Raw genomic sequence first — 56,372 nt, 5'->3', positions numbered from 1 at the left:
GTACAACCGTTCGCGGTTGTACGCCGATACATCGTGCATTCCGGCAACGCCATGGCCGAGCCCGGAGCGCCGGCGACCGGCCTCACCAGCTCCCCGAAGCGCCGCCTCCGCCACTGGAGCCACCGCCGCCGGAATAGCCGCTACCGCTATTGGATGACGAACTTCCGCCACCACTGGAACCGGAGCCCGAACTGGAGCCTCGGCCGATAATGAAGGCGAACAGCATCGGGAAGTACAGCATCGGCAACAGCGCCAGCGACTCCGGGAACTCGCCGAGGTGCTCGACGATACCGGTGATGGTCATGACGAACGCACCGATACCCGAAGCCAATGCCAGGCGAATGAGGAACTCCAGCCGGCTGCGCTTCCAGGCGGCATGGGCAAGGACGAAGGGCAAACACAGCAACGCCAGCCCAAGGGTCAGCCCGATAGGGCCTGCCAGGCCATACAGCAGCACCTCGGCGCCATACCGGCTGGCCCCCACCGCCAGCGCCACGAGATAGCCGACGATGGCGCCGACGATCCAGGCGGACTTGCGCGAAGACGCCGCCAGGGCGCCGACGGCCCCGCCCAGCGCCATGCAGAACGACACGGCCATGAAGAACAGTGGCGCGGTCTTCAGGCCTGCGCCGAACGCCAGCAGCACCATCAACCCTGCCGACACGCCGACGACCACACGGGCGGCCAGAAGCTTGCGGCGCAGCGCCACGCCCGCCACCGCGCCACAGCCCAGGGCGATCAACAGCAGCCAGCCCTCACGGGTCAGACCGCTCTCATGACGTTCCTCCGGCAGCGTTTCGCCATCGATCAGCCGCTCCAGGACGCCCACCGCGCGCTCGATGCCGCCGGCGAAGTCGCCCTGGCGAAACGCCGGAACCATCTCATCGCGAATGATGCGACCGGCCGTGACATCGGGGATGGCCCCCTCCAGCCCGTAGCCCACCTCGATGCGCATGGTCCGGTCGTCCTTGGCCACCAGCACCAGCACGCCGTCGTCCACGCCCCGGCGCCCCAGGCGCCACTGATCGAAGACGCGGGTAGCGAACAGCTCGATGCTGTCCTCACCGGTGCTGGGCACCATCAGCACGGCGACCTGCGAGCCCTTGCGCTGCTGCAGAGCGAGCAGGCGTTGCTCCATGGCCGCGATCCAGACCGCATCCAGGGTCATCGTCAGGTCGGTGACTGGACGCTCCAGCACGGGCACGGCCACCGTCTGCGCAAAAGGTTCCCGCGCGGCGTCGGCGGCGACTGACTCGGCCACCGGCTCTTCGCCGAATGCTCCGGCGTGGACCACGGGGGCGCTCAACAGCATGAGCAGGCAGAATACGAGGCGAATCCAGTCGTTCATTCCTTCCATCCCTGAAGGCAGTGAGGCCGACGCAATAGAGCCGGCCATGGGAAACCTGATGCTAGAGGCAGACCGGACGTTCGAACAGCAACCGCTGAATCGTTCACCGGACCGATACAGGCCTCACTCGTCCCGCCGCAGATCCGGCGGAATCGGCAGGTCCGGCATCGGCCCCGGGCGCTTGCCCTTGCCGGCGCGGAACTGCTTGAGCTGGTAGACGTAGGCCAGCACCTGGGCGACGGCGAGGTAGAGGCCGGCGGGAATCTCGCGGTCCAGCTCGGTGGAGTAGTACACCGCCCGCGCCAGCGCCGGGGACTCCAGCACCGTGACCTTGTGCTCCTGGGCTACCTCGCGGATCTTCAGCGCCATGAAGTCGTTGCCCTTGGCCAGTAGCCGCGGCGCGCCGGAGGCGCCGGGGTCGTACTTGAGGGCGACGGCGAAGTGCGTCGGGTTGGTGATCACCACGTCGGCGTCCGGCACCGCCTGCATCATCCGCCGCTGCGCCATCTCGCGCTGCATCTGGCGGACCTTGGCCTTGACCTCCGGCTTGCCCTCGGAGTCCTTGTACTCGTCGCGCACTTCCTGCTTGGTCATCATCAGCTTCTGGCGGTTGTCCCAGAGCTGGTAGGGCACGTCCACGGCGGCGATCAGCAGCAGGCTGCAGGCCAGCCAGAAGGCGCTCCAGCCGACCACCCGGGCGCAATGCACCAGCGCCTGCTCGGTGGGCTCGTGGGCCATCGCCAGCAGGTCGTCCTTGTCCGACTGCAACACCAGGATCGCCACGGTGAGCACCACGGTGAACTTGATCAGCGCCTTGAACAGCTCCAGCAGCGACTTGGCCGAGAACATCCGCTTGAGCCCTTCCAGCGGGTTCAGGCGGCTGAACTTGGGCGCCAGCGCCTCGCTGGAGAACAGCCAGCCGCCAAGGGCCACCGGGCCGAGCAGCGCCGCCACCAGCAACAGCGCGAGGATCGGCCAGAGACCTTCACCGGCGATCTGCGCGGCATTGGCCAGCAGCCGGAGCATGTTGTCGCTGTTCATCACCGTCTCGCGGGACAGCTCGAAGCTGCCGCGCATCAGGCGCATCAGCGCGTCCGCCAGGCCCGCGCCATAGATCAGCAGGCCGCCGGCGCCGGCGACGAGCACGGCGAGGGTGTTCAGCTCCCGCGAGCGCGGCAGCTGGCCTTTCTCGCGCGCCTCCCGGCGCCGTTTCTCTGTGGGTTCCTCTGTCTTGTCCTGACCGCTCTCGCTTTCCGCCATCGCTGGCTACCTCGCTCGAACCAGTTCACGGAGCAGTTGCAGGCCCTCGCTGGCGAGGGACTGGTACTGCGACAGAATGTCGGCGCTGCCGATCCAGACGATGATGAAGCCCATGATCAGGGTCAGCGGGAAGCCGATGGAGAAGATGTTCAGCTGCGGCGCGGCGCGGGTCATGGCGCCGAAGGCCAGGTTGACCACCAGCAGCGCGGTGACCGCCGGCAGCGCCAGCAGCAGCCCGGCGCCGATCACCCAGCCGAGCTTGCCGGCGACGGTGATCAGGTGGTTGCCCGACAGCCCCTCGCCCACCGGCAGGGTGACGAAGCTCTCGGCCAATACCTCGAACACCACCAGGTGGCCGTTCATGGCCAGGAACAGCAAGGTCACCAGCATCGTGAAGAACTGCCCGAGCACCGGCACCGAGATGCCGTTGGTGGGGTCGATCATCGAGGCGAAGCCCAGGCCCATCTGCATGGAGATGATCTGCCCGGCGATGACGAAGGCATGGAACATCAGCTGCAGGGTGAAGCCGAGCATGGCGCCGATGAGGATCTGCTCGCCGATCAGCAGCATGGCCTTGACGCTCAGCGCGTCCACCTGCGGCATGGGCGGCAGGTTCGGCACCAGCACCACGGCGATCGCCAGGGCCAGGTAGAGGCGCACGCGGGTCGGCACCAGCTGGGTGCCGAAGATCGGCATCACCATCAGCAGCGCGGCGATGCGGAACAGCGGGAACAGGAAGGCCCCGACCCAGCCGCCGATCTGCGCGTTGGTAAGTTCCAGCATCAGCCGATCAGCGTCGGGATGCTGCTGATCAGCGTCTGGGTGTACTCCATCAGCTGCCGTATCAGCCAGGGCCCCAGCACGATCAGGGTGAGCAGCACCACCAGCAGGCGCGGCAGGAAACTCAGAGTCTGCTCGTTGATCTGGGTAGCGGCCTGGAACATCGCCACCACCAGGCCCACCAGCAGGCTGGGCAGGATCAGGATGGCGACGATCATCGCCGTCAGCCAGAGCGCTTCACGGAACAGGTCTACGGCGACTTCCGGAGTCATGCCCCTACCCTCCTCAGACGGTGCCGAAACTGCCGGCGAGCGTGCCGATGATCAGCGCCCAGCCGTCCACCAGCACGAACAGCATGATCTTGAACGGCAACGAGATGATCAGCGGCGACAGCATCATCATGCCCATCGCCATCAGCACGCTGGACACCACCAGATCGATGATCAGGAACGGGATGAAGATCATGAAGCCGATCTGGAACGCAGTCTTCAACTCCGAGGTGACGAACGCCGGCACCAGGATGGTCAGGGGCGTGGCGTCGGCGCTCTGGATGTCGGTGCGCTTGGACAGGCGTACGAACAGTTCGAGGTCAGACTGCCGGGTCTGCGCCAGCATGAACGCCTTGAGCGGCACCTCGGCGCGGCTGATCGCCTCCTGGGCCGGAATCTGCTCGTTGAGGTAGGGCTGCAGCGCGTTGGCGTTGATCTTGTCGAACACCGGCGCCATGACGAACAGGGTGAGGAACAGCGCAAGGCCGATCAGCACCTGGTTCGACGGCGTACTCTGCAGGCCCAGCGCCTGGCGCAGGATGGAGAAGACGATGATGATCCGGGTGAAGCTGGTCATCAGCATGACGAACGCCGGGATGAAGCTCAGCGCCGTCATGATCAGCAGGATCTGCAGGCTGACCGAGTACTCCTGCTGCCCCTGCGCGTTGGTGGTCACGGTGATCGCCGAGATCTGCGTCGGATCGGCGGCGAAGGCCTGCGGCACGGCCAGCGCCAGCAGTCCCAGAAGCAGTGGCGCGCTGCGCTTGAGCGCGCCGAGCAGAGCGGAGAGATTCGGCGAACGGGTCACTGCGGGCGGCCCTTGTCCTTGTTCAGCAACTCCAGCAGGCGCTGGGCGAATTCCGGCTGCACCGGCTCCGACTCGGCGGCATGCACCGGCTGGCGCAAGACGTGCAGCGGGGTGATGCGACCCGGTGTCAGGCCGAGCAGGATCTGCTCGTCGCCCACCTGCACCAGCACCAGCCGATCACGCGGGCCGAGGGCCTGGCTGGAGACCAGGCGGATCGCCTGGTTACCGCGCGGGCCGACCTGCTGCACGCGGCGCACCAGCCAGGCGAGCAGGAAGATCAGGCCGACCACCAGCACCAGCCCCAGCAGCAGTTGCAGCAACTGCGCGCCGGCGCTGCCGGTGATCATGCTCGGGGCGGAGCTGGCGTGGACGATGGCCGGCGTCGACACCGGCGCCGGGGCGTCGTCGCCGAACGCCAGCATGGACAGCCCCGCCAGAGGCAATGCGCTGAGGATCGCGGACAGGCGGGCCATGTCAGCGCAGCTTCTTGATGCGTTCGCTGGGACTGATCACGTCGGTGAGGCGGATGCCGAACTTCTCGTTCACCACCACCACCTCGCCGTGGGCGATCAGGGTGCCGTTGACCAGCACATCCAGCGGCTCGCCGGCCAGGCGATCGAGCTCGATCACCGAGCCCTGGTTGAGCTGCAGCAGGTTGCGGATGCTGATGTCGGTGTTGCCGACCTCCATGGAAATGGTCACCGGGATATCCAGGATCACGTCCAGGTTCGGCCCTTCCAGGCCGGCGATGGTCGGCGCCTTGGGCGCCATGCCGAATTCTTCCATCGGCGCGCGCGGCGCGGCCGGTGCCACCGGGGTGGCGCCGCCCTGGGCCATCAGCGCGTCGATGTCGTCCTGGTTGGCGTCGCCCGATTCGGAGAGCGCGGCGGCCCATTCATCGGCCAGGGCCTGTTCTTCGGGAGTCACGTTGTCTTCATCTGCCATGGTGGGTCCTCTTGCTCAGCGCGGGCGCTCGAGCGGATCGAGAATCTGCAAGGCCAGGTTGCCCTTGTGCGAACCCAGCTTGACCTTGAAGGAAGGCACGCCGTTGGCGCGCATGATCATGTGTTCGGGCAGCTCTACCGGGATCACGTCGCCCGGCTGCATGTGCAGGATGTCGCGCAGCTTGAGCTGACGGCGCACGACGGTGGCGCCGACCGGTACGTGGACATCGAGGATGTCTTCGCGCAGGGCGTTGATCCAGCGCTCGTCCTGGTCGTCCACGTCGGACTGGAAGCCGGCATCGAGCATCTCGCGGATCGGCTCGATCATCGAGTACGGCAGGGTGATGTGCAGGTCGCCGCCGCCGCCGTCCAGCTCGATGTGGAAGGTGGAGACCACCACCACTTCGCTGGGGCTGACGATGTTGGCCATCGCCGGGTTCACCTCGGAGTTCACGTACTCGAAGGTGATCGGCATCACCGCGTGCCAGGCTTCGGCGAGGTCGATGAAGGCCTGCTCGATGACCATGCGCACCACCCGCAACTCGGTGGGGGTGAACTCACGGCCCTCGATCTTGGCGTGACGGCCATCACCGCCGAAGAAGTTGTCCACCAGCTTGAACACCAGCTTGGCGTCGAGGATGAACAGGCCGGTGCCGCGCAGCGGCTTCATCTTCACCAGGTTGAGGCTGGTGGGCACGTACAGCGAGTGCACGTACTCGCCGAACTTCATCACCTGCACGCCGCCCACGGCGACATCCGCCGAGCGGCGCAGCAGGTTGAACATACTGATGCGGGTGTAGCGGGCGAAACGCTCGTTGATCATCTCCAGGGTCGGCATGCGACCCCGGACGATTCGGTCCTGGCTGGTCAGGTCGTAGGACTTGATCGCCCCCGGCTCGACGTCGGACTCGGTTTCCACGAGGCCGTCGTCGACGCCGTGGAGCAGCGCGTCGATCTCGTCCTGGGAAAGTAGATCCTGCATGGCCATGGCGGGTACCTACTGCAATACGAAGTTGGTGAAAAGCACTTGTTCCACGGTCAACTGACCGGTCGCCTTCTTCGCCAGTTCCTGAAGGCTGGAGGTCGCCTGCTGGCGCAGCATCTCCTTGCCCACCGGGGTCACCAGCGAGTCGAAATTCTGGCTGGAGAACAGCATCACCAGCTGGTTGCGCACCAGCGGCATCTGCTCGCGCAGCGCATCCATCTGCGCCTGGTCGCGGCCCATCAGCGCCACCGCCACCTGCAGGTAACGCTGGCGGCCGTTCTGATTGAAGTTGACCACGAAGGACGGCGCGAGGATTTCGTAGATCGCCTGTTTCTTGCCCGGTGCGGCGCCTTCCTCGGCCTTCGCCTCGGCCTCGGCGGGCTTGGCGTGCTTGCTGAGGAAGAACCAGGTGCCGCCGACCGACAGCCCCACCGCCAGCAGGAATGCCAGGGCGATGAGAATGATGAGCTTCAGTTTGCCCTTGCCGGGGGCCTGTCCGTCTGGGAAGGGAGGCGTCTGATCTTTCTTGGCCATGCCAAATATCCGTCACTTTTCCGGCGCGATGCGCAGATACCGGGGTAGGAGCAAGGGCTGTGCCAGTTTGGAATTGTCGGACTGGCGCCGCCGCGGATATTACAGGCTAGACGGAGGAAGTCACGGGGCGGGGAGAGAAATTTCCGAGGCGCGGGGATTGGGTAGGAAAATTGGCGACGATTCGCAGGCAACGAGCAGGCCCGCCTGCATGGCGGGGCGTTGCCTGGAGGAGCGAGCTCGCTCGCGAACAGATTTACCCGGCGGCATCGATGCTGGGCGGTTCACGAGCAAGCTCGCTCCTACAATATCCCCGCGCTCCTCGACGGGGTTGCAAAGCATCCGCCGCGAACGCCCGTCCAATATCAGGCGTAGTAATCCACCAGCCCCCTGCCCTGCGCCGCCACCTGCGGGCGGAGCTCGGACACGCCGCTGATCATCGGCTCGTCGTCGCCATCGGAGCCGGCGACCCGGCGCGCGCCCCCGCGATCATCGCCGCCCTGTTGCTGTTGCCAGCCGCGGGCGGACTGGTCGGAGACGTTGACGTCGAGCTGCCCCATGCCCTGCTGGCTGAACATCTCGCGCAGGCGGTGCTGCTGGCTGTCCAGCGCTTCGCGCACGTTGGCGTTGGCGCTGACGAAGTTCACCTGGGTCTGGTCGGCGCTCATGTGGATGCGCACTTCCAGGCGCCCGAGGTCGGCCGGGTCCATCTGGATCTCGGCGGACTTGAGGTTCTGCGACGACATCCACATCACCCGGTCCACCACCTGGTCGGTCCAGCCGTTCTGCTGCACCGACACCGGCTGCCCCGGCACCAGCGGGTTCACCGGACGGTTGGTCATGGCCTGCGGCGTATTCAGTGCCTGGGTCAGCGACTCCAGCCGCGCGGCGAAGGACTCGTTGCGTGGCGCCTCGGGCTTGGCCTGGGACTGGAGCTCCGGCAAGGCCTGGCCCAGGTCCGCGCTGGCCTGCAGTGCACCTTCGGCCAACTTGCCGTCGGCAGCCTTCGCCGTCGTATCCGGGTTCAACGCCGAAAGCATTGCCGACAGGTCGGCCTTGCCGTTGCCCTCCACCGGCTTGTCAGCGCCCTTGGCAGCCACGTCACCGGGCACCTGCGTCTGCTGGAGCTGCTGCGCCTGGTCCTGCGCGCCCTGGTCGAGGGCCAGGGTCACGCCCGGCAGTGCGTTGAGCTTTTCCAGGTCGCCGTCCGTACTGGCCACGGTCTGCTGGCCCACGCCAGTGCTGATCACCAGGGGCGGCGCTTCGCTGGTCGGGGCCGGCAACTGGCCGGTCATGCCCAGCATCAGCAGTGGGTCGAGAGTGGCCTCGGGCTTCTCCTCGCTATCGGCCACCTTGGTCTCGCCGTCGGCCGGCAAGGCCTTGCCGTCTTCGGCAACCGCTGGCTTGTCGGCGGCAGCGGCATCCTTGGAATCGCTGGCCTTGGCGTCCTTGTCGGCGGCGTCCTTAGGCTTCTCGGCCTTGGACTTGGCCGCCTTGTCCGGGCGCTCGCTGGCCGCCGGGCGCTTCTCCTGCGCGTAGACGTCGGCAAAGCTGGAACCCTTGTCGTTGGCGGGGTCGGGCGAATTCTGCGCAGGCTTGGAGAGCGCCGCCTTGGGCCTGGGGTCGGGCGTCGGCGTCAATAAAATATCCGGGGCGACAGCCATCGGAGTTCTCCGTTGATGTGAATATCCATCACGGAGATAGCAAGGGGCGGGCCAATTCGCTGTTTGATCTGGCGGAGAGGATCAGGCGCGACCGGGCAGCAGCAGCGTGCGAACAATGGTGAACTCGTGCTCGACCTTCGCGATCAGCCCTTGCGCGGCGGCCAGGTCGTTGTGCCGGGCGGCGTCTTCGAGCTGCTTGCACAGCCCGCTCAGCACGGCGGCGCCCATGTTCCCGCAACTGCCCTTGAAGCTGTGCGCGGCATGGCGCAACGCAGCGCCGTCGGCGGCGGTGAAGGCCGCGCGAATGCTGTTAAGACGCTCCTCGGAATCGCTCAGGAAGGTCTCCACCAGCAATGGGTACTCGTCTTCCATGATCTCCAGCAGGTTGCGCTGCACGGCGTCATCGAGATGCGGCACGGACATTCGGCACTCCCGGTAGGACTGCTCGCCATAGGGCTGGATGGCAAGCGAAGGCCGGATTATGCCTGAGCCGACCAGAAGAACTCCACGGACACCGATTTGCCATCACCCGACCATTGGCAGCGGTCGGCCAGCTGCCGCACCAGCGTCAGGCCGCGCCCGCAGAGGCTGCCGGCGGCGCGCTGGGAAGCGAGCACGGCGCCGACGTCGAAGCCATCGCCGCTGTCCTCCACCCGCACCAGCAGGCGCCCGCCCTCGCCGTGGGGCGCAAGATCGAGGTGGAAGCGCACGAAGCCGTCGCGCAGCTGCGCCAGGCGCTGGCTGCGCTGCTGGTAGTAGCGGGCGAACCCGCTGGCATCGCACTTGAGCGAGGAATCCAGGCCCATCACGCCGTGCTCCAGGGCGTTGGAATACAACTCGGCGAGCACGGTGTAGAGCGCGCCGCCCTTGGGCCGCAGGTCCTGCACCTCCATCAGCAATTGCAGCAGGAACGGCAGCGGATTGAAGTGCCGCAGGGTCGGCGCGCGGAATTCGAAACTGGCGGACCAGTCCAGCGGGCTGCTCAGGCCGCTGTCGGAGAAGGCCAGCGGCGGCCGCTGCAACGAATGCTCCGGCACCAGCACGACTTCCAGCATGCTGACGTCGTCCTGCACCTCGCCGCGGAAACGCGCCAGCGCCGTCTGGATGCTATCGAACAGGCGCGACGGCACCGTCTCCGCCTCGTAGACCTCGCGCAGACGCTGCTCGCCGAACATCTCGCCGGCGGCGTTGCGCGCCTCGGTCACGCCATCGGAGAAGAGGAACACGCGGTCGCCCTCCTCCATGGCGTGGACCTCGTAGTGCTCGTTGAACGCGGCCGCATCGAGGATGCCCAGCGGCAGGTGGCGCGACACCAGCGGCAGCGCCTCGCGCTTGTCGTGGCGCAGCAGGTAGCCATTGGGCAATCCGCCGTTCCACACCTCCACCAGGCCGCGCTGGAAGCTCAGGTTGAGCATCGCCGCGCAGCAGAACACCCCCACCGGCAGGATGCGCTTGAGCTTGGCGTTCATCTCGCGAAGGATGTCCGCCATCGGGTAGCCCTTGGCGGTCATGCCGTAGAACACCTCGGCCAGCGGCATGGCGCCGATGGCCGCCGGCAAGCCGTGGCCGGTGAAGTCGCCGAGCAGCACGTGCATGCCGCCGGAGGGTTTGAACGCGGCCAGCAGCAGGTCGCCGTTGAACAGCGCGAAGGGCGATTGCAGGTAGCGGATGTTCGCCGCGTTGAGGCAGCCCGAGTGCGCCACCTTGTCGAATACCGCCTTGGCCACCCGCTGCTCGTTGAGCAGGTGCTCGTTGTGCCGGGCGATCAGGTCGCGCTGCTCCAGCACCATCCGCTGCAGGTGGTGCAGGCGGCCCATGGCGCGGATCTTGGCTTCGAGGATGACCCGGTTGTAGGGCTTGGAGAGAAAGTCGTCGCCGCCCGCCTCCAGGCTCTGCACCAGCGCCTCGGTTTCGCTCAGCGAGGTGAGGAAGATGATCGGCACCAGCTCCTCGCCGGCCTGCCGGCGAATCCGCCGCGCCGCTTCGAAGCCGTCCATCACCGGCATCAGCGCATCCATCAGCACCAGTTGCGGGCGCTCCTGGGCGAACAGCGCCAGGGCCTCCAGGCCATTGGACGCGGTGATCACCCGATGCCCCTGGCGGCTGACGATGGTGGACAGCAGCAGGCGATCGGCGGCGTTGTCGTCGGCGATCAGGACCGTGAGGAAATCAGCCATGGCCGCTCTCGGATGCAGGGCAGTCGAGTTCAGCTGATCTTGAACAGCTGCTCGAAGTTGGAGATGGCGAGGATCTTGCGCACGTCGGCGTTGCAGTGTTCCAGGCTGATCTGTGCGTTCTCGCCGCCGGCGTGGTCGCGCAGCAGGAGCAGCATGCCCAGCGCCGAGCTGTCCAGGTAGGTGGCGCCCTTGAGATCAACCATATAGCGCTTGGGCGTGATGTCGACGCGTTCGTAGGCGTCGCGGAATTCCTGGTGCGCACCGAAATCGAAGCGACCCTGGACCACGATGGTCAACTCCTGGCCGTCAGCGGAAGGAACGGAAGTGATGGCCATGGGATTCTCCTTATCGATGATCGGCACGCAGGAGTTTGAAGATGTAGCAGCAACTCATGACAGCGGCAACCTTGGCAGCCATTGGAACGCCATCACCCGGCCTTGTCGAACTCCGCTGAAATGGACCACCGGTCCCCACCGGCATGGCAAATGCCGTTACCCTTCGAAGGTTCGGTCCACGGCGATGCGTCTACGCCGGGCCGCACCAGGCAATGGAGGGGGAGCATGTACAAGTCCGTTCTCGTCGTGGCCTGCGCTGTCTGCACGGTGCCGGTCGCGCATGCCCAGGTGATGCAGCGCGAGCTGGGTGATTTCGAACTGAAGTTCGCCAATGCGCCGACCCGCAGCATGGCCCAGGGGCTGGTCCAGCCCGGCCAGGCGAACAGCGCCCAGGGCGGCGTGGACGTCAGCCATGCCAGTGGCTGGTACGTTGGCAGCTGGACCTCGAACCTGGAACAGGAAAAACCGCTGGAGATCGACAGCTACGCCGGCTTCAAGCACCCGCTGGGCAATGGTCGGCTGGGCTACGAACTGGGCACCCTGCGCTATACCCGCCCCGAGCAACCGGACTTCGACAGCCAGGCGCTGTACGGCGGCCTCTCGGTATTCGGCAGCCGCCTCGGCGCCGCCTACAGCAGCCAGGGCGGCCGCAGCAGCGCCACGCTGTTCACCGACCTGGGGCTGGAACCGGACCTGGGCTTCGACGTGTCGTTCAAGTACTCCACCTACAACCTCGCCGCGCCGGCCAGCCTGAGCGGTGGCGGCAGCGTCAGCGGCTTCGGCGACTGGTCGGTGAACCTCAGCCGGCCCTGGCTGGGCATCGACCTGAACTTCTCCTACAGCGGCAGCAGCCTGACCGGCAGCGATTGCAGCGCATACTCGGGGCACAACACCTATTGCGACACGGCGGTAATGTTCAAGGCGTCGAAGCCGCTGTTCTAACGTGGCGGCAAACCCCTACCCGATCAGGCCCGCGCCCAGGTTGATCGCCAGCCCGAGGATCGCCGTGTTGAACAGGAAGCCGATCACCGAGTGCGCCAGCACCACCTTGCGCATGGCCCGCGAGGCGACGGCCACGTCGGAAGTCTGCACCGCCACGCTCAGGGTGAAGGAGAAGTAGAGAAAGTCCCAGTAGTCCGGGCTCGTCTCCCCGTCCGGAAAACGCAGCACCGGCTCGTCGTCCCCGGAGGAGTAGAACATCCGCGCATAGTGCATGGTGAATACCATGCCGATGAGGAACCAGGAACCCAGCACGGTGCTGGCGGTGAAGGCGTAGCGCCAGAGTTTTTCGCCTCCCTCGGCATGACCGGCGGCGGCCAGTTCGAAGACGATCGCCACCAGGCTGGCCAGCGCGGCGACGCTGATCAGCACCAGCACCGCCTCGGCATTCTCGTCCTCGATCTCGGCCAGGCGCCGAACCTCCTGCGGGTCGGCACGCCAGGCCAGCCAACCGATCAGCAGGACATACAGCCAGGCCATGCAGTTCCAACCCACCAGCACCCGGACCATCGGCTCCAGCCGGTAGCAGGCCAGCGCCACCAGCAGGCCACCGGTGAAGGCGGCGATCAGGCGCGGGTGGGCGCTGAGGAAGGCGCGATTCAGGCGCAGCATGGCGTGCGCCCGCCGTCGAGCGCGAGGTGCCGCAGGGGCAGGTAACGGGAGAAATCAGACAGGGACGGCAAGACGGGCATTCCAATCGAAGGACTGACTGGAGACTAGCACGCGTCCCTGCTCAGTCCGGCGAAGGCCTCAGGCGCTGGGCGAATTCGTCGAGCTGCTTCTGCTCGTACTTGTCGGCGGCGGCGCGCGCTTCCTCGCGGTAGCGCTCCACCAGCTTGCGCAGGCCTTCCAGGCGGGCGTACTTCTCCTGCCAGGCGGCGCGGGCCTTGTCGACGCTGCCCTGATGCCATTCCACCGCGCGGTTCTGCTGCTCGACGGCAGTTTCCAGTTGCGAGAGGAAGCGCTGGTAGTTGATCAGCCACTGCCCGGTGACGCCCTGCTGGCCGTTGCGAATCCACTGCTGCTGGTAGTCCAGGCGATAGCGTTCGAGCTCGGCGAGCTTGCGCTGCGCCTGCAGCAGCTGGTTCTGCACCAGGCCGAGCTGGCGCGCGGCTTCCCGCTCGGCCTTGAGGGCCATGTCCACCACCGGGGCGAGGCGTTCGGCGCGGCGATTCATGCACTCGCCCCGCGGCGCTGGACTCGTAGGATGGGTGGAGCTTGCGATACCCATCGTCTTTCAACTCGCGGCGATATGCAGCATGGGTATCGCTCCGCTCCACCCATCCTACGGAAAGCTCCGCGCATGTCGGACATCAGCCCGCCTTTCCACTGACCACCGCGTCGAGCAGCAAACGGCTGTCGTCGAGGTTCTGGCTCTCGTCCAGCGCCTGCCGGAGGAACTGGCGCATGACCGGAAAGCGCTGGATCGCCAGGTCCGTCTCGGCGTCGCCGCCGGCCACGTAGGCGCCGACGCTGATCAGATCGCGGCTCTGTTGGTAGCGCGACCACAGCTGCTTGAAGCGCTGGGCGTCGCGCAGATGTTCGGGGCTGGTGACCTGGGGCATCACCCGGCTGATCGAGGCTTCGATGTCGATGGCCGGGTAATGGCCTTCCTCGGCCAGCCGGCGCGACAGCACGAAGTGACCGTCGAGCACGCCACGAGCGGCGTCGGCGATCGGATCCTGCTGGTCGTCACCCTCGCTGAGCACGGTGTAGAAAGCGGTGATCGAGCCGCCGCCCTTCTCGCCGTTGCCGGCGCGCTCCACCAGGCGTGGCAGCTTGGCGAACACCGACGGCGGATAGCCCTTGGTCGCCGGCGGCTCGCCGATGGCCAGGGCGATCTCGCGCTGGGCCTGGGCGTAGCGGGTCAGGGAGTCCATCAGCAGCAGGACGTTCTTGCCCTTGTCGCGGAAATATTCGGCGATGCGCGTGCAGTACTGCGCCGCGCGCAGACGCATCAGCGGCGCGTCGTCCGCGGGCGATGCGACGACCACGGAACGCTTGAGGCCTTCTTCGCCAAGGATGTGCTCGATGAACTCCTTCACCTCGCGGCCCCGTTCGCCGATCAGCCCGACCACGATGATGTCGGCCTTGGTGAATCGGGTCATCATGCCCAGCAGCACCGACTTGCCCACACCGGTACCAGCGAACAGGCCAAGGCGCTGGCCGCGACCGACGGTGAGCAGGGAGTTGATCGAGCGGATGCCGACGTCCATGGGTTCGTGGATCGGGTCGCGCGCCAATGGGTTGATGATCGGCCCTTCCATCGGCACCCAGTCTTCGGCACGCATGCCGCCCTTGCCGTCCAACGCGCGGCCGACGCCATCGAGCACGCGACCGAGCATGGACATGCCCATGGGCAGGCGGCCGGAATCCGGCAGCGGCACCACGCGGGCCCCGGGGGCGATGCCGGCGAGGCTGCCCACCGGCATCAGGTAGATCTTGCTGCCGGAGAAACCCATCACCTCGGCTTCCACCTGCACCGGGTGATAGCCGCCGTCGTTGATCACCTGGCAACGGCTGCCGACCGAGGCCTGCAGGCCTTCGGCCTCCAGGGTCAGGCCGACCATGCGCAGCAGGCGGCCCTCCACCACCGGCTGCGCCGGCAGGTTCACCGCCTCGCTGTAGCCTTGCAGGCGGCGGGCGAAGCTGACCCGGTCAAGGCGCATCGGGCGCGTCCAGGTCGATGTGCAGGTCCGGCGCCAGTGCGTGGGTCGCCTGGTCGCGCTGCTGCTCGAAGAGCTGCTTCACGGCCTGGGCCAGGCGCGTCTCGATGCTGGCGTCGATCCGCGAGTGTTCGGTTTCGATGCGGCAGCCGCCGGGCAGCAGGCTGTCGTCCTCGATGATCCGCCAGCTTTCCTCATGGCGGTCACGCAGCGCCTTCACCAGTTCGAAGTCCTGCGGGTTGACCTGGATGCGGATATTGCCGGCGCCCATCGGCAGCAGCTTCAGCGCCTCGCGCAGCACCTGGCGGATCTGACTGGAATCGGTGGCCAGCTCGCGCTGCACCACCTGGCGCACCACATGGGTCACCAGGCTGAGCATGCCCGCCTCGAGCATCTGGTCCTGCTCGGCGATCGGATCCAGCAGCTGACCCATCAGGGTTTCCAGGCTCTGCAGGCGCGGCTGCAGGGCCGCGTCGGCTTCCTGACGCGCCTTCAATTGGCCGGCGTGGAAGCCGTCTTTCTCACCGGTGGAAAATCCCTCGTTGTAGGCGTCCTGGCGGATCGCCTCGAGCTCCTCCAGCGTCAGCGGCTTGACCTCTTCCTCCGGTACCTCCTCGATCTGCGGCTCCTCGGCCACAGGTTCGGGTTGCGGCTCGGGTTCGGGCAGCGGCTTGATCGGATCGAAGCTGGGCAGCGACCAGCGGTCGAAGCCCGAGACATCGCGCGCGCGGATCAGCTCGCTGAGCTCCTGCTCGTCTTTGGCCGGGGGCACCACTTAGATCATCTCCTCGCCGCCCTTGCCGCCGAGCACGATCTCGCCCGACTCGGCCATGCGCCGTGCAATGGTGAGGATTTCCTTCTGCGCGCCTTCCACTTCGCTGACGCGCACCGGGCCCTTGGCCTCCAGGTCGTCGCGCAGCAGTTCGGCGGCGCGCTTGGACATGTTGCGGAAGATCTTCTCGCGGATCGCCTCGTCGGAACCCTTGAGCGCCAGCACCAGCACGTCGGAAGACACCTCGCGCAGCAGCGCCTGGATACCACGGTCGTCGACGTCGGCGAGGTTGTCGAAGACGAACATGAGGTCTTCGATCTGGCCCGACAGGTCCTCGTCCACTTCGCGGATGGCGTCCATCAGCGTGCCTTCGACCGAACTGTCGAGGAAGTTCATGATGTCCGCCGCGCGCTTCACGCCGCCCATGGTGGTGCGGGTGGAGTTGGCGTTGCCGGCGAACTGCTTCTCCAGGATCAGGTTCAGTTCCTTGAGCGCGGACGGCTGCACGGTGTTCAGCGAGGACACGCGCAGGACGATGTCCAGGCGCACCTTGTGGTCGAAGTGGCTGAGCACTTCGGCAGCCTGGTCCGGATCGAGGTAGGCGACCACGATGGCCTGGATCTGCGGATGCTCGTAGCGGATCACGTCGGCCACGGCGCGCGGCTCCATCCACTTCAGGCTGTCCAGGCCACTGGTGTTGCCGCCCAGCAGGATGCGGTCGATCAGGTTGTTGGCCTTGTCCTCGCCCAGGGCCTGGGTGAGCATCTTGCGGATGTAGCTGTCGGCGCCGACGCCCAGGCTGGTCTGGTCGCCGACAATCTCGACGAACTCGCCCATCACCTGCTCGACCTGCTCGCGGTGCACGTTGCGCATCTGCGCCATGGCCACGCCGACCTTCTGCACTTCCTTGGGGCCCATGTGCCGCAGCACCTGCGCCGCGTCGGTCTCGCCGAGGGACAGCAGGAGGATGGCGGCCTTGTCGACCTTGCTCAGTTTGGCGTTCGCCCGAGGTTCGCTCATGTGCGGTTACTCATCGGAATTGATCCACTCTTTCACCACCTGAGCCACACGCCCGGGGTCCTGCGCGACCAGGCTCTTGATCGCATTGAGCTGCGCATCGTAACCCTCGGACGGGCTCGGCAACAGAATACTGGCGGGGCCGCCGAGGCTGACGCGGTCGTCCGACAGCTCGCCGTCGAGGCCACCCAGTTCGCCCAGACCGTCAGCGCCCGCGCCGCCGGCCACCAGGGCCTTGCCCTTGTTGCCCGACAGGTTGTTCAGCACCGGACGCAGCACGCCCAGTACCAGCACCAGGATGAAGACGATGCCCAGCACCTGCTTGACCACGTCCCAGAACCAGGGCTGCGAGTAGAACGGCGGGGAGACGATTTCCTCGCCCTGCTCCGGGGCGAACGGCGCGTTGATCACGCTGACGCTGTCGCCACGGCTGGCGTCGTAGCCCACGGCGTCCTGCACCAGGCGGGTGAAGCGCGACAATTCGTCGGCGCTCCACGGCTTGTGGGTCACCTCGCCGGTCTTGGCATCGGTGATCATCCGGTCATCCAGCACCACCGCGACGGAAAGCCGGCGCAGGCGGCCCTGCTGCTGCTTGGTGTAGCTCACCGAGCGATCCAGCTCGTAGTTGCGGGTGTTCTGCTGGCGCTTGTCGGTGGGATACGGCGCCAGTTCCGGCCGGCCGGTCTTCGGGTCGATGATCGGCTGGCCGTTGGCGTCCTTCAGCGGCTGACCCGGCGCGACGTAGTCGGACGGCGCGTTCTGCGCAGTGGTCTGCGGCGCGTTGGCGGGCCCCGGCGGCTGGTTCGACAGCGCCCCCGGCACGCCTTGCGGGCCGTTGCTGTTCTGCCGTTCCTCATTGTTGGTCTGCTCGCTGCGCAGCGCCGGCTGGTCCGGGTTGTAGGATTCGGAGGTGGACTCCACCGCACTGAAGTCGACGTCGGCGGAGACTTCGGCCTTGTAGCGGCCGTTGCCCAGCACCGGTTGCAGGATGCTGTGCACGCGCTGGTTGAGGTTGCTTTCCATGCGGCGGGTGTAGTCGAACTGCTTGCCGGCCATGGTCAGCTCGGAGAGCTCCTGCTGGTCGGACAGCAGAGTGCCCTTCTGGTCGACGACGGTGACCTGGGACTTGTCCAGCTCCGGCACGCTGGTCGCCACCAGGTTGACGATCGCCATCACCTGGCTCGGCTCCAGGTTGCGGCCCGGGTACAGCTCGACCAGCACCGAGGCGCTGGGCTTGCGGTCGTCACGGACGAACACCGAGCTCTTCGGGATCGCCAGGTGCACGCGGGCGCCCTTGACGTTGTTCAGGCTGGAGATGGTGCGCGCCAGCTCGCCTTCCAGGCCGCGACGGTAATTGGTCGCTTCCATGAACTGGCTGGTGCCCAGGGCCTGTTCCTTGTCGAGGATCTCGAAGCCGACGTTGTTGTCGGTCGGCGCAACGCCGGCGCCGGCGACCTTCATCCGCGCGCGGCCGAGGTCGTCGGCCTTCACCAGCAGCGCGCCGGAGTTGGGTTCGACCTTGTAGGGAATGTCGGCTGCGCTCAGCGCCTCGACCACCTTGTTGGCGTCGACGCCGTTGAGGCTGCCGTACAGCGGCTTGTAGTCCGGCTGCTGCGACCAGAGCACCATGCCGAAGCCGACGGCGATGCTCGCGGCGAGGCCGACCAGCAGGCCGACCTGGCGCAGCACGGGCATGTCCGCGAGGTTTTCGAGGAAGGTCAGGCCCAGCAGCGGCTTTTTCGCTGCGCCGAGCTTGGCGGGAACCTGACTGTCTACGGTGGCGTCAGCCATGACCTGCTACCTCAGACCGGCATCTGCATGATGTCCTGGTACGCCTGGACGAGCTTGTTGCGTACCTGGGTCATGGCCTGGAAGGACACACTGGCTTTCTGCGAGGCGATCATCACGTCGGTGAGATCGACGCCGCTCTGGCCGACTTCGAAGGCGGTGGCCATGTCGGTGGCGACCTGCTGGGTGCCGTTCACCTTGTCGACGGCCTGGGTGAGCATCTGCGAGAAGCTCGGCGCACCCGGCTCGGTCGGTTGCGCAGCCTGCGCCTTCGACTTGGCCATGGCCTCCATCTGCATGGAGCGCATCTCCAGCAGCAGACGATTGAATTCGACACCCTGACTCATTACCTACCCCTCCGACTGGCCGCGGTTTTTTGACGCTACGCGGCGCTTTGCACAGAAGATTGCAACTTGGGTGCCAGGTTTTGGGGGTGGGGACTTTTTGATGGGAAGGCTCTGGATTGGGTGTTCGGAGCCGTAAGGCGCGGCCCCCGTAGGAGCGGACCTTGTCCGCGAAATCCATCGCGGATGAGTTCGCTCCAACAGGGAAATACCTGCGTATCTCGCCTACCTGGAGCAAGGGCGCATACGCATCGAGCTTTACCCACCGTCTTGCTCGGCGTTTCTGCGCCGCATCGGCGTGTGCTGGGAGATTTTATTTCGCCCCCTCGGGCGAGTCACTTCTTCCAAACGCCGAAGAAGTAACCAAGAAGGCTTGCCCCATCATCCGGCCCCGACTTCGCGGGGTTCCCTCCTTCCATCGAAGTTTCAGGGGCCCTTGTACGCCGACCCTCGGAGCGATACCGGAGCGAGGGGACCCCGGCGAAGCCGGGGCCGGATGTCGGGACGAGCCCTTTGGTTACTTTCTGGCGTTTGAGAAAGTGACTCGCCCGAGGGGGCGAAATAAAATCTCCCAGCACACGCCGATGCGGCGCAGAACCCCCCATACGAGAACAAAAACATCGCGGACAAAGTCCGCTCCTACAGGGACCAAGGCCCACCACCCCACCAAGAAAAAGCCCGCACAACGGCGGGCCAAGAGGGGAACTGGTCAAACCATCAACTGGCGTACAGATACGCCTCCACATCCATCCCCGCATCACGCATCTGCGCCAGTTTGTAACGCAGGGTCCGCGGGCTGATGCCCAGGCGCTCGGCAGCCTCCTTGCGGCGGCCGCGCTCACTGCGCAGGGTATCGATGATCATCTGGAACTCACGGCGCTTGAGGTCCTCCCCCAGGGCGCCCGCCTCCAGCACGGAGGGTGACGGAATTTCGACGCTCGCCGGAACCTGCGGCGCCGATGGCGCCGGCACGGCGGCCAGCGCCGGGCGCGGCGCATGGCCGATGGGCGCGGTCAGGCACAGGTCGGCGGCCTGCACCTGGCCGCCCTGCTGCAGGATCAACGAGCGCTGGATGGCGTTGTCCAGCTCGCGCACGTTGCCCGGCCACGAGTGCGCCAGCAGCGCGGCGCGGGCGTCGGCTCCGAGACTGACCGGCGCAAGGTTCATCTTGCGGCTGTACTTGGCCAGCAGACGCTCGGCCAACGGCAGAATGTCCGCCGGACGCTCGCGCAGCGGGCGCCAGGCCAGGGGGAAGACCGAGAGGCGGTAGTACAGGTCCTCGCGGAAACGTCCCGCCGCCACTTCGCCCAGCAGGTCGCGGTTGGTGGTGGCGAGCACGCGGATATCCAGGCTGATCGGCTTGCGCGCGCCGACGCGCTCCACCTCGCGCTCCTGCAGCACGCGCAGCAGCTTGGCTTGCAGACCCAGCGGCATTTCGGAGATTTCGTCGAGCAGGATGGTGCCACCGTCGGCCAGTTCGAACTTGCCCGGCTGGGCAGCGATGGCGCCGGTAAAGGCGCCCTTCTCGTGGCCGAACAGGGTGGCCTCGAGCATGTTGTCCGGGATCGCCGCGCAGTTGATCGCGACGAAGGGTTTGCCGGCGCGCGGCGACTGCTGGTGGATGTACTGCGCCAGCACTTCCTTGCCGGTGCCGGACTCGCCGGAGATCAGCACGGTGGAATCGCTGCGGGCGACACGGGCGGCCAGCTCCAGCAGCTGCCGGCTGGCCGGTTCCAGCGCCACCGGACCGTCGCCTTCAACAGGGGCGACCGTGCCCAGCGCATGGCGCGCCACCAGTTCCAGCAGGGCCTTCGGCTCGAAAGGCTTGACCAGGTAATCCGCCGCCCCCTGGCGCATGGCTTCCACCGCGCGATCCACCGCGCCGTAAGCAGTCATCAGCAGCACCGGCAGTTGCGGATGGCGTGCGCGGATCAGGCCGAGCAACTGGTGCCCGTCCATGCCCGGCATGTTCACATCGCTGATCACCAGGCTGAAGGCGTGTTTCTCCAGGGCCGGCAGCGCGGCCTCGGCGCAGTCGACGGCGACGAAGTCGTGCCCGCCGAGCATCAGGGTGTCGGACAGGGCTTCACGCAGGGCGCGGTCGTCTTCGACCAGCAGGACTTTGGCGGCCATGGTGTTCATTCCTTGTGAGCGATGGATTGAGCCACGATCAGCGGCAGGATCAGGATGGCGCAGGTGCCACGACCGGGGCGCGAGCGCAGGCGCAGCTCGCCCTGATGGGCCTTGGCGACGGCCTTGACCACGGCCAGCCCGAGGCCGGTGCCGGTGGTCTTGGTGGTGAAGAAGGGTTCGCCCAGGCGCGCCAGGGTTTCGGCGCTCATGCCCGGGCCGTTGTCGCTGATGGACAGGCGCAGGCTGTCGCCGCGCGCATACAGGTGCACCTTCAGGCGCACGTCGCGGCCGGCGGCCTGGATGGCGTTTTCCACCAGGTTGAGCAGCGTGCCGACCAGGGTGTCGCGGTTGCACAGCAGCTCGCCCACGCGGGCGTCGCACTGCCAACGGACGTTCAGGCCGGCAACGTGGGACTCGGCAGCGGCCCGCAGGCTGGTGAACAGCTGTGTCGGCGCCAGGCGATCCGGCAGCGGCAGTTCGCCCCGGGCGAACACCAGCATGTCGCGGACCTGGTTCTCCAGTTCGTGCAGACGCTCCTTGATCCGCCCGGCAAAGCGCTGTTGCTGCTCCAGCGGCAACTCCTGCTCGCTCAGGTGGCTGGCATAGAGCATGGCGGCGGACAGCGGCGTGCGGATCTGGTGAGCCAGCGACGCAACCATGCGGCCCAGCGCGGACAGGCGCTCGTGGCGCGCCAACTGGTCCTGCAGGCGACGGGTTTCCGTCAGGTCGTTGAGCAGGATGAGCTGGCCGGGCTCGCCGTTCAGCGAGCGGATGGCGATGGACACGCGGCGGCCATCGCGCAGGGAAACTTCATGGCCGTCGTCGGCGCGGGGAGCGAAGCTGCGGGCGATCACTTCGCGCCAGAGCATACCCACCAGCGGCTTGCCGAGCAGCGCGCAGGCCACCGGGTTGGCGTCGCGCACCACCCCCTGGGCATCGAGCACGATGACGCCGCCGGGCAGCACGTCGAGCAGGCTCTGCAGGCGATTGGCCAGGCGCTCCTTCTCGGCCAACTCTTGCATGCGCTGGGCGCTGACCAGAGCCAGCTGGCCCTTGAGCTCGGTGACGCGCGCCTCCAGCAGGCTGTAGGACTCACTGAGCTGGTTGGACATCTGGTTGAACAGGGCGAAAGCCTGTTCCAGATTCGCGCGGCTGCTCTCCTCCACCGGCCGACTTTCTTCGACGGGCACAAGGGCTTCGACGGGCGCGAGGGTGGTGGTTTCGGACTGGCGTTGGGCGACTGGCATCATGCGGTTCTCTCATCCGTCCGACGTCGTAGAACTGTCGGTCGGATGAGTCTTAGCAAACCGCGTGCCTAAAAATTACTCGTTTATTTTCAACCAGTTAGAGAAACGAGCGTGACGGAGGCGTCAATCCTCCGCCATCTCCTCCTCGCGACGGCTCATGCCGTACTTGCGCATTTTCTCCACCAGGGTGGTGCGGCGGATGCGCAGGCGTTCGGCGGCCCGGGCGACGACGCCGGCGGCATCGTCCAGCGCCTGCTGGATCAGGCCCTGCTCCAGGTTCGCGAGGTAATCCTTCAGGTCGATACCCTCGGCCGGCAGCATGGCGGGCGAGTCGAGGCCCGGCAGGCCGGCGGTGATCGCCGCGCGCTCCTCCAGCTCCTCGCGCAGGCTGCTCGCCAGTTGCTCGTCCTCGTCGTCGACGTGACGGAATTTCTTCGGCAGCTCGCCCACGCCAATTACGCCGTAGGGGTGCATGATCGCCAGGCGCTCGACGAGGTTCGCCAGCTCGCGCACGTTGCCCGGCCAGTCGTGGCGGCAGAGCGACATGATGGCGGCGGAGTTGAAGCGGATCGAACCGCGCTTCTCGTGCTCCATGCGCGAGATCAGCTCGTTCATCAGCAGCGGGATGTCCTCCACGCGCTCGCGCAGCGGGGCCATCTCGATGGGGAAGACGTTGAGGCGGTAGTACAGGTCCTCGCGGAAGCTGCCGTCCTCGATCATCTTCTCGAGGTTCTTGTGGGTCGCAGCGATGATGCGCACGTCCACGTTCTGCGTCTTGTTGCTGCCCACTCGCTCGAAGGTGCGCTCCTGCAACACGCGCAGCAGCTTGACCTGCATCGGCAGCGGCATGTCGCCGATCTCGTCGAGGAACAGGGTGCCGCCGTTGGCCAGTTCGAAGCGGCCGGCGCGGCTGGTGATGGCGCCAGTGAAGGCGCCCTTCTCATGGCCGAACAGTTCGCTTTCCAGCAGCTCCGCCGGGATCGCGCCGCAGTTGACCGGCACGAAGGGCGCGTCGCGACGCTTGGAATGGTAGTGAAGGTTGCGCGCCACCACTTCCTTGCCGGTGCCGGACTCGCCGAGGATCAGCACGCTAGCGTCGGTGTCGGCGACCTGCTGCATCATCTGCCGCACCTGCTGGATGGCACGGCTGGTGCCCACCAGGCTGCGGAACAGGTTGGGCTCGCGCTGGCGGCCGCGCTCGCGGGCCTGGTCGTACATCTCGCGGTAGACCTGGGCGCGGTGCAGGGAGTCGAGCAGTTTGTTGTAGCTGGGCGGCATTTCCAGGCTGGCCAGCACGCGGCGGCGCAGCTCTTCGGGCCAGTCTGCGGGGGCCGACTCGCCGATCAGCAACACAGGCAGGAACTCGTCCCAGGTCGCCAGCTGCTTGAGCAGCTCCAGCGCCCCGCCCTTGCTTTCCACGTTGCCGAGCAGCACGCAGAGCACGTCGCGGCTGCCGTTGGGCAGCGCATCGACCGCCTGGCGCCAGTCGTGGCTGCCGCAGGCGATCTGGTCCTCGCCAAGGAAGCCGATGATGACCGAGAGGTCACGGCACCGTTCCTGGTTATCGTCGATCAGGAGAATCTTGGTTTCGCGCCACATCTTTAGCTTGTCATCCCGGGGCTTTGAGGCCGTCGAACGGCTGCTGACACGAGCCTGGCGATGACACAATTCCCCGTGATCGCCAGCATTTGGCCACTAGTAAAGTCAAAAACGCGGGAAGAGTCAAATTTATGGCGTGCTTTTTTTGATGCTGCCCGACGAAGGGCGTTGACCCGGATCATGGCAATCGAACCAAGGAGCGGTCCGCACAAACACGGCGGCGGCCGGTGGGCCGCCGGGGGGAAACAGATCCGAACGGATCAGCCGAACATCTGGTAGACCTTGGCGCCCTGGCTGGAACGACGCACGGCGGTCAGTTCCTCGCCGATAGCGGTGCGCTGGGCGGTACAGACCTTGACCAGTTCACCGTAGAGCGCCAGCAGCTGCTCCATGGTGTCACGCAGGGCCTGTTCGTCGCGCTCGGCATCCTGCATGGCCACGTCCACCTGCTCACGGCACATGCGGTCCAGTTCGCCGATGGCGTCCCAGTCCTTGCTGTGCATCGCGGCGGAGAGCGCGGCGCGGGTTTCGTTGAGTTGTTGCATGGCCTGATTCATGACTCGTCCTTCCTTCAGGCGGAGATCGCATCCCAGCCCGATTTCACTTCACGCAGCAGGCCGGACACCTCGTCGAGGATCGCGGCATCGCCACTGCGGTTGGCCTCCAGCAGGCGCTCGGTCATGTAACCGTAAAGTCGATCGAGGTTCAATGCCAGCTCGCCACCCAGCTCCGGGTTCAGCGCCTCGCGCAGACCGCCGACGATACCGATGGCCTTGCTGATCAGCTCGCCACGTTCGGCCAACTGGCCACGCTCGATGGCGCCACGGGCCTGCGCCATGCGCTCCAGGCCGCCCTGCATCAGCATCTGGATCAGGCTGTGCGGCGACGCTTCGGCGACGCGCGCTTCCAGGCTGACTTGCTGGTATTGCTTCATGGCTCTCATGGCGTACATGGCAGGCTCCTGCGGGGAATTCATCTACTGACCAAGGTATCGGCCAGTGAAGCAGGAGCTTGAAGGCTTCTTGAGATTTTTTTCGTCGCGCCCGGCGCAAAGCCGGGCACGATGCAGCAGTTACCAGATCAGCCCTTGGCGAACGGCAGGCTGGCCAGTTGGCTGGTCAGGCTGTTGGCAGTGGATTGCAGGCTGCCCACCAACGAGTCCATGGCGTTGAACTGCTTGAGCAGACGCTCCTGCAGCGAGGTGATTCGGCGATTCAGGTCATCCTGCTGCTTGTCTACGCTCTGCAGCGTATTGTTCAGCGCCTTGTTGCGCAGCTCGAGTACACCGCCGGTATCGGTATAAGGCTTGAGCGTACTGGTCAGGCGAGTCGCCAGTCCGTTATCGCCAACGAAGAGGTTGGCCACGTCCTGGAAGTTGGAGGTCACCATCTTGTCGAGCTTGGTGGAGTCCAGCTCCAGAGTGCCGTCCTGCTTGGTGGTGATGCCCAGGTCAGCGAGCACACGCACCCCGCCATCCCCCTGGGTGGCCACCAGTTCGTTGCGCACACTGCTCAACAGGCTGCGAACCGTAGCATCGCCAACCAAGGCACCAGTGACAGGCGCCTTGTCCTCGCCGACCTTGGTGACGACGGTCTGCTCCTTGATCGTGCCCATCAGCTTGTTGTAGGCATCGACGAACTTCTTGATGTTGCCCTTGACGCCATCGGTGTCCAGGCTGACGCCGACGGTCAGCGGTTTGCCGGCCTCGGTCACGCCCTTGAGATTGAGGGTCACGCCCTCCAGCGCATTCTCCACGGTGTTGGAGTCGCTGGTGACTTTCAGCCCATCGATGGTCAGCTCGGCACTCTTGGCGCGGCTCAGCATGCGAGCGGCAGCCGGATCGCTAGGCACTGGCGGGTCAACGGCATCGGGATCGGTGGGCGCGGCGCTCGGAGTGAAGGCCAGGCTGTTCAGGCTGGCGCTGCCGCTGCCATCGTCGCCGCTGACGGCCACCGAGATGTCCTTGCCGTCCCCCATCTTGCTGCTGCTGAGCACCAGGCGCGAGCCATGGGCATCGGTGACGATGGTGGCGCTGACGCCCTCGTCCTTACCGGCCTTGTTGATGGCATCGCGCAGACCGGCAAGCGTGTTGTTGCTGTCGTTGACGTCGATGGTCGGCAACGCGGTGTCGCCAAGCTTGATGGTCAGGCTGCCCTTGCCGAAGGTCGCCGCCTGGTCGCCATTGGACGGGATGGCCCCCAGGGCCACCTTGCTGCCCTGAGCCAGTTGCTGGACCTCGACCTGGTAACTGCCGACCCCCGCCTTGGCGGTCCCCGTGGCGGTCAGCAGGTCGGTCTTGGAGGAACTGACGGTGCGCCCCTGGAACTTGTCGATCTTGTTCAGATCGGCCAGGGCCGTCTGGAAATCGCTGATGGCGCTCTTGAGGGTGCCCAGCGCAGTGATCTTGGCGGTGGTGTCCTTGCTCAACTTGTCGATCTGATTCTGCTTGGGCGCTTTTTCCGCCGCCACGAGCGAGCTGACGATGCTGTTGATATCCAGGCCCGAGCCGAGCCCGGTGATGCTGGTAGCCATTTCCCTTCTCCGTCAAGAAACTGCGCGAAACTCCGCTTGGCAAGAGCTTAGGCAAGAATTACGCCAATTGCTTCCCCGCGTCAGGCGCGGGTTTCGAACATCAGGCTGCGCATATCTTCCAACCGGGCGGCAAGTTTCAGCACCTCCTCGGAAGGAATTTGCCGCACGACCTTGCCGGAATCGCCATCGATGACCTTGACCACGACATCCCCGGTCGCATCGTCGATGCTGAAATTCAGGTTGCGGCGCACACCCTGCACATGCTTCTGGATATCCGACACGGCGGCATCCAGGCGGGCACGTGCATCACGCGCATCCTCCGCAGTGGCCTCCGCATCCGGCTTCGCGGCAGCGGGAGCAGAGGGAAGCGCGGTTTCGCTGCGCGAGGCGCCCTGGAACGCCGATACTCCGGCTACGTTGCCAACGTCCATGGTTCACTCCTTCGCAAAGCCAAAAGGGAGGAAGGGTTGCCCCTTCCTCCCGTAGTCGGATCGACTATCCCTCAACCTTAGCGGAGCAGGCTGAGCACCGACTGCGGCAGCTGGTTGGCCTGGGCCAGGATCGCGGTACCGGCCTGTTGCAGCACCTGGTTCTTCGACAGGGTCGCGGTTTCCGCGGCGAAGTCGGCGTCCTTGATGCGGCTGCGAGCTGCATCGACGTTCTCGGAGATGCTCTGCAGGTTGGCGATGGTGTTGTCGAAGCGGTTCTGCACGGCACCCAGGCTGGAACGGGTGTTATCGATCTGGGCCAGGGCCGAGTCGATGATGCCGATGGCCTTCTGGGCACCGTTCACGTCGCTGATATCGATCGACTGCACGGTATCCATGGAGGAATTGGTAGCAGCGTTGGCAAAGATGGTGCCGTCAGCGCTTGCCTGAACGCTGAAGCCACTGAGCGAGGTCATACGGATGTCACCGGTTACCAGCGCAGCTACGTTGCCGCCTTCAGTAAGAGTAGTGGCGGTACCCAAGGCGTTATCGTCGAAGTCGTAGGACTGGATATCGATGCTTTCGTTGCTGGCACCACCGACCGCAAAGGAGTCGATACCGATGTTACTGCCGTCTTTCGCTTCCAGAGTCAGACTGCCCTTATCATCGATCTTGGCAGTAATGCCGGTGGTGGCAGACTTGGCATTCACGGCATCGCGAACGCTGGAAAGATCAGTGACATCGCTGACGTTGGCGGAGATGGCAACACTGGCGCCATTCTTGCCGGTCAGGTTGAAGCTGACATCACCCACACCCGTCAGACCAGACACAACCGCTTTAGTACGAGCCTCAGCCTTTACGCCAGTATCAGACTCTTTGGCGTTAACAGCCGCAGCAACTGCTGCCGCGCTGCTGCCAGTCGCACCGCCGACGCTGGCGGTGGTTGCCTGACCATCAGGACCAGTGATGGTCAGGGTGTTGGCGGTCATGCCGTTGGTAGTTGGAAGAGTTGCACCAGCGGCGATGGTACCGAACTTGGTAGTACCTGCACCGGCCTGGCCTTTTACTGCATAGGTCCCCAGATCGGTAGAGCTGGCAGCGCCTACGGAAACGCTGATGGTTTCACGGGCGTTGGAGCCAACCTGGAAGTCGACGTTGGTGAAGGAACCGTCGAGCACCTTACGGCCACCGAAGGTGGTGGTGTCGGCGATACGGGTCAGTTCGTCCTGCAGGGCGCTGACTTCCTTCTGCAGTGCCTTGCGGTCGGTGGCGTCGTTGGTGCCGTTGGCCGACTGCAGGGACAGGTCGCGCATACGCTGCAGGATGTTGGTGGACTGCTGCAGGGCGCCTTCAGCGGTCTGCGCCAGGGAGATGCCGTCGTTGGCGTTGCGCACGGCAACGTTCAGGCCACTGATCTGGCTGCTCATACGGTTGGAGATCTGCAGGCCGGCGGCATCGTCCTTGGCGCTGTTGATGCGGTTACCGGTGGACAGACGCTGCAGCGAGGTGTTCAGGGCGTTCGACGAGCCGCTGAGGTTACGCTGGGTGTTCAGGGAAGCAATGTTGGTATTGACGGTAAGGGCCATGATGGTCTCCTTCAGAGGTCCTGTTCGTTCCTGAGCGTGCGATATCTCGGCCTGCTTGCTCAGGGACACCAAGAATTCGCATTCGAACTGTTTATCGGCGCTGATCCGAGGAGCTTTAGCGAAAATTCAAGAGTTTTTTTTCAGCTTTCGGATCAAGCACTTGCAGCCACTTACCGACGACATCCAGCGAGCGCTGCGATCATTTTCTATATCGACAAAAAAGCCCGCGGCTTTAAGCTCGCGGGCTCTTTTCATTCTGGTTGCGATCAGTTGAGGTAGTTGAACAGGCTGAGCCCGCTGATCTTCACATAGCTTTGCTGCGCGGCCTGGAGGATGGTGGACTGCATCGACAGGCGCGACAGCGCCTCGGCGTAATCCAGGTCCTGCAGGTCGGAGATGACGCCGGCGTTCACCAGCTTCACGTCGTCGATGAAGGTCTCGGTGGAGTCGATGGTGTTCAAGCGCGCGCCGATCTGCCCCCTCCCCTTCAGCACCTGGCCACTGGCCGAGTCCAGGTTGGAGATCGCTACACCCGTGGCATCGCGGATCGCCTTGCTGCTCTCGGTGTCGTCACCGCCTTTTTCCAACGCCTTGCGCAGGTCAGAAACCACGTTGAGCAGGCTGCGCTTCTCATTGCCCGGGTCACGCTTGATGCTGAACTCGTCGCCAGTCTTGGGTGTGCCATCGAGAATCACGCTGACGCCGCCATAACGGATGTAGTCCTTGGTCAGCGGATCATCGTCAATGGCGCCGGTGGAGAGCTGACCGACTGGCGGTGTATTCGGATCGTAGGTCGTCCAGTCATATCCCGCCGGCAGCTTCGCCGGGTCATAGACCACGTAGTTGTTCTGATCGAGGAAGTGGATGCCGACTCCATCGGTAGCCGCTGGCGGATTGCTCGATGGAAACACCGTGTCGTAGTCGACCTTGTCCTCCACCATGCCCAGTGAAATACGACCGGTGCCGCTATTGCTCGCAGCACCCGCGGTAGTCACCCGATTGGCGTTGGGCACATCCTCGAACAGTACCTTGCCGCTGTCGCTGATACCCAGCAGCGTGCTGCTGGCGATCTGTACCTGACGCTGGCTCTCGTCGCCCTGATAGCTGTAGGTACCATCCGCGTTGCGCACGAAGGGTTGCTGGTCGCCCTGGCTGCCGGAGAACAGGTACTTGCCGCTGGCATCCTTGCTGTTGAGCAGGTTCAACAGTTCGTCCTCGCGCTGGCCCAGTTCGGTGGCCAGCGCCTTACGGTCGGAATCGTCGCGCGCGCCGTTACCCGCTTCCACCGCAATCTCGCGGATGCGCTGCAGCACGTTGCCCACCGAATCGAGGATGGACTCCTCGGTGGTGAGGTTGTTCTTCGCCGCCGTAATGTTGCTCTTGTACTGGTCGTTGAGCGACTGCTCCTGGCTCAGCTGCAGCAGGCGCACCGAGGCCACCGGGTCGTCCGCCGGGGTGAGGATGCGTTTGCCGGTGCTGATCTGCTCCTGGGTGCGGGTGACGTTGCCGTAGTTCTTCTGCAGGCCGCCGACCGAGTTGTTGTATGCCTGGATGGTGGAGATGCGCATGGTCAACTTCCTCTATCAGCGGAACGCGCCGATCAGCGTGTCGAACAGGGAACGGGCGACCTGGATCACCTGGGCCGACGCGCTGTAGTACTGCTGGAACTGGATGAGATTGGCCGCCTCTTCGTCAAGGTTCACGCCCGACAGCGAGTCGCGGTTGTCCTGGGCCTGCTTGAGTACGGTGGCGCTGGCGTCGGCGTTGTTGCGCACCTGCGCGGTCAGGGTGCCGATGCGCTCCACCAGGCCGCCGTAGGAATCATTGAAGCTGGCGCCGGTGCTGCCGGTGCCGCCCACCGTGGGCTTGCTCTGCAGGCCGGAGAGCGCCAGGGCGTTGCTGTTGTCGGAGATGCCCTTGGTGTTCATGCCCAGGGTGAAGGTATCGCCGGCCTGGGGCACGCCGCTCAGGGTGAATTCGTAGCTGTATTGGTTGCCGGTGCCCGGGTCGGTGTAGTCCAGGCGCAGGGTGTTGGTCTGCCCGGTGGTCAGGCCAGTGGTCGACGGCGACACGTAGCTCAGGGTGGCACCCGCCGGCAGCGTGCCGGTCAGGGTATTGGTGGTGGAATCGAAGCTCAGACTCAGGCCGCCGGCGCCGAACAGGCTCTGCAATTCGCTGGTCACTACCGGCGAGGGGCCGCTGGTGAGCTTGGGCTGGCCGATGGCTCCGGTGCCCCGGTTGCTGGTGGTGGCTTCGCTGCGGGCGGTGCCGGCGAAGGCCAGCTGGTCGCCCTTGGTCAGCGCCGTATTGATGTCCGACGCGCCACGGCGGGTGGGCTGCAGGGTGAAGCCGTCGCCGGCCGGCGGCAGGCTGTTCATGGTCACCTGGAAGCCCTGGTCGCCACCGCTGCCGTCGGCGAAGCTCAGGGTGTAGGGGCCGGTGCCGCTCACGGTGACGTTGATCGACGCGTTGTCGGACAGGCGCCGCGCGGTGAAGTTGGTGCCGTCGTATTCCAGGCGGTAGTCGCTGACGCCGAGCTTGCTGGTATCGGTGATGTTCAGGCTGGGGCTGACGGTGCCGGTGTTGCCGGACAGGGCGAGGACCCGCAGCGCGGTGATGGTCGGGTCGTTGATGTCGCCGAACAGCTTGCTGCCGGCATTGCCGGACAGGTCCAGGCCCTGGCCGAGCTGCTTGTTGACGACATCGGCGAAGGTCACGGCGATCTGCCCGAGCTTGTTGTACGAGGCATCCAGCGCGGTATCGCGATAAGCCAGCAGGCCGCCCATCTGGCCGCCGGAAACCTGGCTGGTGATGGTCTGCACGGCGCTGCCGCTGACCAGTTGCACCTGGAAGCGGGTCGGGTCGTCGGCCCCCGGCACCACCTGCAGTGCCGAGGTGGTGGTGCCCACCACCAGCGGCTGGCCGGTGCCGATGAACAGGTTGACGCTGCTGTCGTCCTGGGGCACCGCCTGCACGCCGATCAGTTCGGAGAGCTTGCGGATGGTCTCCTCGCGGGCATCGATCAGGTCGTTGGGCTGGCCGCCGGCAGCCTTGGCCTTGGCGATGGCGTCGTTGTAGCTCGCCACGCTGGTCGCCAGGGAATTGACCTGGTTGGCCAGCGAGCCGAGCTGCTGGTTGATCAGGCTGTTCTGCTTGTCGAGCTGGTCGTACAGGGTGTTGAAGGACTTCGACAGCCCCTGCGCTTCCGCCAGCAGCGCCTCGCGGCCCTCGGTGGCGGAGGGGTTGGCGGCGGCGGTCTGCAGCGCGGCGAAGAACTTCTGCAGCGCCGGGCTGATGCCGGTGGTGGTGTCCGAGAGCAGGGCGTCGAGCTGTTCGATCTGCCCCTGGAAGGCACTCAGTTCATTGCTCTGGCTGGTGGCGGTGCGCACCTGGGAGAACAGGAAGTCACTGGCCAGCCGGCGCACGTCGACCACCTGGCTGCCCGAACCGATGTAGCCGGCGCCGCTGTACTGCGGGATGCCGGTCTGCTGCACCGACTGCTGACGGGAATAGCCGGGGGTATTGACGTTGGTGATGTTGTGGCCGGTCACCGTCAACGAGGTCTGGCTCGAACGCAGGCCAGACAGGCCAATGGACAGTAGATCGCTCATAACTCTTGGTCCTTATCCCAGGGGCGGGGTGTCCGCCGCGGCGACTGCCTGGTACACCTGCATCTGCTTGGCGATCTGCGCGACCTTGCGGGCGTAGTTCGGATCGGTGGCATAGCCGGCGCGCTGCAGTTCCTTCATGAACTGTTCGGGGCGCGCGGTGGAGTCCAGCGCGTCCGAATAGCGGTCGTTGTTCTGCAGGAAGCTCACGTAGTCGTTGAAGCTCTGCTCGAAGGAGTCGTAGGAGCGGAACGCCGCGACTTCCTTCACTTTCTTGCCGTTCACGTATTCGCTGGTCACCGCCCGCGCGGAGTCACCGTCCCAGCGGGAACCGGACTTGATACCGAACAGGTTGTGGCTGCTGGAGCCGTCCTGGTCGCGAATGATGGATTTGCCCCAGCCGGTTTCCAGCGCGGCCTGGGCCACCAGGTAGCGCGGATCGACGCCGATGCGCTGGGCGGCTTTCTGCGCCATGGGCAGCATGGTGGCGACGAATTCGTCCGCCGAGCCGAAGGCCGACTTGCCCGGCGCCAGCGGCGGCTGGGCGTAGCGACGGCCGCTGATGTCCTGGGCGCCGGCGGCGGCGTCGATGGCGTCCACGGCATTGGCGTAGGACTTGGCGGTCTGCCAGTCGTTGCCGGCCAGCGGCTTGCCCTGCTCGTCCGCAGTGGCGGCGCCCGGCACGATGCCGGCCATCACGCGGTCGGCCAGCTTGCCCGGCAGGGACAGGCGACGGGCGTTGAGCAGCCTGGAGTCGTCGCGGCCTTCGGCCGGTTGCGGCAAGGGCTTGCCGCTGGCGTTGACGCCGGTGGTGGACGGCCAGGCGGAGGTCTGGGCGACCTTGGCGAAGGGGTTCGCGGCGCCCGTGCGCTTGCCGCTGTTCATGTGCGACAGCTGGCGGGTCAGCACGTCCGACAGGCCGATGCCATGGCCCTTGGTGGAGAGGCTGACGGCCAGCTGCTGGTCGTACATTTCCTGGTATTGCTTGGTGGTCGCGGTGTTCATGAAGTTGCCTTCGGCGAGCACGTCGTTGGCCGAGCGCATCGACTTGAGCATTTCGTTCATGAACAGCGATTCGAATTCCTGGGCGACCTTGCGGATGTTGCCTTCGCTGTCGCGCCCGGCGCCGTTCTTCAGCTGTGCCAGGCGGTTGAGGTCGGTGTAGGCCCCGGAATTGGTGCCGGAGGAACCGGCGGAGAAGAGTTTGGCATCCACGGCGGCGTCCTCAGATCACGATCAGGTCGGCCTGCAGCGCGCCGGCCTGTTTCAGGGCTTCGAGGATCGCCATCAGGTCGCTGGGCGCGGCGCCCACCTGGTTAACGGCGCGGACGATTTCATCCAGCGTGGTGCCCGGGCCGAACTTGAACATCGGCTTGGCTTCCTGGTCGGCGTTCACCCGCGAGCGCGGCACCACGGCGGTCTGGCCGTTGGAGAACGGGCCGGGCTGGCTGACGATCGGGTCTTCGGTGATGGTCACGGTGAGGCTGCCGTGGGTCACGGCGGCCGGCGACACGCGCACGTTCTGGCCGATCACGATGGTGCCGGTGCGCGAGTTGATGATGACCTTGGCCACCGCTTCGCCGGCCTGCACGTCGAGGTTTTCCAGGACCGACATGTAGTCCACGCGCTGGTTCGGGTCCAGCGGCGCGCTGACCCGTACCGAGCCGCCGTCGATGGCCTGGGCGACGCCCGGGCCGAGCAGTTCGTTGATGCGGTCGACGATGTGCTTGGCGGTGGTGAAGTCCGGGCGGTTGAGGTTCAGGGTCAGGCTGTTGCCCTGGTCGAAGCCGCTCGGCACTGCGCGCTCCACGGTGGCGCCGGCCGGAATGCGGCCGGCCGACGGGACGTTGACGGTGATCTTCGAGCCGTCGCGACCCTCGGCGTCGAAGCCGCCGACAACCAGGTTGCCCTGGGCCACGGCGTAGGTCTGGCCGTCGATGCCCTTGAGCTGGGTCATCAGCAGGCTGCCGCCGCGCAGGCTCTTGGCGTTGCCGATGGAGGAGACGGTGATGTCGATGGTCTGGCCCGGCTTGGCGAAGGCCGGCAGGTCGGCGTGCACCGACACCGCGGCAACGTTCTTGAGCTGCACGTTGCCGACGTTGGCCGGCACCTTGATGCCGAACTGCGCCAGCATGTTGTTGAAGGTCTGCAGGGTGAAGGGCGTCTGGGTGGTCTGGTCGCCGCTGCCGTCGAGGCCCACGACCAGGCCGTAGCCGATCAGCTGGTTGCTGCGCACGCCCTGGATGGTGGCGATGTCCTTCAGACGCTCGGCGTGGGCGGCCGGAATCATCAGCAACGCACAGAGCATCAGGAAGATGTAGGAGCGAGCTTGCTCGCGAACACCTTTGGCAGAGACTTTCGCGAGCAAGCTCGCTCCTACAATGGCCATGACATTCACCCTGCTCAGAACGGGAACAGCGGGCTGAGGAAGAAGCGATCGAACCAGCCCGGCTGGCTCGCATCGGCGAACGCACCGGTGCCCGAGTAGGTGATGCGCGCATCGGCCACGCGGGTGGAGGACACGGTGTTGTCGGTGGCGATGTCGTCGGCGCGGATCAGACCGGCGATGCGCACCAGCTCGTTGCCGGTGTTCAGGGTCATCCACTTTTCGCCGCGCACGGCGAGGATGCCGTTGGGCATGACTTCGGCCACGGTGACGGTGACCGAACCGGTCAGGCTGTTGCTCTGCCCCGCCTGGCTGTCGCCCTTGGCATCGCGGGAGCCACCGTACTCGGCGCTCAGGCTGAGGTCGCCGCCGCCAACGGGGTTGTCGGTAGTCAGGCCGCTGCCGAACATCGAGGTCAGGCCGAGCTTGGTCTTGCTGTCCTTGGAGATGTCCGAGTTGGCCTTCTTGCTGGCCTGGGTCTTCTCGTTGAGGGTGATGGTGATGATGTCACCCACGCGGAAGGCCTTGCGGTCGCCATAAAGGTTGTTGTCGAAACCGCTCTGGTAGATCGAACCGTTGTTCTGCGCGGCGGGCATCGGGGTACGCGGCATCACCGGGGCGTAATAGGGGTCATCCGGCTTCGGCGGAGGACTGACGCACCCGGCCAGCGCGGCGATGGCCAGCAGCGGAAGAAGGTGGGAACGGTTCATTTACAGCTACCTCTCGGGGAGAGCGACTACGGTTTCACCAGAGCCCGGGGGCTCCGTCATTCACTACAAGTTCTGGGTCACGAACGACAGCATCTGGTCGGCGGTGGAGATGACCTTGGAGTTCATCTCATAGGCGCGCTGGGTGGTGATCATGTTCACCAGCTCCTCGACCACATTGACGTTGGAGTTTTCCAGGGTGTTCTGCTGCACGGTGCCCAGGCCGTTCAGGCCCGGCGTGCCGACCTGCGGCGCGCCGCTGGAACCGGTTTCCAGGAACAGGTTGCCGCCGATGGCCTCCAGACCGGCCGGGTTGACGAAGTCGGCGGTCTGGATGTTGCCGATGATCTGCGGCTGCGGGTTGGCCGGGGTGGTCACCGAGACGGTGCCGTCCTGGCCGACGGTGAAGGTCTGGGTCTCGTTGGGCACGACCACGGCCGGCTCCAGCGCATAACCGTTGGCGGTGACGATCTGGCCGTCGGAGTTCAGGTGGAAGCTGCCGTCACGGGTGTAGCCGACGGTGCCGTCGGGCATCAGTACCTGGAAGAAGCCGCGACCGTTGAGCGCCATGTCCAGCGGCTGGTCGGTGGTCTGCAGGCTGCCTTCGCTGAAGTTCTTCTGGGTGCCGACGATGCGCACACCGGTGCCCAGCTGCAGGCCGGAGGGCAACTGGCTGTCCTGGGTGGAGTTGGCGCCGGGCTGACGTTTGATCTGGTACAGCAGGTCCTGGAACTCCGCGCGGTCGCGCTTGAAGCCCGTGGTCGAAACGTTCGCCAGGTTGTTGGAAATGGTGGTCAGGTTCATGTCCTGGGCCGAAAGACCCGTCTTGCTGACCCACAGTGCCGAAAGCATCGTCGTTCTCCTCGGGCGCCGGATTCATGGCGCCTCGATCTGGTGATTAGCTAAATTGCAAAACCCGCGCCATGGCCGCCGAATCGTCTTCGGCGGTGCGCATCATCTTGACGTGGAGCTCGAACTGGCGGGACAGCGAGAGGATCGAGGTCATCTCCTCCACCGCGTTGACGTTGCTCGCTTCGAGGAAGCCCGACACGACCGTGGCGTTGGCATCGGCTTGCGGCGCCGGCTGCCCCGGCTCCCGCTTGATGCGCACCAGGCCGTCGAGGCCCTTCTCCAGCTTCTTCGGGTCCGGGGTGACCAGCTTGATGCGGTCCACCTCGGCCACCACGCTGGGGTTGTCGCCCAGGCCACGGATGCTGATGGTGCCGTCCTCGCCGATGTCGATCTTTTCCTGCGGCGGCACGGCAATCGGCCCGCCGTTGCCGATCACCGGCAAGCCGTCGCCGGTGCGCAGCTGGCCGAGGGCGTCGATTTCCAGGCTGCCGGTGCGCACATAGGCTTCGCCACCGTCGGGCGCCTGCACGGCGATCCATGCATCGCCCTTGGCGGCGACGTCGAGGTCACGGCCGGTTTCCTGCAGGCTGCCGGGAGTGAAGTCGGTGGCCGGACGCTCGGTCATGGCGTAGACCCGCGCCGGGAAACTGTCGCCGAAGACCTGCATCGAGCGCGCCTGCTCGAAGTCACGGCGGAAGCCGTTGGTGGAGATGTTCGCCAGGTTGTTGGCGTGAGCGCGCATCGCCAGGGTGTTCTGGCTCGCTCCGCTCATCGAGACGTACAGCATCTTGTCCATCGAATCCTCCAGGCCCGCGGCGATTGCCGGTCGCGGGTGTCTTGGAGGCTATTCAGCAAGGGGCGTGCCAGAACCGAGAAACACCCACAACATACTGATATATAAGGACTTTAAAAAAGAAATGGCTCCCGAAGGAGCCTTTCGAAGGCGGTGGCGGCGAGGGTCTGCCGCCACCGGCAAGGGGATTTGCCGCCTGGGCCGTGCCTTTCTAGAGAGGATTACCGCAGGTTGATGATGGTCTGGGTGACCGCATCCTCGGTCTGGATGGTCTTGGCGTTGGCCTGGTAGTTGCGCTGGGCGACGATCAGGTCCACCAGCTCGCTGGACAGGTCGACGTTGGAAGCCTCCAGGGAGCCGGACTGCAGCGCGCCGAGGGTGCCCGAGCGCGGGGTGCCGATCACCGGCTCGCCGGACTCCGAGGACTGCACCCAGGAGGTCTTGCCGATCGGGGTCAGGCCCTGGACGTTGGCGAAGTTCGCCAGCACCACCTGCCCCTGCACCTTGGACTGGCCATTGGTGTAACGGGCAAAGATGTTGCCCTGGTCGTCGATTTCCAGACCCGAGAGCTGGCCGGTGGTGTAGCCGTCCTGGTTGACGCTGTTCACCGCGAAGGCGGTGGCGTACTGAGTGGACTTGCGGATGTCCAGGGTGACGCCGCCAGCGTTGGCGGTGGCGCCGTTGGCGCTCCAGGTCGGCGGGGTCTTGCCGTCGGAGATGGCCGGAACCCAGTCGCCCATGACCAGGGTGCCGTCGGTGGGGTTCACCGAGAAGGCATTGCCGGTGCCATTGTTCACCGGGGTCTGGGTCAGCAGCTGGCCCGCTGCGCTGAAGTTCAGGTTGACCTGGTACGGACTGCTGCCCATCCCGCTGACGGCAGCCAGCACGCTGGCCGGAGTCGCGCCGGCCGCCGCAGCGGCGGCAGCGGCAGCCGCCTTGGCGGCGGGCGTTGCGGTGGATGCCGCCACGGCGTTGGAGACATCCGCCGCCGTCGCCCCGGCAACACCGGCCGCGGTGGTGGCGGCGCTGATGGCCGTGCTGTCATCGGTCGGGTTGGCCGGATTGCGGCCATCCACCAGCACGTTCATGGTCCAGTCGTTGGGGCCGGTCTTGGTGAAATACTGGGTCAGCACGTGGGCGTTGCCCTGGCTGTCGTAGATGTTCACCGAGGTCGACGAGTTGTAGGTGGTCGGATCGTTGGGATTGAACGGGGTGACCGTCGGCGTGGTGTTGGTGGAGTTCAGGTTGAAAGTCTGGTCGATCTGGCTGGTGGCCTTCGGCGCCTGGTTGCCGGTTTCGATGTGCAGATCGCCGACCACGCCGTTCTGCAGCTGGCCCTGGGCATTCACCGCATAGCCCTGCAGGCGGTAGCCGTTGTTGTCCACCACGTAGCCGTTCTTGTCGGTACCGAAGTAACCGGCACGGGTATAGCTCACCGCACCATTGTTGCTGGTAACGAAGAAGCCGTTGCCGTTGATGGCCATGTCCAGCGCGTTCTGCGTGGAATCGATGGTGCCCTGGTTGAACAGCTGCGAAACGTTGGACAGCAGCACACCGCTGCCGACCGGGTTGCTGCCGGAACCCAGCACGGAGGCGGCATACACATCGGAGAACTCCGAGCGCGACTGCTTGAAGCCGACGGTGCTGGCGTTGGCGATGTTGTTGCCGGTGGTATTCAGGTCACTGGAGGCGGCCTTGATACCGCTGAGCCCGATATTGAAAGACATCTTTATCTCCTTGTCGGTATCGCCGACGAATCTGTTCGGTCGGGCGCAAAGCCCGCCAGCGGCAGGTTACTGACCGATGATCTGCACTTTGGAAAGGCCGATGCTGCCGAGCCCCGCGAGGTTCAGGGTCAGCTCGCCGCCGTTCTGCCCGAGGGTCACGCTGTCGACGTTGGCCGGCAGGAAAGTGGTCAGGGCGTAGGTCTTGCCTTCGTAGTTGGTCTGCGCCTCGAACTTGTAGCGTCCCGGCGGCATGAGATTGCCGCTCGAATCCTTGCCGTCCCACATGAAGTTGACGTTGCCGGCGGTCTGCTGGCCCATCTCGACGCGGTTCACCAGGGTGCCCTTGTCGTCGTAGACGTTGACCCAGCTGTTGGCCGTGGAAACCGGCAGCGTGTAGGTACCCTTGAAGGTCTCGGCGGTGTCGACCATCGACTTGTCGGTCGGCACGATGACCTTGCGCCCTACCAGGGACGAGGCTTGCAGGGCCTGGGACGACTGGTAGTTGGAGAGCATGCTGTCCATGCTCGAGTTCAGCGACTGGATGCCTTCCACGGTGCTGAACTGCGCCAGCTGGGCGATGAATTCGCCGTTTTCCTGCGGCGACATCGGGTCCTGGTTGTTCATCTGCGCCACCAGCAACTTGAGGAACTCGTCCTTGCCAAGGTTGTTCTTGCCGGTGGTGCCGTTGCTCTCGTTCTTGACCGAGTACTGGTCCAGTACGGAGTTGGCGCCGTTGATGCTGCTGTTATCGATGCTCATCGTGCTTCCTCAGCGCTTACTGACCCAGGGTCAGGACCTTCTGCATCATCTGCTTGGCGGTGTTCATCATTTCGGCGTTGGTCTGGAACGCGCGGCTGGCGGAGATCATGTCGGCCATCTCCTCCACCACGTTGACGTTCGGGTAGTACACGTAGCCGTCCTTGTCGGCGGCCGGGTGATTGGGCTCGTAGCGCGGAATCAGCGAGCTCTTGTCCTCGACCACGCCCAGCACCTGCACGCCGGAACCGGCGTGGTCGGTGTCGCCGAACAGCGAACCCTGGTCGCCGCCCTGGGCCTGCTGGAACATGGTGGCGAACACCGGATGGCGGGCGCGGTAGGTCTGGTCGACGCTGGAGGAAACGGTCTCGGCGTTGGCGATGTTCGAGGCGGTGGTGTTCAGACGGGTGGTCTGGGCACTCATGCCGGTACCGGCGATGTTGAAGACACTGGCGAGCGACATGGCGATTACTCCCCGCGCAGGGCGTTCATCAGCCCTTTGAACTTGTTGTTGAGGAAGGTGAACGAGGCCTGGAACTGCACGGAGTTTTCCGCGTAGTTGGACTGCTCGATCTGCTCATCCACGGTGTTCTGGTCCATCGAGGGCTGGAACGGCGTGCGGTACTTGAGAGCATCCTCGCCCATGCCGAAGCCTTCGGCGGCGATGTGGTGCGCGTTGGTACGGGTAGCGTTGAAGGTGCCGTTCTTGAGCTTGTCGGACTGGGCGGCCAGCACCGAGGCGAAATCCAGGTCGCGCGCCTTGTAGTTCGGCGTGTCGGCGTTGGCCAGATTGTTGGCCAGGACTTCAGCGCGCTGGGAGCGGAAGCTCAGTGCTTGCTGGTGGATGCCGAGGGCTTTGTCGAAGCTGATGCTCATGGTCGCGAACCTGTTTGCCGGTGTGGGCTTGCCAACACTTCAGCAAGGTGCGTGCCAGATTTATATATCCTTTTAATTCAATGGCTTGAGCATAAATCGAGAGCGGCAAAGGGCGGCAAACAGCGGCAAGCGGCAACCGGTTTCCTTGCCGCTGGGGATAAAGCGGCAAGATTGCCGCCCCTCCTCCGCCCGGCCGGCGGCGGCTCTTCGTAGGAGCGAGCTTGCTCGCGAACAGAATTACCCGGCCACATCGGCGTTAAGCGGTTCGCGAGCAAGCTCGCTCCTACAAACATCGAAAAGCGAAAAGCGGTTTCCAGTGAAACATCCGCACACGCCGGAGCGCCCCTTCAGGAGGCCGAGTGGAATCGCAGTTTCAGGGGTTGAGCGGCATGGGATGCCGCGAGAGCCGCGATGGGCCAGGGATGGCCCTTCGTGGAGGACGCCTAGTTCGGGCCCCTGAAACTTCGATGGAGCGAGGGAAACGAAGCGCAGCGAAGCAACAGCCGAAGGCTGGCCCGAAGGGTGAGCGAAGCGAATCACCTCCGGCGAAGCCGGGGCCGGATGCAGGGGCAAGACCTTTTGGTTCCTTTTGTGAGGGCGGCTATCCGACGTTTGACAAAAGGGACTCGCCCGAGGGGGCGAAACAAAAAGTCCCAGCACACGCCGAAGCGGCGCATACACACCCAAACAGAACGAAAAGCCTCGCGGACAAAGTCCGCCCCTACACCCGCCAGAGGCCAAGCCCCATCACTTGGCCTTGTAGATGATCCCCGGACTGCACTGAACCATCTGGTAATGATCTGGCAATGCGTTGAGTGCCTCGGACGCGCCGAGGAACAGATAGCCACCTGGCTTCAGCGTGGCATGGATACGCAGCAGGATGTCGCGCTTCACCTCGGCGGAGAAATAGATGAGCACATTGCGGCAGAACACCATGTCGAACTTGCCGAGGGTGGCGTAGCTGTCCAGCAGGTTCAACGCCCGGAATTCCACGCGGCTCTTGATCGCCGGCTTGACCGTCCAGCGTCCCGGCGTCTTCTGGTCGAAGTAGCGGACCAGGCGCTCCTGCGACAGCCCACGGCCGATCGCCAGGCTGTCGTACTCGCCGGCCTTGCACGCGGTGAGCATGGAGCCGGACAGGTCAGTGGCGACGATCTGTACGCCAGCCTTGAGCTGGCCGAGGTTGGTGCGCTCGAACTCGTCGATGGACATCGACAGCGAGTAAGGCTCCTGCCCCGAAGAACAGGCCGCCGACCAGATGCGCAAACGCTGTCCGGGCGATGCCTTGATCATCTCCGGCAGCACCCGGTTCTTCAGCACTTCGAAGGGATAGGTATCGCGAAACCACAAGGTTTCGTTGGTGGTCATCGCATCCACCACCTGCTCGCGCAGCTGGCTGCGGGCCTGGACCTTCTGTACCAGCTCGCCGAGGGACTTGATGCCCTGCTGCTCCATCAACTTGTTCAAGCGGCTGGAGACCAGGTATTGCTTGTTGGCGCCCAGGAGGATGCCGCAGGTCTTCTCCAGGAAATCCCGGAACAGCTCGAATTCAGTATTGGTGGATGTCACAGATAGACCTCTTCACTCATGGACGTTTGCCGTCGACACGACGGCAAACGCCTGACCGGTGCTCAAAAAACCATAGCCGAATCCTTGGCCCCGAGCGGCACCGGCACCGCTCGATTCAATTCGCGGACTCAGGCCGCCGTGCCATCCACCGCCTTGATCCGCTCCGCCACGCGGGCGGCCAGGTCATCGGGACGGAACTTGGCGAGGAAGTCGTCAGCGCCGACCTTCTTCACCATGGCCTGGTTGAACACCCCGGACAGCGAAGTATGCAGGAGAATATGCAGGTCCTGCATGCGCGGGTCGTGACGGATTTCCGCCGTGAGCGTGTAGCCGTCCATTTCCGGCATCTCGATGTCCGAGATCACCATCAGCAGGTCGCTGCCCGGATGACCGCCCGCCTCCACCATCTGCCGCAGGTAGTCCAGCGCCTGGCGGCCGTCGCCCAGCGCCAGCACCTCGACGCCGACGGTTTCCAGGCAACGCACCAGTTGCTTGCGCGCCACCGAGGAGTCGTCCACCACCAGCACGCGCTTGCTCACCGCGCGGGCCTGGGTCTCGGCGTCCAGCACGCCCTCGGAGATGTCCTCCGGGGTGGGCGCCACTTCGGCGAGGATCTTCTCCACGTCGATGATTTCCACCAACTGGTTGTCGACCCGGGTGACCGCCGTCAGGTAATGGTCGCGGCCAGTGCCCTTGGGCGGCGGATGGATCGACTCCCAGTTCATGTTGACGATGCGTTCCACCGAGTGCACCAGGAAGCCCTGCACCTTGGTGTTGTACTCGGTGATGATCACGAAACTGTTGCTGATGTCCCGCAGGGCGTGACGCCCCGTGGCCAGCGCCAGATCGAGGATCGGAATGGTGCCGCCGCGGATGTTCGCCACCCCGCGCACCACCTGGCTGGACTTGGGCATCACGGTCAGGCGCGGGCACTGCAGTACCTCTTTCACCTTGAACACGTTGATCCCGTACAACTGGCTGCCGTTCAGCCGGAACAGCAGCAGCTCGAGACGATTCTGGCCAACCAGCTGCGTCCGCTGGTTGACTGAATCCATGACTCCGGCCATTGAGCCTCCCCTGCACGCAACGCCGCCTGACCCGGCAGGCGGCACGACCATTGCTTAACCCGTTGCATGAAACAGGCAACGACATTTTTCCGACAGCTCCGAAGCGCGCGCGACCTCATGGCCGCCCTGCTCGGCATGTGCGCTGCGCTCAGCGCCGGCTCCACGCGGGCCGACGCCTTCACCGCGCCTGAAATCCTTATCGGCTCGACCCAGGGCTTTCTTGAATTCAAAGTCGAAGATTATCTGCAGAGCAGCGGAATTGAAGCGCGCTATGAAATCGAGGTGGCGCGCATCGATCCCCGCCTGCGTCTGGTGCAGTGCGACAAGGACTTGACGCAAGCCCTGGAAAGCCCGGCGCAGCCGGTCGGGCGCGTCACGGTGCGGGTGCGCTGCGACGGCAGTTCGCCCTGGACGGTGTTCGTGCCGGCCACGGTGAAGCTGTTCCGTCAGGTCGTCGTCACCACCCAGCCGCTCAAGCGCGACCACGTCATCGACGCCGCCGACATCTCCATGGTGGAGCGCGACGTCGGTCCGCTGACCCAGGGCTACCTGACCGACCCGCAGCGGGTCATCGGCCTCAAGCTCAAGCGCGCCACGGTGAACGACCAGGTGCTCGCGCCGGTCTTCCTCGAACAGGCCGAGGCCATCCGCAAGGGCGACCAGGTGGTGATCCGCGCGCGCACCAGCGCCATCAACGTGGTGATGCCCGGCGAGGCGCTGTCCGACGGCGTGCCCGGACAACAGATCCGCGTGCGCAACCTGCGCTCGCAGCGTATCGTCAAGGCGCGAGTGGTGGAGCCCGGAGCCGTCGAAGTCAGCCTGTAGTCCGCCGAGTCTGGCATGATGGGCGCAGCCTTCACTAAACTGTGCTCGGGTGCGCAAAAAATCGGCCTAAAGTTTTCCGCCGGCCGGCCGAAAAGCTTGGCAAGCGTCCAAATACCTCCAGAGGTTTCCAACATGGTTATCGACTTCAACCGGCTGAACCCGGCCTCTACGCCAGCCACCACTGGCCGTAGCGGTGCTGCGCAGAACGGTCGCAGCGAAGCCCCGGCCGAGTCTGCCACCACCACCGCCCCGGCCAAGAGCGGCGAATCGGTACAGCTCAGCGATACCGCCCAACAGTTGCAGAAAGTCAGCGATCAACTGAAGGACCAGCCCGTGGTCGACAAGGAAAAAGTGGCCCGCATCAAGCAGGCGATCGCCGACGGCAGCTACCAGGTCGACAGTCAGAAAGTCGCCAGCAAGCTGCTCGATTTCGAATCCCAGCGCTGACCTGAGCGTCGCGCCGGGGACCCGCTAGCCAAAGTGCCGAGCCCAAGATGTCCGATGCCCTGCTTTCCCTGATCAACGGCGACATCGATGCAGCCCGCCAGCTGCTGCAGTTGATCGACGACGAATACCAGGCGCTGCAAGCGCGCGATCTGGCGCAGCTGCAACAGCTGCTGGAACGCAAGGTACCGTTGATGCAGCAGCTCGAACGCAACGGTCGCGAGCGCGCCGCCGCCCTGCAGCAGGCCGGTGTCAGCGTGGATCGCCAGGGCCTCGAGCAATTCGCCCAGCGCAGTGGCAACGGCGAGCTGCTGGTACGTGGCGACGAACTGGGCGCCCTGCTCGACCAGTGCCAGGACGCCAACCAGCGCAACGGCCGGATCATCCGTGCAGGCCAGGCCAGCACCGGCCGCCTGCTCGACATCCTGCGTGGGCAGGACACCCCCAATCTCTACGACCGCCGTGGCAGCTCGACCCAGAGCAGCCGCCAGCGTCCGCTCAGCCAGGCCTGAGCACTGGCCTGACGGCCCGCCTTTGGGCACAATGCCAGCATCGGCATAACCCCGTGCCATACCTATAACAAACACAATCTAGATGGAGATCCGCGGACCGTGGCCAACCTGTTTGTCGAGGAAAACGGCCCTCAACCACCGAAAGTGCTCAAGGCTCCGGTGGAAATCCATGCGAGCCTGCGGACGCTCATGGACAGCCACGATCCCCTGGTGGTCACCTTCGAAGGCCGCAGCCAGCGCTTCCAGAGTTTCGTCGTCGAGGTCAATCGCGAGCGCAACCTGATCGCCCTGGACGAACTGATCCCCAACGACGGCGAGCGTTTCCTGCAGAACGGCGAACCGCTGCGCATCGAAGCCTTCCACGAGGGGGTGCGCATCGCCTGGGAATCGAAGCAGAACGCCTATTTCGCCGAGATCGACGGCGCCCGCTGCTACTGGCTGCCGGTGCCGGACGAGGTGCTCTACCACCAGCGTCGCAATGCCTACCGCGCCGGCGTCAGCCAGAGCCAGCCGGTGGCGGTGGAAATCGCCGGCGACAAGCTCAAGGCCCCGCTCAAGGGCAACCTGATCGATATCTCCGCCACCGGCTGCAAGGTTCGCCTGGACGGCAACGTCAGCGACCGCCTGCAACCGGGACAGGTCTACGAGCGCTTCACCGCCCGCCTGCCCTTCGGCGCCATCACCCTGGAAGTGGAACTGCGCCACGTGCACTTCGAGGAAAAGGTCGGCTTCAGCTTCGCCGGCCTGCGCTTCCAGCAGGTCAGCGGCCTGGTCCAGCGCAACATCGATCGCTTCGTCTACCAGCTGCAGCGCGAGGCCCGGCGCTTCGAGAAGGACGAGCTGTTCTAAGCTCGTCCGCAGGGCGGCAAGCGCTTGCCGCCCTTCCCTTGCCGCCTCATGCGGGCCGGCTTTCCTCTTCCGCTTCCGGCGCCGCCACCGAACTGTCGGTGCCCTTCATCTGAATCTCCACCGCGCGGTCATCGACCCGTGGATCGAGCGCGGCCGACAGCGGCGAGGACGCCAGGCTGTCCGGCGTAGCCACATGTTTGACCGGCGCCTCGTCGACCCGGTGCACGCCACTGACCTTCTCCGGCTGCACGCGCCAGATCAGGATCAGCGAGCAGGCACAGACGAAGGCGTAGAGCATGTTCGGACCGAACAGCTTCATCAGCGCTCCGGCCGCCAGCGGCCCGATACAGGCGCCGACGCCGAAGGTCACCAGCAACATCGCCGTCAGCGATACGCGACGGTCGCCCTCGACGTGGTCGTTGGAAAATGCCACCGCCAGCGGATAGAGGGTGAACTGCACCAGGCAGACCAGGAAACCCGCCGGCAACAGCAGCGCCAGGGACAGCGACAGGTCCGGCAGCGGCAACATCGGCAACAGCGCCAGCGGCAGCGCGAAGAGCAGCAGCAGGATCGCCGCGTTGCGGATCAGCACGGCGCGGTCGTAGCGGTCCGACAGCCAGCCCAGCGGCCACTGCACCAGCAGACCGGCAAAGATGCAGCCGCCCATGAACAGGCCGATCTGCTCGGTGGTGAGCCCTTGCTGCGAGGCGTAGAGCGGTGCGAGGCCGTAGAAGGCGCCGATCACCAGGCCCGACACCAGCACCGTGGTCAGCGACTGCGGCACCCGCTTGAGGAAGAAGCGCGGTTCCAGCGGCGCCGGACGCAGCGGCGCGGGGTGGACCTTGTGGGTAATCGCCACCGGAATCAGCGACAGGGCGAAGCACAGCGCGATCATCATCGGCAGTTCCGGCCCCAGCCCCGGGTGCACCACCAGCACCAGTTGGCCGAGCACCAGGCCCAGGTAGGAGGACACCATGTAGCCGGCGAACACCAGGCCGCGCTGGCGCGCCTCCGCCTGCTCGTTGAGCCAGCTCTCGATGACCATGTACTGGCACATCATGCCCAGGCCGATGGCAGTCCGCAGCACCAGCCAGAAGCCGAGCCAGGGCAACAGGCCGATGCCCAGCACCGCCGCCGTCACCAGGCCGCCGCAGGCGACGTAGGCGCGGATGTGGCCGACGCGGGCGATCAGCCGGTGGCCGATCTTGCCGCCCAGTACCAGGCCAAGGTAGTAGGCCGCCATCATGGCGCCGATCCACAGCCCGTCGACCTTCTCCGCGCCCAGGCGCAAAGCGAGGTAGGTACTGAGTAGACCGGAACCGGTCAGGAGCATGACGGCGGCGAAGTACAGAGCACGAAAAGCGGTGACGATCCGGAGCATCGGACCTCCTGGCCCAGGACAACCCCGGGACGGCACCCGGGTGACGGAAAGCGGGACTTGCCGTGACACCTTAGAGCCTGCCGGAGGGCGCGTCGAGAGGCCTGCCGGGCCTGGAACAGAGCGGGTCGCGGCGCGTGCCGTCGGGCATCCTGAAGGATGACGGCGGGATGCACGAGGATGTCGGGGAAATGCCCGCCGATCGCAGCCGCGCCGCTGTTTCGGCGCGATTGTGTCGGCGGGCCCGCGCAGCGATCAGGCCTGGGCGGCCAGCACGCGGCGCTCCCACGGAGTGATTTCGTCGAAGAAGCTGGTCAGCTCCATCGACTTGGTCGCGGTGTAGCCATCGATGAACTCGTTGCCGAACACCTCGCGCGCCAGCTGGCTGCGCTTGAGGCGCTGCAACGCGTCGTACATCGTGCACGGCAACAGCAGTGCCTCGGGCACCTCGAACTCGCCCTGGATCGCCTCGGTCGGCTCCAGTTCACGCTCGATGCCGTGCAGGCCGGCGGCCAGGCTGGCGGCAATCGCCAGGTACGGGTTGGCGTCGGCGCCCGGCAGGCGGTTCTCCACGCGACGGGCCACCGGCGCGCTGGCCGGAATACGCAGGCCGGCGGCGCGGTTGTCATGGGACCAGCAGGCGTTGTTCGGCGAGGCGTAGGGATGGCACAGGCGCTGGAAGGAGTTCACGTTCGGGGCGAACAGCAGGGTGAAGTCCGCCAGGCACGCCTGCTGGCCGCCGATGAAATGGCGGAAGGCCGGGGTGGCGTCGCCGTTGGCGTCGGTGAAGATATTGCGGCCTTCGCCATCGACGATGCTCTGGTGGATATGCATCGAGCTGCCCGGCGTCTTCGCCAGCGGCTTGGCCATGCACACCACGATCAGGCCATGCTTGAGCGCGACTTCCTTGAGCAGGTGCTTGAACAGGAAAGTCTGGTCGGCCAGCAGCACCGGGTCGCCGTGCAGGAAGTTGATCTCGAACTGGCTGGTGCCCATCTCGTGCATGAAGGTATCGCGCTCCAGCCCCACCGCCGCCATGCAGCGGTAGACGTCCTGGAAGAACGGACGCAGGCCGTTGTTGGAGGACACGCTGAAGGCCGAGTGGCCGATCTCGCGGCGGCCGTCCGGGCCGAGCGGGGCCTGGAAGGGTTCGTTGGCGTCGGGATTGGGAGCGAAGACGAAGAATTCGAGCTCGGTGGCCACCACCGGGCTCCAGCCGCGCTCGGCGTAGCGCGCCAGCACCCGCTTGAGCAGGCCGCGGGTGGACAGGCCGGAGGGCTGGCCGTCGAGCTCGACCGCGTCGCAGATGGCAAAGGCGCGGGGCTCGTCGCTCCAGGGCAGGCGGTGGATCTGGGTCGGCTCGGCGACCAGGGCAAGGTCGCCGTCGTCGCTGCCGTAGAATCTCGCGGGCGGGTACCCCCCCATGATGCACTGCAGCAGGACGCCACGCGCCAGCTGCAGGCGACGGCCAGTGAGGAATCCTTCCCCGGTCATCACCTTGCCACGCGGCACCCCGTTGAGGTCGGGGGTGACGCACTCGATCTCTTCGACTCCAGCCAGGCGCTCGGCGAGCGGGCTGCGTAGATCGCTACTCATGACTTCTTATCCTTGTACTTCGTCTTTGTAACAGGAGGCCGCGCACGGTGCGCTGCCTGTACAAAATACGCACCGCTCGTTCAATATTTCAAGCGGCACGGAGAAGGGAATTTCCTACGGGAAAAATCGCCAAGGGGAGCCCGACCTTGTAGGCTCCCGGTGCGCCCACCGGGATCGCCGCTGCCAGCAGGCGGCCGCGGGCGCAGACCCACAGGGTGGAGACATCCGAGGACATCCGGCTGCCGAAGTCGAACACCACGTCGTTGACCACCGCCAGCAGCGCGCCGTCGACGTGCTCGATGCGGGTGGAGCGCGAGCCTTCGCGCAGGCTCTCGAAGAAGTAGTCGGGCAGCTCCAGGTGCGACTTCATCCAGCGCTCGCAGGCGGCGTGCGCCAGGTTCAGGTGCAGCCAGAGGAACTCGTCCTCCGTGCGCGGCTCCCGCAGGCGCTGCAGCGCGGTGGGCGAGTCGATTTCCAGGCCGGGCTGGCCGGGGCGGAAACTGAAGCCATAAAGCAGGCCGAACAGATCGGAATCCTGATGGCTCTGGACGATGCAGTGGTTCATGGGGCTCCGGGCAGGCGACCGTAAGAGCGAGCTTGCTCGCGAACCGCCTGGCACCGTGCCGTGCAGGTTCGCGAGCAAGCTCGCTCCTACAAAAAAGCTAATCCGTGTCTGCCGGTAGTATCAGAACCCGGTGAACGGCAGATGACAGTCACGTGTCAGCCAAACAGCGCCGCTACAGTGCGCTCACCCAACTCCGGACTGACGCTCATGCCCACGCCGGTATGCATCAGCACGGCGGTAATCCCGTCGGCGGCCTGCAGCACCGAGAACGGCCCCGGCCCGCGGGAGCCGTAAACGCCCTGCCAGCGCTCGACCACCTCTACGCGCATGCCCAGGGTGTCCTCGGCCAGCGCCAGCATCAGGCGGTCGACGAACTCGGCGTTGAAGGGCTCGGCGTCGCTGCCGTAATGATGGGAGTCGCCGATGATCAGCTCGCCGTAGGGCGTCGGGCTGATCAGCAGGTGGATGCCCTGGGCCTCCAGCTCCGGCGTCTCGCGGCGGATCTGCGCCCGGATCGCCTCAGCCTCCGGCAGGTCGGCGAAGGCGCCGTAGTGCACGCAGCTCAGGCCCGTGAGCAAGGCGTGGCCCAGGCCGAAGTCGACCTGCGGACGCGCCCGCAGCATCTGCAGGCGGCACACCTGCGGCTCCAGCGGGGCGATGGCCTCGGCCAGCAGGGTCTGGTAGTCATGACCGGAGCAGACGATCACCTGTCCGGTGGTGAAGGTGCCCGCCGTGGTGCGCAGCAGGCCGGTATCGACGTCGCGGACCAGGGTGGAGAAATGGAACTGCACGCCCAGTTCGCGACGCAGGTAGTCGATCAGCGTCGGCAATGCCTCGCGCGAATACAGCTGCTGATCGTCGAAGCCATGCAGCGCTGCGCGATGATGGCGGAAGCGACCTTCGTAGAGGTCGTTGAGCGCGCCGCCGCGTAGCAGCTCGGCGTTGTACGCCTGTTCCTTCGCGCGACCGGCGCAAAAGGCCTCCAGCAGAGCCTCTTCCGCTTCGGTGCGGGCGAACAGCAGCGAACCGTTGCGGCGCAGGGAGAACCCGGCCTGCTGCGCCCAATGTGCCCAGATCGATCGGCTGGCGCGGGCCAGGTCCGACATCACGCCCGGCGGCTGGCCAGTGACCAGGGCCTGGCCGAAGTTGCGCACCGAGGCGCCCAGCGGCGTGGTGGTACGCTCGAAGACGCGCACGGACAGGCCGCGCCGGGCAGCGGCGTAGGCGTGGGAAAGGCCAAGGATGCCGGCGCCGACGATGGCGACGTCGCAGTGGGTCTGGGGCATGGGGGAATCCTTCTTGCGAGGTGCCCGCCGCACCTGCCGCGGGGGCGCGACAGGTGCGAGGGTTGAACGATGTGGCCGCCCCGTCTGCGGGCGGCGCCCCTTTCCATGGGAAAGAGGGCTCATGCGCTTACTTCTGCGCAACCTTCTCCGACTTGCCGTCGTAGCGCTTGCGCCATTCGGCGAGGATCTCGTCGCGGTTCTTCGAGGCCCAGGCGAAGTCGTTCTTGATCAGGCGCTGCTCGTAGTCGGCCGGCAGTTCGGTCTGCGGCTTGGCGATGCCCGGCTGGGCCAGCACGGCGAAGTTTTCCTTGTACAGCTCCATGGCCTTGGGGCTGGCGGAGAAGTCGGCGAGCTTCTTCGCCGCGTCTTCATGCTGGGTGCCCTTGATGATGCCGGTGGCCTCGATTTCCCAGCCCAGGCCCTCTTTCGGCAGGACGATGTCCAGCGGCGCGCCCTGGCGCTTCAGCTGCACGGCCGGGTATTCGAAGGAAATGCCGATCGGGAACTCGCCGGCGGCGGCCAGCTTGCACGGCTTGGAGCCGGAGTGGACGTACTGGCCGATGTTCTCGTGCAGGGCGTCCATGTAGGCCCAGCCCTGCTTCTCTCCGAAGGTCTGCAGCCAGGCGGAGACGTCGAGGAAGCCGGTGCCGGAGGACGCCGGGTTCGGCATGACGATCTTGCCCTTGTACTCGGGCTTGGTCAGGTCCTGCCAACTGATGGGTTTTTCCAGGCCCAGTTTCTCGGCTTCCACGGTGTTGAAGCAGATGGTGGCGGCCCACACGTCCATGCCCACCCAGGCCGGCGGGTTGGCCGGGTCACGGTAGTTCTTGCCGATGGCGTCCAGGTGCTTGGGCGCGTACTTCTCCAACATGCCCTGCGCATCGAGGATGGCCAGGCTGGACGCGGCCAGGCCCCACACTGCGTCGGCCTGCGGACGGTCCTTCTCGGCCAGCAGCTTGGCGGTGACGATGCCGGTGGAGTCGCGTACCCACTTGATCTTGATGTCCGGGTTCTCGGCTTCGAAGGCCTGCTTGTAGGCGGTCAGCTGTTCCGGTTCCAGGGCGGTATAGACGGTCAGTTCGGTGTCGGCGGCGTGGGCCTGTGCGGCGAAACCGGCAACCACGGCGGCAGCGAGGGCAAGACGTTTGAACATGTGGAGCTCCTTGGCATTTTTGGGTCCCCGCGCTCGCGGGGATGACGATAGGTGCAACGTTGAGTTTCTGGTTCAGAGCGGCAGGTGAAGCGCTACTTACGTGCAACGTAAAAACTCTGGGCGATCACTTCCTCCAGGCCTGGGAGCGGCGCAGCAGGCCGCGCGAGGCGCCGGCCAGCAGCAGCGACACGGCGGCGGAGGTGAACAGGATCAGGGTGGACATGGCGGCGGCGCCGCCGACGTTGCCGGAGTCGTCCATGTTCAGCACGGCGACGGCGGCGAGGATGGTGTCCGGGTTGTAGAGGAAGATCGCCGCCGACACCGTGGTCATCGCCGAGACGAACAGGTAGCGGATGATGTCCAGCAGCGCCGGCAGGCAGATCGGCACGGTGACGCGCAGGTAGTGGCGCCACAGCGGCATTTTCAGCGACAGCGCGGCAGCCTCGAACTCGCCGTCGAGCTGGCGCAGCGCGGCGGTGGCGGTCATCTGCGCGGTGGTCAGGTAGTGGGCGATGGTGCACACCACCAGCAGCGCCATGCTGCCGTAGAACACATGCAGCGGGTTGCTCGGCAGGTTGAAGAAGAAGACGTAGCCCAGGCCCAGCACCAGGCCGGGAACGGCCATCGGCACGAAGCAGAGCATGCGCAGCAGCTGGTTCAGCCATGGCTGCTCGCGGGTCTTCTCCATCAGGTAGGCGCCGGTGAAGATCACCGCGCTGCCGATGATGGCGGTACAGGCGGCCATGGTCAGGCTGTTGCGGTAGGCCAGCCAGCCGCCGCCGGCGGTGGTGTCGAAGTCGTAGTGATGCAGCGACAGCGACAGGTTGTACGGCCAGAACTTCACCAGCGAGGAGTACACGGCCATGCCCAGCACGCCCAGCAGCACCGCGCAGATCAGCACGACGACGGCGAGGAAGGCGGCATCGCGGCGGCGCGACGGCTTGGGATGGTAGACCTGCGCGCGGCCACTCATGGCCTCGCGCTGGCGCAGGCGAAGCCAGGTGTCCACGGCGAAGCTGAGCAGCGCCGGCAGCAGGAGGATCATGCCGATCTGCGCGCCACGGCCGAACTGCTGCTGGCCGACCACCGCCTTGTAGGCTTCCAGCGCCAGCACCTGATAGTCGCCGCCCACCACGACCGGCACGCCGAAGTCGGTGATGGTCAGGGTGAACACCAGGCAGAAGGCGGCGAACACACCCTGCCGCGAGCCCGGCCAGGTGATGCTGCGGAAGGCTTTCCAGGGGCTGGCGCCCATGCTGGAGGCGGCGTCGAACAGACGCGCATCGGCCAGCGACAGCGCGGACAGCAGGATCATCAACGCATGGGGGAAGGTGTAGATGGCCTCGCCCAGGACGATGCCCCAGAAGCCGTAGATATTGTCCGGCACCCAGCCGCGCAGCAGGCCCTGGTTACCGAACAGGTAGATCAGCGCGATGCCCGGCAACATCGACGGCGCCAGCAGCGGCAGCAGGGAAATCCCCCGCCACAGGCCCTTGGCCGGGATCAGCGTGCGTTGCAGCGCGTAGGCGAACAGGTAAGCCGCCGGCACGACGATGCACGCCACGCTCAGCGAAACCTTCAGGCTGTTGCCCAGAAGCCAGTGGAAGTTATCGCTGCGCAGCAGTTCGCCCATCGCGGCAACGCCGCCGCCCTGCCCCGCCGCACTGCTGAAGCCGCGCCAGAAGATGGCCAGCAGCGGCAGCAGCACCGCAACGGTGAGCAGGACCAGCAGCAGGCACTTGCCGCCACGGACGAACAGGCGATCGCCCAGATCGCCACGGAGCTTGCCGGCGGACAGCGCCGGATTGTGATTCACCACGGCATCCATCTCAGGCGAACACCTGCAGGCTGCGGGGCGGCAGGGACACCCAGATGTCCGGCGTGCCCAGGCGCGGCATGTCTTCCGGCGTCAGTTCGGCCAGCAGCGGATGGCCGGGCAGTTGCTCCAGCTCGAAGCTCATGCGGCAGCGGTTGCCGAGGAAGGTGATCTCGCGGATCTGCGCGCGGAACAGGTTGTCCTGATGCACCGCCGGGTTCACGCTGATCGCTTCCGGACGGCAGAACAGCCGGCCCGAAGCGCTCGCGGCCTGGTTCTGCAGGCGCAGGTTGAGGCTGCCGACGCGGGCATGGCCATCGTTGCCGCGCTCGAACGGCAGCCAGTTGCCCTGGCCGACGAACTCGGCGACGAAGGGCGTGGCCGGGGTGCTGTAGATCTCCTGGGCGGTGCCGTACTGCTCGATGCGACCGTGGTTCATCACTGCGATGCGGTCGGCCATCAGCATGGCTTCGTCCTGGTTGTGGGTCACCATCACGGTGGTGATGCCCAGGCTCTTCTGCAGTTGCCGCAGCTCACCACACAGGTGCTCGCGCACACGGGCGTCCAGCGCCGACATCGGCTCGTCGAGCAGCAGCAGCGACGGGCTCGGCGCCAGCGCGCGGGCCATCGCCACACGCTGCTGCTGGCCGCCGGAGAGCTGGCCGGGGTACTTCTTCTCGCTGCCGGAGAGGCCAACCAGCTCCAGCATCTCGGCTACGCGGCGGCGGGCTTCGTCCTTGCTGGCGTTGGCCAGGCCGTAGGCGATGTTCTGCTCGACGGTCAGGTTGGGGAACAGTGCGTAGGACTGAAACAGGATGCCGTAGTCGCGCGCCTGCGGCGGCAGCAGGGACACGTCGCGCTGGCCCAGGTGCAAGGTGCCCTCGTCCTGGCGCTCCAGGCCGGCGATGCAGCGCAGCAGCGTGGTCTTGCCGCAACCGGAGGGACCGAGCAGACAGACCAGTTCGCCCGCCTTGACGTCCAGCGAAACGCCGTCGAGGGCGACGAACTGGCCGAAGCGCTTGCGGATGTGGCGCACGCTGAGCGGCGTGCCGGCGATGGTCGTGTGCATGGCGGTACCTCGTGTTCTTGTGGCTCACGTCGCCGTGGGCAGCGGCGTGACTTGACGAGGTTCATGCTAGGGAGCGAATGCGACGGCTCTATTGCGATGAGGAAAAGTGCACCGATAGATCCATAGGCAAATTTTGGTATGGGGATGAAAAATTTTGCGAAACGGCGGGATTGAATGGTTTGGTCTGCGGCATAGTCGTCAAGCGGATCGCGGATGGAGTCCGCTCCTACGCAGGCGCTAAGCAGAGGTATCTCCCTGTAGGAGCGGATTCATCCGCGATGCTTTCCACAAGAGCATCGCGGACAAGGTCCGCTCCTACGAGAGCGCAGCTTCCGCTCTGGCTCTCGCTTTATAAGGCTTCCAGAGAAACCTCCGCACACTCCAGAGCGCCCCTTCAGGAGGCCGAGTGGAATCGGAGTTTCAGGGGTTGAGCGACATGGATGTCGCGAGAGCCGCGATGGGCCAGGGATGGCCCTTCGTGGGGGGACGCCTAGTTCGGGCCCCTGAAACTTCGATGGAGCGAGGGAACCCCGGCGAAGCCGGGGCCGGATGCAGGGGCAAGCGCTTTGGTTACTTTCTCGCGTTTGAGAAAGTGACTCGCCCGAGGGGGCGAAACAAAATCCACCAACACACGCCGAAGCGGCGCGGAAATTCCTAAACCCAAACGAAAAGCATCGCGGACAGAGTCCGCTCCTACACCTGCGCCAACCCCAGAAACGCACTCGGCAACCGCGCCTGCCGCCGATCCTTCAGGCAATACAGGTACTCATCGATCCGCCGCGCGCCAACGATCTCCAGCACGCACAGCTGCGGATTATCCGGCACCTCCTGGCGGGCGATGATGCTCACTCCCAGGTTGCGGATCACCGCCTCACGGATCGACTCGCGGCTGCCGATCTCCAGCATCGAGGCCGGGGTAACCCCGGCGTCCTGCAACATCGCCTCGGTGAGCTGGCGGGTGGTGGAACCCGCCTCGCGCATCAGCAAGCAGTGACTGCGCAGATCGCCCAACGCCACCGACTGCTGCATCGCCAGTGGATGGCTGCGATGCACCGCCAGCACCAACGGATCGCTGCCAAGCACCACGCGGGTCAGGCGCGCATCGTCCACCTGCTGCGAGGACGCCGCCAGGTCGACCCGGCACTCCACCAGCGCCTCCAGCACCTGCTGAGAGTTGCCGATCTCCACCGACACCTCGATCTGCGGGAAGCGCTCACGGAAGGTCTTGATCAGGCCGAGCACGTAATAAGGAGAAGTGGCGCCGATGCGCAGCGCGCCCTGCATCTGCCCGCAATTGCGCAGGTAGAACTCGATGTCGGCTTCCTGCTGCAGCAGCACCTCGACCATCGGCAGCAGGCGCGCCCCCTCGTCGCTCAGGGTCAGGCGGCGGCCGCCACGGTAGAACAGCTCCACCGCGTACTGGCTTTCCAGGTTGCGGATCTGGGTGGTGACGGTGGGCTGGCTCAGGCCGAGCTTCTTCGCCGCCTGGGTGATGCTGCCCAGCTTCGCAACCCGATAGAAGGCCTTCAGTTCTGCACTCAGCATCCGCTAGATCCGCTCGCTCGTAGAATTCTTCAACACACTTTCCCGGCCCGCCGGCCAGCATCGCGAGATGCTACAGCAAGTGCTGGAATCCTTCGAACGGGCGGCGGCGAGCTCGACGTGATGCTCCAGGGACAGCGCCCCGCCGCCTTCCACCGACAATCTCCGATGCGCCACGCCGGCCTGCATCCCACTAGGCAGGAAAAAGCCCGCGCCAACTCACTGCGGCGATTGCCGGCCACCGAAAGTACGTCCTGAGCCCCGGAGTCATCCTTGCGCGTGATCCCCTCCAGCGGGATACCATCGGTTCAACTATGCTCGCGCGAGCCATCCCACACGCGTACAGGGCGCGTCATGTTCAAGACCATAGAATCAGAAGTACTGAAACAGGCCATTTCCCCCGAGCTCAGGGCCGAGTTCTTCCAACATGATTTCGAGCGACTCCATGGATTCTGCCTGCTGGTGTTCTGCGTCAGCATCGGCACCTGGTTTCTCTTTGACCTGATCGTCAGCTTCCAGGCTCACCAGGGCTTCAGCTACATCTCGCTGCTCTTCCTGGCAGTGTTCTTCATCATCACCACGCTCGCCGCGCTGGCCCGCAAGGCCACGCATTTCTACTGCCTCAACCTGGCGTTCGTCCTGACCTTCGCACTGGGCGCGCGGATGGTGATCGAAGGCATCCCCAGTGACGTCCGCCAGGCCTGGCTGGTGATATCCGCATCCACCGTGCTCTACAGCGCCACCGCGATGCCGCTGAACCGCCCGGCATTCTTCGCCGTGCTGC

Annotated in this window: 54 protein-coding genes and 1 pseudogene (1 of these 55 cut by a window edge); 6 read left to right on the top strand and 49 right to left on the bottom strand. The window is 65.4% G+C overall.

From position 1 onward, the window contains the following. Positions 1-82: 82 nt before the first annotated feature. From ACAW63_RS13690 to ACAW63_RS13630, 13 genes are all read right to left on the bottom strand, one after another. The gene (locus ACAW63_RS13690; RefSeq protein WP_371234339.1) at positions 83-1,348 is read right to left on the bottom strand and encodes a YgcG family protein; all 1,266 of its coding nucleotides are present in this window, start codon (positions 1,346-1,348) and stop codon (positions 83-85) included. A 123-nt stretch (positions 1,349-1,471) separates the two neighbouring features. After that, positions 1,472-2,608, bottom strand: a complete 1,137-nt coding sequence (gene flhB, locus ACAW63_RS13685; protein ID WP_371234337.1) for a flagellar biosynthesis protein FlhB — start codon at positions 2,606-2,608, stop codon at positions 1,472-1,474. Between the two features lie 6 nt (positions 2,609-2,614). Next, the gene (fliR, locus tag ACAW63_RS13680; protein ID WP_275607941.1) at positions 2,615-3,391 is read right to left on the bottom strand and encodes a flagellar biosynthetic protein FliR; all 777 of its coding nucleotides are present in this window, start codon (positions 3,389-3,391) and stop codon (positions 2,615-2,617) included. Next, positions 3,391-3,660 (bottom strand): flagellar biosynthesis protein FliQ, encoded by a 270-nt coding sequence (gene fliQ / locus ACAW63_RS13675; protein WP_152222009.1) that lies wholly within the window; start codon positions 3,658-3,660, stop codon positions 3,391-3,393. The genes fliR and fliQ overlap by 1 nt, the downstream gene beginning before the upstream one ends. Before the next feature lie 13 nt (positions 3,661-3,673). Beyond that, on the bottom strand, positions 3,674-4,438 hold the full coding sequence (gene fliP, locus ACAW63_RS13670) for a flagellar type III secretion system pore protein FliP (RefSeq protein ID WP_371234672.1): 765 nt from the start codon (positions 4,436-4,438) through the stop codon (positions 3,674-3,676). A 23-nt stretch (positions 4,439-4,461) separates the two neighbouring features. Continuing rightward, positions 4,462-4,938 (bottom strand): flagellar biosynthetic protein FliO, encoded by a 477-nt coding sequence (fliO, locus tag ACAW63_RS13665; RefSeq protein ID WP_371234335.1) that lies wholly within the window; start codon positions 4,936-4,938, stop codon positions 4,462-4,464. A 1-nt stretch (position 4,939) separates the two neighbouring features. Beyond that, positions 4,940-5,410, bottom strand: a complete 471-nt coding sequence (gene fliN, locus ACAW63_RS13660) for a flagellar motor switch protein FliN (protein WP_152222004.1) — start codon at positions 5,408-5,410, stop codon at positions 4,940-4,942. 15 nt (positions 5,411-5,425) lie between these two features. Further along, the gene (fliM, locus tag ACAW63_RS13655; RefSeq protein ID WP_371234333.1) at positions 5,426-6,397 is read right to left on the bottom strand and encodes a flagellar motor switch protein FliM; all 972 of its coding nucleotides are present in this window, start codon (positions 6,395-6,397) and stop codon (positions 5,426-5,428) included. A gap of 9 nt (positions 6,398-6,406) precedes the next feature. After that, a complete protein-coding gene (gene fliL / locus ACAW63_RS13650) occupies positions 6,407-6,928 on the bottom strand; it encodes a flagellar basal body-associated protein FliL (protein WP_207888084.1) in 522 nt (173 codons plus the stop codon). A 362-nt stretch (positions 6,929-7,290) separates the two neighbouring features. Beyond that, on the bottom strand, positions 7,291-8,589 hold the full coding sequence (locus ACAW63_RS13645) for a flagellar hook-length control protein FliK (RefSeq protein WP_371234332.1): 1,299 nt from the start codon (positions 8,587-8,589) through the stop codon (positions 7,291-7,293). Between the two features lie 81 nt (positions 8,590-8,670). Next, positions 8,671-9,012, bottom strand: a complete 342-nt coding sequence (locus ACAW63_RS13640; protein ID WP_371234330.1) for an Hpt domain-containing protein — start codon at positions 9,010-9,012, stop codon at positions 8,671-8,673. 56 nt (positions 9,013-9,068) lie between these two features. Beyond that, positions 9,069-10,766 carry a SpoIIE family protein phosphatase gene (locus ACAW63_RS13635; RefSeq protein WP_371234328.1) on the bottom strand — a complete coding sequence of 566 codons (1,698 nt, stop codon included), beginning with the start codon at positions 10,764-10,766 and terminating at the stop codon, positions 9,069-9,071. A 29-nt stretch (positions 10,767-10,795) separates the two neighbouring features. Further along, positions 10,796-11,101 carry an STAS domain-containing protein gene (locus ACAW63_RS13630; RefSeq protein WP_371234326.1) on the bottom strand — a complete coding sequence of 102 codons (306 nt, stop codon included), beginning with the start codon at positions 11,099-11,101 and terminating at the stop codon, positions 10,796-10,798. A 225-nt stretch (positions 11,102-11,326) separates the two neighbouring features. Here ACAW63_RS13630 and ACAW63_RS13625 point away from each other — a divergent pair, with 225 nt between their 5' ends. Continuing rightward, positions 11,327-12,043, top strand: a complete 717-nt coding sequence (locus tag ACAW63_RS13625) for a TorF family putative porin (RefSeq protein ID WP_371234323.1) — start codon at positions 11,327-11,329, stop codon at positions 12,041-12,043. Positions 12,044-12,058: 15 nt separating this feature from the next. Here the strand turns inward: ACAW63_RS13625 and ACAW63_RS13620 are convergent, their stop codons facing one another. The 28 genes from ACAW63_RS13620 to ACAW63_RS13485 form a co-directional block, all read right to left on the bottom strand. Beyond that, positions 12,059-12,712 (bottom strand): DUF1345 domain-containing protein, encoded by a 654-nt coding sequence (locus ACAW63_RS13620; RefSeq protein WP_371234322.1) that lies wholly within the window; start codon positions 12,710-12,712, stop codon positions 12,059-12,061. Positions 12,713-12,833: 121 nt separating this feature from the next. Next, a complete protein-coding gene (gene fliJ / locus ACAW63_RS13615) occupies positions 12,834-13,277 on the bottom strand; it encodes a flagellar export protein FliJ (protein WP_371234320.1) in 444 nt (147 codons plus the stop codon). Positions 13,278-13,413: 136 nt separating this feature from the next. Next, entirely contained in the window at positions 13,414-14,769 is a 1,356-nt protein-coding gene (gene fliI / locus ACAW63_RS13610; protein ID WP_371234319.1) for a flagellar protein export ATPase FliI, read from the bottom strand. Further along, positions 14,759-15,541, bottom strand: a complete 783-nt coding sequence (gene fliH / locus ACAW63_RS13605; protein WP_371234317.1) for a flagellar assembly protein FliH — start codon at positions 15,539-15,541, stop codon at positions 14,759-14,761. Before fliH ends, fliI begins: the two co-directional genes overlap by 11 nt. Further along, a complete protein-coding gene (gene fliG, locus ACAW63_RS13600) occupies positions 15,542-16,558 on the bottom strand; it encodes a flagellar motor switch protein FliG (RefSeq protein WP_371234315.1) in 1,017 nt (338 codons plus the stop codon). A gap of 6 nt (positions 16,559-16,564) precedes the next feature. Continuing rightward, positions 16,565-18,346, bottom strand: coding sequence for a flagellar basal-body MS-ring/collar protein FliF (gene fliF / locus ACAW63_RS13595; RefSeq protein ID WP_371234313.1), 1,782 nt, complete (start codon positions 18,344-18,346; stop codon positions 16,565-16,567). 11 nt (positions 18,347-18,357) lie between these two features. Continuing rightward, positions 18,358-18,690 (bottom strand): flagellar hook-basal body complex protein FliE, encoded by a 333-nt coding sequence (gene fliE / locus ACAW63_RS13590; RefSeq protein ID WP_331317235.1) that lies wholly within the window; start codon positions 18,688-18,690, stop codon positions 18,358-18,360. 714 nt (positions 18,691-19,404) lie between these two features. Then, positions 19,405-20,820 (bottom strand): sigma-54-dependent response regulator transcription factor FleR, encoded by a 1,416-nt coding sequence (gene fleR, locus ACAW63_RS13585; RefSeq protein ID WP_371234312.1) that lies wholly within the window; start codon positions 20,818-20,820, stop codon positions 19,405-19,407. 5 nt (positions 20,821-20,825) lie between these two features. Continuing rightward, positions 20,826-22,070 carry a PAS domain-containing sensor histidine kinase gene (locus ACAW63_RS13580; RefSeq protein WP_371234311.1) on the bottom strand — a complete coding sequence of 415 codons (1,245 nt, stop codon included), beginning with the start codon at positions 22,068-22,070 and terminating at the stop codon, positions 20,826-20,828. A gap of 120 nt (positions 22,071-22,190) precedes the next feature. After that, entirely contained in the window at positions 22,191-23,666 is a 1,476-nt protein-coding gene (locus tag ACAW63_RS13575) for a sigma-54 dependent transcriptional regulator (RefSeq protein WP_370601077.1), read from the bottom strand. A gap of 260 nt (positions 23,667-23,926) precedes the next feature. Further along, complete coding sequence (gene fliT, locus ACAW63_RS13570; RefSeq protein WP_370601076.1) at positions 23,927-24,223, bottom strand: flagellar protein FliT; 297 nt, start codon at positions 24,221-24,223, stop codon at positions 23,927-23,929. Positions 24,224-24,237: 14 nt separating this feature from the next. Further along, on the bottom strand, positions 24,238-24,618 hold the full coding sequence (gene fliS, locus ACAW63_RS13565) for a flagellar export chaperone FliS (protein ID WP_371234309.1): 381 nt from the start codon (positions 24,616-24,618) through the stop codon (positions 24,238-24,240). Between the two features lie 128 nt (positions 24,619-24,746). Further along, on the bottom strand, positions 24,747-26,198 hold the full coding sequence (gene fliD, locus ACAW63_RS13560; protein ID WP_371234308.1) for a flagellar filament capping protein FliD: 1,452 nt from the start codon (positions 26,196-26,198) through the stop codon (positions 24,747-24,749). An 80-nt stretch (positions 26,199-26,278) separates the two neighbouring features. Continuing rightward, the gene (locus ACAW63_RS13555; RefSeq protein WP_371234307.1) at positions 26,279-26,629 is read right to left on the bottom strand and encodes a flagellar protein FlaG; all 351 of its coding nucleotides are present in this window, start codon (positions 26,627-26,629) and stop codon (positions 26,279-26,281) included. A gap of 77 nt (positions 26,630-26,706) precedes the next feature. Next, positions 26,707-28,212: a flagellin gene (locus ACAW63_RS13550; RefSeq protein WP_371234305.1), complete on the bottom strand. Its 1,506-nt coding sequence runs from the start codon at positions 28,210-28,212 to the stop codon at positions 26,707-26,709. 266 nt (positions 28,213-28,478) lie between these two features. Continuing rightward, entirely contained in the window at positions 28,479-29,780 is a 1,302-nt protein-coding gene (flgL, locus tag ACAW63_RS13545) for a flagellar hook-associated protein FlgL (RefSeq protein ID WP_371234303.1), read from the bottom strand. Positions 29,781-29,795: 15 nt separating this feature from the next. Then, positions 29,796-31,823 (bottom strand): flagellar hook-associated protein FlgK, encoded by a 2,028-nt coding sequence (gene flgK / locus ACAW63_RS13540; protein WP_371234301.1) that lies wholly within the window; start codon positions 31,821-31,823, stop codon positions 29,796-29,798. 12 nt (positions 31,824-31,835) lie between these two features. Next, positions 31,836-33,035 carry a flagellar assembly peptidoglycan hydrolase FlgJ gene (gene flgJ, locus ACAW63_RS13535; RefSeq protein WP_371234299.1) on the bottom strand — a complete coding sequence of 400 codons (1,200 nt, stop codon included), beginning with the start codon at positions 33,033-33,035 and terminating at the stop codon, positions 31,836-31,838. Positions 33,036-33,045: 10 nt separating this feature from the next. After that, a complete protein-coding gene (locus ACAW63_RS13530; RefSeq protein WP_275611985.1) occupies positions 33,046-34,128 on the bottom strand; it encodes a flagellar basal body P-ring protein FlgI in 1,083 nt (360 codons plus the stop codon). A gap of 95 nt (positions 34,129-34,223) precedes the next feature. Beyond that, a complete protein-coding gene (flgH, locus tag ACAW63_RS13525; protein ID WP_371234298.1) occupies positions 34,224-34,916 on the bottom strand; it encodes a flagellar basal body L-ring protein FlgH in 693 nt (230 codons plus the stop codon). Between the two features lie 63 nt (positions 34,917-34,979). Continuing rightward, positions 34,980-35,765 (bottom strand): flagellar basal-body rod protein FlgG, encoded by a 786-nt coding sequence (gene flgG, locus ACAW63_RS13520; protein WP_371234296.1) that lies wholly within the window; start codon positions 35,763-35,765, stop codon positions 34,980-34,982. Positions 35,766-35,811: 46 nt separating this feature from the next. Continuing rightward, positions 35,812-36,561: a flagellar basal body rod protein FlgF gene (locus ACAW63_RS13515; RefSeq protein WP_371234294.1), complete on the bottom strand. Its 750-nt coding sequence runs from the start codon at positions 36,559-36,561 to the stop codon at positions 35,812-35,814. Between the two features lie 218 nt (positions 36,562-36,779). Further along, positions 36,780-38,285 carry a flagellar hook protein FlgE gene (locus tag ACAW63_RS13510; RefSeq protein WP_371234293.1) on the bottom strand — a complete coding sequence of 502 codons (1,506 nt, stop codon included), beginning with the start codon at positions 38,283-38,285 and terminating at the stop codon, positions 36,780-36,782. Positions 38,286-38,351: 66 nt separating this feature from the next. Continuing rightward, positions 38,352-39,044 carry a flagellar hook assembly protein FlgD gene (gene flgD, locus ACAW63_RS13505; protein WP_371234291.1) on the bottom strand — a complete coding sequence of 231 codons (693 nt, stop codon included), beginning with the start codon at positions 39,042-39,044 and terminating at the stop codon, positions 38,352-38,354. Between the two features lie 16 nt (positions 39,045-39,060). After that, the gene (gene flgC, locus ACAW63_RS13500; RefSeq protein ID WP_371234289.1) at positions 39,061-39,504 is read right to left on the bottom strand and encodes a flagellar basal body rod protein FlgC; all 444 of its coding nucleotides are present in this window, start codon (positions 39,502-39,504) and stop codon (positions 39,061-39,063) included. A 5-nt stretch (positions 39,505-39,509) separates the two neighbouring features. Beyond that, entirely contained in the window at positions 39,510-39,917 is a 408-nt protein-coding gene (gene flgB / locus ACAW63_RS13495; protein ID WP_275607970.1) for a flagellar basal body rod protein FlgB, read from the bottom strand. Between the two features lie 747 nt (positions 39,918-40,664). Next, positions 40,665-41,486, bottom strand: a complete 822-nt coding sequence (cheR, locus tag ACAW63_RS13490; RefSeq protein WP_331317212.1) for a protein-glutamate O-methyltransferase CheR — start codon at positions 41,484-41,486, stop codon at positions 40,665-40,667. A 128-nt stretch (positions 41,487-41,614) separates the two neighbouring features. Next, positions 41,615-42,553, bottom strand: coding sequence for a chemotaxis protein CheV (locus ACAW63_RS13485; protein WP_371234287.1), 939 nt, complete (start codon positions 42,551-42,553; stop codon positions 41,615-41,617). Positions 42,554-42,688: 135 nt separating this feature from the next. On the opposite strand from ACAW63_RS13485, the gene flgA reads away from it, so the two are divergent. The 4 genes from flgA to ACAW63_RS13465 all read left to right on the top strand — a co-directional run bounded on the left by flgA (position 42,689) and on the right by ACAW63_RS13465 (position 45,183). After that, the gene (flgA, locus tag ACAW63_RS13480) at positions 42,689-43,378 is read left to right on the top strand and encodes a flagellar basal body P-ring formation chaperone FlgA (RefSeq protein ID WP_371234670.1); all 690 of its coding nucleotides are present in this window, start codon (positions 42,689-42,691) and stop codon (positions 43,376-43,378) included. Positions 43,379-43,510: 132 nt separating this feature from the next. Then, positions 43,511-43,825 carry a flagellar biosynthesis anti-sigma factor FlgM gene (flgM, locus tag ACAW63_RS13475; RefSeq protein WP_371234285.1) on the top strand — a complete coding sequence of 105 codons (315 nt, stop codon included), beginning with the start codon at positions 43,511-43,513 and terminating at the stop codon, positions 43,823-43,825. Between the two features lie 47 nt (positions 43,826-43,872). Continuing rightward, on the top strand, positions 43,873-44,334 hold the full coding sequence (locus ACAW63_RS13470; protein WP_275607975.1) for a flagella synthesis protein FlgN: 462 nt from the start codon (positions 43,873-43,875) through the stop codon (positions 44,332-44,334). Between the two features lie 99 nt (positions 44,335-44,433). Beyond that, positions 44,434-45,183, top strand: a complete 750-nt coding sequence (locus ACAW63_RS13465; RefSeq protein ID WP_331317204.1) for a flagellar regulator YcgR PilZN domain-containing protein — start codon at positions 44,434-44,436, stop codon at positions 45,181-45,183. Between the two features lie 46 nt (positions 45,184-45,229). Here ACAW63_RS13465 and ACAW63_RS13460 read toward each other — a convergent pair whose 3' ends face one another. The 8 genes and pseudogenes from ACAW63_RS13460 to ACAW63_RS13425 form a co-directional block, all read right to left on the bottom strand. Further along, positions 45,230-46,564, bottom strand: a complete 1,335-nt coding sequence (locus ACAW63_RS13460) for an MFS transporter (RefSeq protein ID WP_371234284.1) — start codon at positions 46,562-46,564, stop codon at positions 45,230-45,232. Between the two features lie 252 nt (positions 46,565-46,816). After that, complete coding sequence (locus ACAW63_RS13455) at positions 46,817-48,055, bottom strand: glutamine synthetase family protein (RefSeq protein WP_371234668.1); 1,239 nt, start codon at positions 48,053-48,055, stop codon at positions 46,817-46,819. Positions 48,056-48,332: 277 nt separating this feature from the next. Further along, positions 48,333-48,722, bottom strand: a pseudogene (locus tag ACAW63_RS13450) (magnesium transporter CorA); the annotation flags it as partial. 155 nt (positions 48,723-48,877) lie between these two features. Next, on the bottom strand, positions 48,878-50,008 hold the full coding sequence (locus ACAW63_RS13445; protein WP_371234282.1) for a TIGR03364 family FAD-dependent oxidoreductase: 1,131 nt from the start codon (positions 50,006-50,008) through the stop codon (positions 48,878-48,880). A 127-nt stretch (positions 50,009-50,135) separates the two neighbouring features. Continuing rightward, positions 50,136-51,161, bottom strand: coding sequence for a putative 2-aminoethylphosphonate ABC transporter substrate-binding protein (locus tag ACAW63_RS13440; protein ID WP_371234280.1), 1,026 nt, complete (start codon positions 51,159-51,161; stop codon positions 50,136-50,138). Positions 51,162-51,285: 124 nt separating this feature from the next. Beyond that, the gene (locus ACAW63_RS13435; RefSeq protein WP_371234278.1) at positions 51,286-52,989 is read right to left on the bottom strand and encodes a putative 2-aminoethylphosphonate ABC transporter permease subunit; all 1,704 of its coding nucleotides are present in this window, start codon (positions 52,987-52,989) and stop codon (positions 51,286-51,288) included. A gap of 1 nt (position 52,990) precedes the next feature. Beyond that, positions 52,991-54,046 (bottom strand): putative 2-aminoethylphosphonate ABC transporter ATP-binding protein, encoded by a 1,056-nt coding sequence (locus tag ACAW63_RS13430; protein ID WP_371234275.1) that lies wholly within the window; start codon positions 54,044-54,046, stop codon positions 52,991-52,993. Between the two features lie 693 nt (positions 54,047-54,739). Continuing rightward, complete coding sequence (locus ACAW63_RS13425) at positions 54,740-55,591, bottom strand: LysR family transcriptional regulator (RefSeq protein ID WP_371234273.1); 852 nt, start codon at positions 55,589-55,591, stop codon at positions 54,740-54,742. A gap of 351 nt (positions 55,592-55,942) precedes the next feature. On the opposite strand from ACAW63_RS13425, the gene ACAW63_RS13420 reads away from it, so the two are divergent. Further along, a protein-coding gene (locus ACAW63_RS13420) for a diguanylate cyclase (RefSeq protein WP_371234271.1) crosses the window boundary here: on the top strand, positions 55,943-56,372 show its start. Its footprint extends 638 nt past the window's final position; only the first 430 of its 1,068 coding nucleotides appear in the window; it begins with the start codon at positions 55,943-55,945; the stop codon falls past the right edge of the window.

Source organism: Pseudomonas sp. QE6 (assembly GCF_041379005.1).
GTDB lineage: Bacteria > Pseudomonadota > Gammaproteobacteria > Pseudomonadales > Pseudomonadaceae > Pseudomonas.
Note: the sequence above shows the minus strand (reverse complement) of the source record. Positions and strands in the feature narration are given on the sequence as shown.

Coding starts and splice junctions, on each gene's coding strand:
- ACAW63_RS13530 (WP_275611985.1), bottom strand. CDS start 34,128: ATGCTCTGTGCGTTGCTGATGATTCCGGCCGCCCACGCCGAGCGTCTG.
- ACAW63_RS13485 (WP_371234287.1), bottom strand. CDS start 42,553: ATGGCCGGAGTCATGGATTCAGTCAACCAGCGGACGCAGCTGGTTGGC.
- fliM (WP_371234333.1), bottom strand. CDS start 6,397: ATGGCCATGCAGGATCTACTTTCCCAGGACGAGATCGACGCGCTGCTC.
- ACAW63_RS13440 (WP_371234280.1), bottom strand. CDS start 51,161: ATGTTCAAACGTCTTGCCCTCGCTGCCGCCGTGGTTGCCGGTTTCGCC.
- fliF (WP_371234313.1), bottom strand. CDS start 18,346: ATGGCTGACGCCACCGTAGACAGTCAGGTTCCCGCCAAGCTCGGCGCA.
- flgM (WP_371234285.1), top strand. CDS start 43,511: ATGGTTATCGACTTCAACCGGCTGAACCCGGCCTCTACGCCAGCCACC.
- fliT (WP_370601076.1), bottom strand. CDS start 24,223: ATGAATCAGGCCATGCAACAACTCAACGAAACCCGCGCCGCGCTCTCC.
- ACAW63_RS13635 (WP_371234328.1), bottom strand. CDS start 10,766: ATGGCTGATTTCCTCACGGTCCTGATCGCCGACGACAACGCCGCCGAT.
- flgH (WP_371234298.1), bottom strand. CDS start 34,916: ATGAACCGTTCCCACCTTCTTCCGCTGCTGGCCATCGCCGCGCTGGCC.
- ACAW63_RS13640 (WP_371234330.1), bottom strand. CDS start 9,012: ATGTCCGTGCCGCATCTCGATGACGCCGTGCAGCGCAACCTGCTGGAG.
- fliQ (WP_152222009.1), bottom strand. CDS start 3,660: ATGACTCCGGAAGTCGCCGTAGACCTGTTCCGTGAAGCGCTCTGGCTG.
- fliL (WP_207888084.1), bottom strand. CDS start 6,928: ATGGCCAAGAAAGATCAGACGCCTCCCTTCCCAGACGGACAGGCCCCC.
- flgC (WP_371234289.1), bottom strand. CDS start 39,504: ATGTCGCTCGCCAGTGTCTTCAACATCGCCGGTACCGGCATGAGTGCC.
- flgG (WP_371234296.1), bottom strand. CDS start 35,765: ATGCTTTCGGCACTGTGGGTCAGCAAGACGGGTCTTTCGGCCCAGGAC.
- ACAW63_RS13575 (WP_370601077.1), bottom strand. CDS start 23,666: ATGTGGCGCGAAACCAAGATTCTCCTGATCGACGATAACCAGGAACGG.
- ACAW63_RS13515 (WP_371234294.1), bottom strand. CDS start 36,561: ATGGACAAGATGCTGTACGTCTCGATGAGCGGAGCGAGCCAGAACACC.
- flgK (WP_371234301.1), bottom strand. CDS start 31,823: ATGAGCGATCTACTGTCCATTGGCCTGTCTGGCCTGCGTTCGAGCCAG.
- ACAW63_RS13510 (WP_371234293.1), bottom strand. CDS start 38,285: ATGTCTTTCAATATCGGGCTCAGCGGTATCAAGGCCGCCTCCAGTGAC.
- ACAW63_RS13625 (WP_371234323.1), top strand. CDS start 11,327: ATGTACAAGTCCGTTCTCGTCGTGGCCTGCGCTGTCTGCACGGTGCCG.
- flgL (WP_371234303.1), bottom strand. CDS start 29,780: ATGCGCATCTCCACCATCCAGGCATACAACAACTCGGTCGGCGGCCTG.
- ACAW63_RS13690 (WP_371234339.1), bottom strand. CDS start 1,348: ATGAACGACTGGATTCGCCTCGTATTCTGCCTGCTCATGCTGTTGAGC.
- fliS (WP_371234309.1), bottom strand. CDS start 24,618: ATGTACGCCATGAGAGCCATGAAGCAATACCAGCAAGTCAGCCTGGAA.
- fliE (WP_331317235.1), bottom strand. CDS start 18,690: ATGAGTCAGGGTGTCGAATTCAATCGTCTGCTGCTGGAGATGCGCTCC.
- ACAW63_RS13455 (WP_371234668.1), bottom strand. CDS start 48,055: ATGACCGGGGAAGGATTCCTCACTGGCCGTCGCCTGCAGCTGGCGCGT.
- fliD (WP_371234308.1), bottom strand. CDS start 26,198: ATGGCTACCAGCATCACCGGGCTCGGCTCGGGCCTGGATATCAACAGC.
- flgA (WP_371234670.1), top strand. CDS start 42,689: ATGTGCGCTGCGCTCAGCGCCGGCTCCACGCGGGCCGACGCCTTCACC.
- fliG (WP_371234315.1), bottom strand. CDS start 16,558: ATGAGCGAACCTCGGGCGAACGCCAAACTGAGCAAGGTCGACAAGGCC.
- flgD (WP_371234291.1), bottom strand. CDS start 39,044: ATGAGCATCGATAACAGCAGCATCAACGGCGCCAACTCCGTACTGGAC.
- fliI (WP_371234319.1), bottom strand. CDS start 14,769: ATGCGCCTTGACCGGGTCAGCTTCGCCCGCCGCCTGCAAGGCTACAGC.
- ACAW63_RS13645 (WP_371234332.1), bottom strand. CDS start 8,589: ATGGCTGTCGCCCCGGATATTTTATTGACGCCGACGCCCGACCCCAGG.
- fleR (WP_371234312.1), bottom strand. CDS start 20,820: ATGGCCGCCAAAGTCCTGCTGGTCGAAGACGACCGCGCCCTGCGTGAA.
- fliJ (WP_371234320.1), bottom strand. CDS start 13,277: ATGAATCGCCGCGCCGAACGCCTCGCCCCGGTGGTGGACATGGCCCTC.
- fliR (WP_275607941.1), bottom strand. CDS start 3,391: ATGCTGGAACTTACCAACGCGCAGATCGGCGGCTGGGTCGGGGCCTTC.
- ACAW63_RS13550 (WP_371234305.1), bottom strand. CDS start 28,212: ATGGCCCTTACCGTCAATACCAACATTGCTTCCCTGAACACCCAGCGT.
- ACAW63_RS13445 (WP_371234282.1), bottom strand. CDS start 50,008: ATGCCCCAGACCCACTGCGACGTCGCCATCGTCGGCGCCGGCATCCTT.
- ACAW63_RS13470 (WP_275607975.1), top strand. CDS start 43,873: ATGTCCGATGCCCTGCTTTCCCTGATCAACGGCGACATCGATGCAGCC.
- ACAW63_RS13425 (WP_371234273.1), bottom strand. CDS start 55,591: ATGCTGAGTGCAGAACTGAAGGCCTTCTATCGGGTTGCGAAGCTGGGC.
- flhB (WP_371234337.1), bottom strand. CDS start 2,608: ATGGCGGAAAGCGAGAGCGGTCAGGACAAGACAGAGGAACCCACAGAG.
- ACAW63_RS13555 (WP_371234307.1), bottom strand. CDS start 26,629: ATGGACGTTGGCAACGTAGCCGGAGTATCGGCGTTCCAGGGCGCCTCG.
- ACAW63_RS13620 (WP_371234322.1), bottom strand. CDS start 12,712: ATGCTGCGCCTGAATCGCGCCTTCCTCAGCGCCCACCCGCGCCTGATC.
- fliN (WP_152222004.1), bottom strand. CDS start 5,410: ATGGCAGATGAAGACAACGTGACTCCCGAAGAACAGGCCCTGGCCGAT.
- flgB (WP_275607970.1), bottom strand. CDS start 39,917: ATGAGCATCAGCTTCGACAAAGCCCTCGGCATCCACCAGCAAGCACTG.
- fliO (WP_371234335.1), bottom strand. CDS start 4,938: ATGGCCCGCCTGTCCGCGATCCTCAGCGCATTGCCTCTGGCGGGGCTG.
- ACAW63_RS13580 (WP_371234311.1), bottom strand. CDS start 22,070: ATGATGCCAGTCGCCCAACGCCAGTCCGAAACCACCACCCTCGCGCCC.
- ACAW63_RS13435 (WP_371234278.1), bottom strand. CDS start 52,989: ATGGATGCCGTGGTGAATCACAATCCGGCGCTGTCCGCCGGCAAGCTC.
- ACAW63_RS13630 (WP_371234326.1), bottom strand. CDS start 11,101: ATGGCCATCACTTCCGTTCCTTCCGCTGACGGCCAGGAGTTGACCATC.
- ACAW63_RS13430 (WP_371234275.1), bottom strand. CDS start 54,046: ATGCACACGACCATCGCCGGCACGCCGCTCAGCGTGCGCCACATCCGC.
- ACAW63_RS13460 (WP_371234284.1), bottom strand. CDS start 46,564: ATGCTCCGGATCGTCACCGCTTTTCGTGCTCTGTACTTCGCCGCCGTC.